This is a genomic window from Bartonella sp. AC130YNZD (genome assembly GCF_042196865.1).
GTDB lineage: Bacteria > Pseudomonadota > Alphaproteobacteria > Rhizobiales > Rhizobiaceae > Bartonella.
Map to the genome: position 1 here is coordinate 1 of NZ_JBHIQZ010000009.1, position 57,671 is coordinate 57,671.

The 57,671-nt window shown below is 37.7% G+C and carries 41 protein-coding genes and 3 pseudogenes; 15 read left to right on the top strand and 29 right to left on the bottom strand.

The genetic code is table 11. The annotated features are described in order from the left end of the window. Nucleotides 1-493 precede the first annotated feature (493 nt). The 3 genes from pyrF to ACFINU_RS05140 all read left to right on the top strand — a co-directional run bounded on the left by pyrF (nucleotide 494) and on the right by ACFINU_RS05140 (nucleotide 4,301). The gene (pyrF, locus tag ACFINU_RS05130) at nucleotides 494-1,339 is read left to right on the top strand and encodes an orotidine-5'-phosphate decarboxylase (protein WP_375618300.1); all 846 of its coding nucleotides are present in this window, start codon (nucleotides 494-496) and stop codon (nucleotides 1,337-1,339) included. Between the two features lie 353 nt (nucleotides 1,340-1,692). After that, nucleotides 1,693-3,177, top strand: a complete 1,485-nt coding sequence (hisS, locus tag ACFINU_RS05135) for a histidine--tRNA ligase (protein WP_375618299.1) — start codon at nucleotides 1,693-1,695, stop codon at nucleotides 3,175-3,177. A gap of 590 nt (nucleotides 3,178-3,767) precedes the next feature. Beyond that, nucleotides 3,768-4,301: a replication protein gene (locus ACFINU_RS05140; protein WP_375618298.1), complete on the top strand. Its 534-nt coding sequence runs from the start codon at nucleotides 3,768-3,770 to the stop codon at nucleotides 4,299-4,301. Between the two features lie 881 nt (nucleotides 4,302-5,182). On the opposite strand, the gene ACFINU_RS05145 is transcribed toward ACFINU_RS05140, so the two are convergent. Continuing rightward, the gene (locus ACFINU_RS05145; RefSeq protein WP_375618301.1) at nucleotides 5,183-5,707 is read right to left on the bottom strand and encodes a peroxiredoxin; all 525 of its coding nucleotides are present in this window, start codon (nucleotides 5,705-5,707) and stop codon (nucleotides 5,183-5,185) included. Nucleotides 5,708-5,923: 216 nt separating this feature from the next. Between ACFINU_RS05145 and ACFINU_RS05150 the strand changes: the two genes are divergently transcribed. Next, nucleotides 5,924-7,552 carry an alpha-D-glucose phosphate-specific phosphoglucomutase gene (locus ACFINU_RS05150; protein ID WP_375618297.1) on the top strand — a complete coding sequence of 543 codons (1,629 nt, stop codon included), beginning with the start codon at nucleotides 5,924-5,926 and terminating at the stop codon, nucleotides 7,550-7,552. A gap of 1,059 nt (nucleotides 7,553-8,611) precedes the next feature. After that, nucleotides 8,612-8,947: a zinc ribbon domain-containing protein YjdM gene (locus ACFINU_RS05155; protein ID WP_375618296.1), complete on the top strand. Its 336-nt coding sequence runs from the start codon at nucleotides 8,612-8,614 to the stop codon at nucleotides 8,945-8,947. Nucleotides 8,948-10,352: 1,405 nt separating this feature from the next. Here the strand turns inward: ACFINU_RS05155 and ACFINU_RS05160 are convergent. The 4 genes from ACFINU_RS05160 to murJ all read right to left on the bottom strand — a co-directional run bounded on the left by ACFINU_RS05160 (nucleotide 10,353) and on the right by murJ (nucleotide 14,247). Next, the gene (locus tag ACFINU_RS05160) at nucleotides 10,353-10,931 is read right to left on the bottom strand and encodes a NifU family protein (RefSeq protein ID WP_375618295.1); all 579 of its coding nucleotides are present in this window, start codon (nucleotides 10,929-10,931) and stop codon (nucleotides 10,353-10,355) included. Nucleotides 10,932-10,990: 59 nt separating this feature from the next. Then, nucleotides 10,991-11,482 (bottom strand): universal stress protein, encoded by a 492-nt coding sequence (locus ACFINU_RS05165; protein ID WP_375618294.1) that lies wholly within the window; start codon nucleotides 11,480-11,482, stop codon nucleotides 10,991-10,993. A gap of 62 nt (nucleotides 11,483-11,544) precedes the next feature. Further along, nucleotides 11,545-12,615, bottom strand: a complete 1,071-nt coding sequence (trpS, locus tag ACFINU_RS05170; protein ID WP_375618293.1) for a tryptophan--tRNA ligase — start codon at nucleotides 12,613-12,615, stop codon at nucleotides 11,545-11,547. Between the two features lie 60 nt (nucleotides 12,616-12,675). Beyond that, nucleotides 12,676-14,247, bottom strand: coding sequence for a murein biosynthesis integral membrane protein MurJ (gene murJ, locus ACFINU_RS05175; RefSeq protein ID WP_375618292.1), 1,572 nt, complete (start codon nucleotides 14,245-14,247; stop codon nucleotides 12,676-12,678). 323 nt (nucleotides 14,248-14,570) lie between these two features. On the opposite strand from murJ, the pseudogene ACFINU_RS05180 reads away from it, so the two are divergent. Further along, nucleotides 14,571-14,815, top strand: a pseudogene (locus tag ACFINU_RS05180) (integrase); the annotation flags it as partial. Nucleotides 14,816-15,036: 221 nt separating this feature from the next. On the opposite strand, the gene ACFINU_RS05185 reads toward ACFINU_RS05180, so the two are convergent. The 22 genes and pseudogenes from ACFINU_RS05185 to ACFINU_RS05290 form a co-directional block, all read right to left on the bottom strand. Next, complete coding sequence (locus ACFINU_RS05185; RefSeq protein WP_375618291.1) at nucleotides 15,037-18,273, bottom strand: BID domain-containing T4SS effector; 3,237 nt, start codon at nucleotides 18,271-18,273, stop codon at nucleotides 15,037-15,039. A 335-nt stretch (nucleotides 18,274-18,608) separates the two neighbouring features. Beyond that, nucleotides 18,609-20,573 (bottom strand): BID domain-containing T4SS effector, encoded by a 1,965-nt coding sequence (locus ACFINU_RS05190; protein ID WP_375667424.1) that lies wholly within the window; start codon nucleotides 20,571-20,573, stop codon nucleotides 18,609-18,611. A 304-nt stretch (nucleotides 20,574-20,877) separates the two neighbouring features. Further along, entirely contained in the window at nucleotides 20,878-22,158 is a 1,281-nt protein-coding gene (locus ACFINU_RS05195; RefSeq protein WP_375618289.1) for a BID domain-containing T4SS effector, read from the bottom strand. A 354-nt stretch (nucleotides 22,159-22,512) separates the two neighbouring features. Then, nucleotides 22,513-23,346 (bottom strand): BID domain-containing T4SS effector, encoded by an 834-nt coding sequence (locus ACFINU_RS05200; RefSeq protein ID WP_375618288.1) that lies wholly within the window; start codon nucleotides 23,344-23,346, stop codon nucleotides 22,513-22,515. Between the two features lie 343 nt (nucleotides 23,347-23,689). Then, complete coding sequence (locus ACFINU_RS05205; RefSeq protein WP_375667427.1) at nucleotides 23,690-24,994, bottom strand: BID domain-containing T4SS effector; 1,305 nt, start codon at nucleotides 24,992-24,994, stop codon at nucleotides 23,690-23,692. 309 nt (nucleotides 24,995-25,303) lie between these two features. Further along, nucleotides 25,304-26,902: a BID domain-containing T4SS effector gene (locus tag ACFINU_RS05210; RefSeq protein ID WP_375618286.1), complete on the bottom strand. Its 1,599-nt coding sequence runs from the start codon at nucleotides 26,900-26,902 to the stop codon at nucleotides 25,304-25,306. 1,195 nt (nucleotides 26,903-28,097) lie between these two features. Then, nucleotides 28,098-28,280: pseudogene (locus ACFINU_RS05215) on the bottom strand (type IV secretory system conjugative DNA transfer family protein); the annotation flags it as partial. Nucleotides 28,281-28,529: 249 nt separating this feature from the next. Beyond that, complete coding sequence (locus ACFINU_RS05220) at nucleotides 28,530-30,158, bottom strand: BID domain-containing T4SS effector (protein WP_375618285.1); 1,629 nt, start codon at nucleotides 30,156-30,158, stop codon at nucleotides 28,530-28,532. A 242-nt stretch (nucleotides 30,159-30,400) separates the two neighbouring features. Further along, nucleotides 30,401-30,574 (bottom strand): hypothetical protein, encoded by a 174-nt coding sequence (locus ACFINU_RS05225; RefSeq protein ID WP_375618284.1) that lies wholly within the window; start codon nucleotides 30,572-30,574, stop codon nucleotides 30,401-30,403. A 99-nt stretch (nucleotides 30,575-30,673) separates the two neighbouring features. Next, nucleotides 30,674-32,593: a Ti-type conjugative transfer system protein TraG gene (gene traG / locus ACFINU_RS05230; RefSeq protein ID WP_375618283.1), complete on the bottom strand. Its 1,920-nt coding sequence runs from the start codon at nucleotides 32,591-32,593 to the stop codon at nucleotides 30,674-30,676. A gap of 155 nt (nucleotides 32,594-32,748) precedes the next feature. Further along, entirely contained in the window at nucleotides 32,749-34,374 is a 1,626-nt protein-coding gene (locus tag ACFINU_RS05235) for a BID domain-containing T4SS effector (RefSeq protein WP_375618282.1), read from the bottom strand. Between the two features lie 10 nt (nucleotides 34,375-34,384). Beyond that, on the bottom strand, nucleotides 34,385-34,600 hold the full coding sequence (locus tag ACFINU_RS05240; protein ID WP_375610603.1) for an antitoxin VbhA family protein: 216 nt from the start codon (nucleotides 34,598-34,600) through the stop codon (nucleotides 34,385-34,387). Nucleotides 34,601-34,665: 65 nt separating this feature from the next. After that, the gene (virB11, locus tag ACFINU_RS05245) at nucleotides 34,666-35,736 is read right to left on the bottom strand and encodes a P-type DNA transfer ATPase VirB11 (RefSeq protein ID WP_375618281.1); all 1,071 of its coding nucleotides are present in this window, start codon (nucleotides 35,734-35,736) and stop codon (nucleotides 34,666-34,668) included. Beyond that, complete coding sequence (gene virB10, locus ACFINU_RS05250) at nucleotides 35,733-36,893, bottom strand: type IV secretion system protein VirB10 (protein ID WP_375612191.1); 1,161 nt, start codon at nucleotides 36,891-36,893, stop codon at nucleotides 35,733-35,735. The genes virB11 and virB10 overlap by 4 nt, the downstream gene beginning before the upstream one ends. Next, nucleotides 36,886-37,752 (bottom strand): P-type conjugative transfer protein VirB9, encoded by an 867-nt coding sequence (virB9, locus tag ACFINU_RS05255; RefSeq protein WP_375618280.1) that lies wholly within the window; start codon nucleotides 37,750-37,752, stop codon nucleotides 36,886-36,888. The genes virB10 and virB9 overlap by 8 nt, the downstream gene beginning before the upstream one ends. Next, nucleotides 37,749-38,453, bottom strand: coding sequence for a virB8 family protein (locus ACFINU_RS05260; protein ID WP_375618279.1), 705 nt, complete (start codon nucleotides 38,451-38,453; stop codon nucleotides 37,749-37,751). The genes virB9 and ACFINU_RS05260 overlap by 4 nt, the downstream gene beginning before the upstream one ends. Next, nucleotides 38,407-38,709: a type IV secretion system protein VirB7 gene (locus tag ACFINU_RS05265; RefSeq protein ID WP_375618278.1), complete on the bottom strand. Its 303-nt coding sequence runs from the start codon at nucleotides 38,707-38,709 to the stop codon at nucleotides 38,407-38,409. Before ACFINU_RS05265 ends, ACFINU_RS05260 begins: the two co-directional genes overlap by 47 nt. Nucleotides 38,710-38,919: 210 nt before the next feature. After that, nucleotides 38,920-39,906 carry a type IV secretion system protein gene (locus tag ACFINU_RS05270; protein WP_375618277.1) on the bottom strand — a complete coding sequence of 329 codons (987 nt, stop codon included), beginning with the start codon at nucleotides 39,904-39,906 and terminating at the stop codon, nucleotides 38,920-38,922. Continuing rightward, on the bottom strand, nucleotides 39,893-40,378 hold the full coding sequence (locus tag ACFINU_RS05275; protein WP_375618276.1) for a type IV secretion system protein VirB5: 486 nt from the start codon (nucleotides 40,376-40,378) through the stop codon (nucleotides 39,893-39,895). The genes ACFINU_RS05270 and ACFINU_RS05275 overlap by 14 nt, the downstream gene beginning before the upstream one ends. Further along, the gene (locus ACFINU_RS05280; RefSeq protein ID WP_375618275.1) at nucleotides 40,375-42,729 is read right to left on the bottom strand and encodes a VirB4 family type IV secretion/conjugal transfer ATPase; all 2,355 of its coding nucleotides are present in this window, start codon (nucleotides 42,727-42,729) and stop codon (nucleotides 40,375-40,377) included. Before ACFINU_RS05280 ends, ACFINU_RS05275 begins: the two co-directional genes overlap by 4 nt. 22 nt (nucleotides 42,730-42,751) lie before the next feature. Further along, on the bottom strand, nucleotides 42,752-43,060 hold the full coding sequence (locus ACFINU_RS05285; protein WP_273723684.1) for a type IV secretion system protein VirB3: 309 nt from the start codon (nucleotides 43,058-43,060) through the stop codon (nucleotides 42,752-42,754). Then, complete coding sequence (locus ACFINU_RS05290) at nucleotides 43,061-43,384, bottom strand: TrbC/VirB2 family protein (RefSeq protein ID WP_375618274.1); 324 nt, start codon at nucleotides 43,382-43,384, stop codon at nucleotides 43,061-43,063. Between the two features lie 398 nt (nucleotides 43,385-43,782). Here ACFINU_RS05290 and ACFINU_RS05295 point away from each other — a divergent pair, with 398 nt between their 5' ends. Together ACFINU_RS05295 and ACFINU_RS05300 are read left to right on the top strand one after the other, a co-directional pair. Continuing rightward, the gene (locus ACFINU_RS05295; RefSeq protein WP_375618273.1) at nucleotides 43,783-44,508 is read left to right on the top strand and encodes a hypothetical protein; all 726 of its coding nucleotides are present in this window, start codon (nucleotides 43,783-43,785) and stop codon (nucleotides 44,506-44,508) included. 1,059 nt (nucleotides 44,509-45,567) lie between these two features. Beyond that, entirely contained in the window at nucleotides 45,568-45,675 is a 108-nt protein-coding gene (locus ACFINU_RS05300; protein ID WP_375618272.1) for an EexN family lipoprotein, read from the top strand. Here the strand turns inward: ACFINU_RS05300 and ACFINU_RS05305 are convergent. Continuing rightward, nucleotides 45,653-45,898: pseudogene (locus tag ACFINU_RS05305) on the bottom strand (helix-turn-helix domain-containing protein); the annotation flags it as partial. The gene ACFINU_RS05300 and the pseudogene ACFINU_RS05305 overlap by 23 nt on opposite strands. A 1,193-nt stretch (nucleotides 45,899-47,091) precedes the next feature. On the opposite strand from ACFINU_RS05305, the gene ACFINU_RS05310 reads away from it, so the two are divergent. Together ACFINU_RS05310 and ACFINU_RS05315 are read left to right on the top strand one after the other, a co-directional pair. Then, nucleotides 47,092-47,937 (top strand): TIGR01459 family HAD-type hydrolase, encoded by an 846-nt coding sequence (locus ACFINU_RS05310; protein ID WP_375667430.1) that lies wholly within the window; start codon nucleotides 47,092-47,094, stop codon nucleotides 47,935-47,937. Further along, nucleotides 47,937-48,938: a bifunctional riboflavin kinase/FAD synthetase gene (locus tag ACFINU_RS05315; RefSeq protein WP_375618270.1), complete on the top strand. Its 1,002-nt coding sequence runs from the start codon at nucleotides 47,937-47,939 to the stop codon at nucleotides 48,936-48,938. Before ACFINU_RS05310 ends, ACFINU_RS05315 begins: the two co-directional genes overlap by 1 nt. 2,126 nt (nucleotides 48,939-51,064) lie before the next feature. Here the strand turns inward: ACFINU_RS05315 and ACFINU_RS05320 are convergent. Then, on the bottom strand, nucleotides 51,065-51,394 hold the full coding sequence (locus ACFINU_RS05320; protein WP_375613563.1) for a TIGR01244 family sulfur transferase: 330 nt from the start codon (nucleotides 51,392-51,394) through the stop codon (nucleotides 51,065-51,067). A 998-nt stretch (nucleotides 51,395-52,392) separates the two neighbouring features. On the opposite strand from ACFINU_RS05320, the gene parA reads away from it, so the two are divergent. From parA to ACFINU_RS05345, 5 genes are all read left to right on the top strand, one after another. After that, a complete protein-coding gene (parA, locus tag ACFINU_RS05325) occupies nucleotides 52,393-53,022 on the top strand; it encodes a ParA family partition ATPase (protein WP_375618269.1) in 630 nt (209 codons plus the stop codon). Continuing rightward, nucleotides 53,019-53,249, top strand: a complete 231-nt coding sequence (locus ACFINU_RS05330) for a plasmid partition protein ParG (RefSeq protein WP_375618268.1) — start codon at nucleotides 53,019-53,021, stop codon at nucleotides 53,247-53,249. Before parA ends, ACFINU_RS05330 begins: the two co-directional genes overlap by 4 nt. 1,088 nt (nucleotides 53,250-54,337) lie before the next feature. Continuing rightward, nucleotides 54,338-54,607: an EexN family lipoprotein gene (locus tag ACFINU_RS05335; RefSeq protein ID WP_375618267.1), complete on the top strand. Its 270-nt coding sequence runs from the start codon at nucleotides 54,338-54,340 to the stop codon at nucleotides 54,605-54,607. A gap of 3 nt (nucleotides 54,608-54,610) precedes the next feature. Further along, nucleotides 54,611-54,829, top strand: a complete 219-nt coding sequence (locus tag ACFINU_RS05340; RefSeq protein WP_375614687.1) for an EexN family lipoprotein — start codon at nucleotides 54,611-54,613, stop codon at nucleotides 54,827-54,829. Between the two features lie 941 nt (nucleotides 54,830-55,770). Continuing rightward, on the top strand, nucleotides 55,771-56,004 hold the full coding sequence (locus tag ACFINU_RS05345) for a hypothetical protein (RefSeq protein ID WP_375618266.1): 234 nt from the start codon (nucleotides 55,771-55,773) through the stop codon (nucleotides 56,002-56,004). The last annotated feature ends 1,667 nt before the right edge of the window (nucleotides 56,005-57,671 follow it).

Below are 57,671 nucleotides of genomic sequence, written 5' to 3' on the forward strand. Positions count from 1 at the left end.
ATGCGAGTTTCCATGTTTTATCTCCTTGAATATGCTGGAGATACAATGCCTTTTTGCTAATTATGTTCCAAAAGGGAATAGATATGCGCCAAAAGGAATAGGAAAGATCTAAAGTTAAGATCGAGATCATCATGGTGGGGCATTTTCTTTTGAAACTTTTGTTTAAAGCGCGTTCATAGAGAGTTTTTGTTGATCATAAAAAGGGGGGTGAAAACGACAAGGCATGCCTATAGGGCTTTATGAGGTCATTATAATATAGATGCTGTTTTGTTTATATTCTTTCATAAATTTGAATTTTTATCTCATGACAATGTTTTGGTTGATAAACATATGATAAGCGTTACGAATGGGAATATATTTATGTTTCATAAATAAAAGCACATTTTGTATAGAGAGCTTTTTCTTTGTGTTTTCGCTATTGTATTCTTTTGACAAATGCTTTTCTTTTTGATTGTATCAAAAAGTTTAAAGAGAGATCTTGTTAGGATATAAAATGTTTCGTTCAACTTTTTTTAAAAATCGTGAAATCTATGGACCTCTTTGTATTGGCTTTGATCCGAGCCATAAAGTTTTGCAATCGTGGAAACTAAGCTTTGATTATAAAGGTCTAAAAGATTTTTGTGATATTCTCTTAACAGCAGTTGTTGGTAAAGTGGGTATTATAAAGCCGCAAGTCGCATTTTTTGAATTATATGGTGTGGAAGGTCTTCAAGCTCTCAAAGAACTGATTGAAAATGCACACGAACAAGGCATATTGGTTCTGGCGGATGCAAAAAGGGGGGATATTGGCTCTACTGCTGAAGCCTATGGTAAGGCTTGGCTTGGTCCAAGTAGTGCGTTCAAGGTGGATGCCATGACAGTTAATCCTTTTTTGGGTTTTGATGCTCTTATTCCTCTGATAAAGGTTGCAGAAGAAACAGGAGCAGGGGTTTTTGTGGTTGTTCAGTCTTCTAATTCAGAGGGGAAACAAATACGAAATGCGCTTATTGGTGATCAGACACTCTCTCTTCATCTTGCACAGTGTATTTGTGATTATAATAGTCAGTCTTCGGTTATTCATCATAATATTGGCCCCATAGGTGCGGTTATAGGAGCGACATTAGGATCTGAATCAAAAGACACAATCGAGCAGTTAAAAAATAGTCTGTTTCTTGTTCCGGGTATTGGCGCTCAAGGTGGAACAATGACACAACTAGCAAATCAATTTCCACAAAGACTTTGGCAGAATGTTATTCCCTCTGTATCACGCTCTATTACAGATGCTGGACGAAATATTGTTGATTTAAAAAATGTTATCAATCATTTTGCAGAACAAGCGCAAAGCACACTGGTGTCTTGAGGATTTTTGCATCTGTAATAAATCTGAAGAATTCTGAAAGGGAGGGCTTTTGAGGGGGATGCTTCCGATTTATCCAGAATCAACAGTCGCTTTGAGGTTTCTTTCAACAAGCACAGATGTCTTTTCATTGAATGTTAAGCGGGCATTTCATGTTGAGCGGGGGGCTATGTTCCTATTGAAAATGCAAATATTTTCAAGAGATTGCCTTAAGGGTAAAGGTTTGCATCTTTTAAAAGCAAAAGCTTATGTATATTGTTACCAGTTTCCAGTTGATAAAGTTATTGCAGCGTTTGTTTCTATAAGATAGACACACATTATCGGTGAATATATATATATTGTTGTTAGAGAAAAATATGTTATCAAAACAAGAAAAAACCAAAGCCCGTTTACCCCGGGGTTTTGTTGATCGTACAAGTGCACAGTTGTATGCAACTGAAACAATGATTGAGCAAATTCGTGAAGTTTATGAACTTTATGGTTTTGAAGCACTGGAAACACCAATTTTTGAATATACAGATGTGCTGGGTAAGTTTTTACCGGATTCAGATCGTCCAAATGCGGGCGTTTTTTCGCTACAAGATGATGATGAGCAATGGATGTCTTTGCGTTATGATCTTACCGCGCCTCTTGCTCGTTATTTTGCCGAGAATTTTGAAGTTTTGCCAAAGCCTTATCGCAGTTATCGTCTTGGCTTTGTTTTTCGCAATGAAAAACCAGGTCCAGGGCGGTTTCGGCAATTTATGCAGTTTGATGCGGATATTGTTGGAACACCAACGGTAGCAGCTGATGCCGAAATTTGTATGATGGCAGCCGATAGTTTGGAAAAACTAGGGTTTCAGCATAATGAATATGCCATTCGTCTGAACAACCGAAAAATTCTCGATTGTGTTTTAGAGAAAATTGGTTTTTGGGGAAATGAGCAGGCTGAAAAGCGCTTAACTGTCTTAAGAGCAATTGATAAGCTGGATAAATTTGGTTCTGAAGGGGTGCGTTTGCTTTTGGGAAAAGGGCGTTTGGATGAAAGTGGTGACTTTACAAAAGGGGCGGAGCTTAAGGAAAAAGAGATTGAGTGTATTCTTACCTTAACTGCTGCTGGAGCTGAAACAGCAGAAGAAACGCTTGAGACTCTTAAAGAAGTGGTTGGTGATCATGTTCAAGGGCGTGAGGGAATTCGTGAGCTTGAGGAAATGCAAGCAATTTTTGCCGCAAATGGCTTTCAGAATCGTATCAAGATTGATCCATCGGTGGTGCGTGGACTGGATTATTATACAGGTCCTGTCTTTGAGGCTACGTTGCTGTTTGATGTTTTCAATGATGATGGGCAGAAAGTTGTTTTTGGCTCCGTTGGTGGTGGTGGGCGCTATGATGGATTGGTGGCACGCTTTCGTGGTGAAAACATTCCAGCAACAGGTTTTTCAATCGGGGTCTCACGCTTGATCGCTGCTTTGCAAAATCTTGGAAAGTTGCCTATGAAGGAGACAACAGGGCCGGTTGTGGTGCTGATGATGGATAAAGAGCCAGAGGCGGTTGCTGGTTATCAAAAAATGGTGATGCAGTTGCGTGGTGCGGGAATTCGTGCTGAGCTCTATTTGGGGGCATCGGGGATAAAAGCGCAGATGAAATATGCAGATCGACGCCAAGCGCCTTGTGTGGTTATCCAAGGCTCACAAGAACGTGAGAGCGGAAAAATACAGATTAAAGATTTGATTGAAGGGGCGCGTTTGTCTCATGAAATTAAGGATAATCAAACATGGCGTGAAAGTCGACCAGCACAAGTGACGGTTGATGAAGAACAATTGGTCAAAACAGTACAGGATATTTTAGCCGCCCAAAAATGATAATGGTAAAAGTCTTTATCGAAGTGATTGTTCGAAATATTTTGGAAATTTGAAATTCAATTTTTAAAATTTGTGCTTTGCTCGTTTATACGTGTTGGTGCACGCGTTCAAAAGCGGGGTTTTGAAGTGCGTGCGGCATAAAAGAGAGATTTTTTAAGAGATAAATAAGCGCTATTTGCTATAAAACGTGCCCTTCTGAGGATGCGATGATAATGCGTTAAAATGAGCAAAAAAAATTGTAACGAACAAAAACTCTGAGAAAATTAAAGGGTTTCACGTAACGCTTCTGCAAAAGTTTATAAAAATATTGACAAGTTCATATTGGCTTCATCTTTGAATTCTCATCTATGAGTATCAAATCCTTTGATGTTCTCTTCTTGGACATTACAAAATCTAGCCTTATTGCAAAAGGAGGGAGAACTAGAGCGTTTTATCCTAAAAGACTTTTTAAGCTTCAAAAAACAATGGAATGACTTAAATCGAACAATTTTTTACAGGAGCATGTTTGGATGAATTGTAAGCTGCCATGATGGTAACTTACTAATAATATGCATTTTTCATAAAGTCAATTCTTTAACGGAGAAATGAAAATGGTCCAATATGATTTTACTCTGCTCTATGAACGAAATCCCTTTATTCTTGAAAGACCTGAGAATATTGGAAAATCATTTAAACTTCCTCCTTCAAATTTCGGATTTGAAGATCTTCCTCAAATTACCTTTTCAGGCGCCTCGTCGTGTCGGCGTATGATTTTTGGGCTATCATTTAGTGGTATGAAAGCATTTTTTGTGATGTTGTGGCAGGTAGGGAAAATGTTAGATGAGGGGGATGATGTGGATTTATGGTTTGATCAGATAACATTGGATCATGATATTCTTGAAGAATTTTTGACTTGCGATCTTTCAATTCAAGAACCAGAATATCTTAATTTTGAAAGTTTTAAAGAAGGTATCAAAGAATTAGAAACAAATAAAATTGTAGCGAAGGGGACAAAAAAAGATTGTTATTTCATCAATCCAGATATTTTTGGTCTTCCTGAATGTGATGAAGATTTTGAGTTCGATGAAGAGGAAGAGATAGAAGCACACTTTACGGTAGAATACCCGAATAAACAACTCCTTTAACCGTTTTTCTCTTAGAGAAAAATAAAAGCTTAGAATAAATGGCTATGAGAACAGTAATGAGTCTGTTTATGGTATGTGAATTGGAATGTTTGCGGGATCTGTTTTGATTTAATATTCTCCATGAATGGTTCTTTATGCAGAGCAGTTTTTATACCATATTTGCTTCTTTTTATGAGACATAAGTTAATTTGAACTGTGCGCCTCTTCAAACAAATGTTTGATCTGTATTTTCTTTCTTGGTACTTTTGTGAACTTTGCAGTAATGATGTTCATAGCTCTTGTATTTTGGCGCGTTTACGAGAGGTATTTTTACTCTTTTTAATCGTTTATTCATATGCCAATCCCACTTGCTAATGAGCAAGAAAATAGTTTTAAGGGATTCAATATAAGAAGGGATAAAATGAGACACTCTTATGATATTCGGCTCCTCTCATTCAATATGCAAAATTATAAATTATCTTTATAAATCAAAGTATTGTTCAATACAAAGTTTTTCTCAGTATGAGAAATTTAGCATTGATCTTGCATATTTCATCAATACGTTAGTCCTTGATGTTTCTGAGAGAGTTTTGCATGAATTTGCGCATTTGGCAATTGCATCCTCATTTTTTGATAGCGTGCAACAGCTGTTAACTCTTTGATTTTTTAGCCCCACAACGGGTCCAGATTTTTCATCAGCAATTTTTCAAACTTTTTCAAAGCAGTTAAAACATAAAATATTTATTGAAAAAATTATTGCTGTAATCTTTTTTCACAGAAGGCGTACAATCAACTTATCGTGTCTGCTTTCACGAATGATGTTGCAAAAAGTAAACGACACAAATTCTCCTGCTCAGGAAATTTGTGTCGTAAAATTTTGTTTAAATAGACGATTGGGGGAATTAGCTTTTCAAGGCTTTTAAAACATGTTGTGGTGAAGAAACTTCGTAAGGATCTGTTGCACAATTATCTGAAAAACCTGCTTCTTCAAACCATTTCTCAACTACACCATCATTAATAACAGCTGCATAGCGCCATGATCGCATGCCGAAACCAACATTGTCTTTTGCAACCAGCATACCCATTTTGCGCGTGAATTCACCAGAGCCATCGGGAATTAATTTCACATTTTTGATATTTTGTGCTTTTCCCCAAGCATTCATGACAAAAGCATCATTGACGGAAAGACAATAAATTTCATCAATACCCGCTTGTTTAAATTCATCATAGAGTTTTTCAAAATCAGGCAGCTGAAAGGTTGAGCAAGTAGGGGTAAAAGCTCCAGGAAGAGAAAAAAGAATAACACGCTTTCCTTTAAAGTAAGCATCGCTGTTAACTTCTTGCCACCGATAAGGATTGTCTCCATCCACTGATTCATCGCGTACGCGTGTGTGGAATGTTACATTGGGAACTGTTTTTTTCATCATCATGATGCTCCTGTATTCTTTTACGAAAATTTTGTTTTAAAACAGCCTTCTTATTTAAAAACATATGGCAAAAAGCGTTTTAAATAAAAGGGCTTCTTTAAAAATTCTTACTTCTGGTGAGTGTGCAAATATTTCACACTTCCGTCAAGTAGAATTAATGGTCGACTTTGGATACTCTTCACCTTAAAATTATAGGAAAGAATATGAAGGATTGATATGACCATAAAGACAGTTTTGACTACGGCTTTTGAGGGGCAAAAACCGGGAACGTCTGGTTTACGCAAAAAAGTGTCTGTTTTTCAACAACCCCATTATGTAGAAAACTTTATACAGTCTCTTTTTAATAACATTGGGCCTCTTGAAGGAAAAATGTTGATTCTTGGGGGGGATGGGCGCACTTTTAATCGTACTATCCTTCAGATTGTGTTGAAGATGGCAGCGGCGCATGGTGTCTCTTGTGTTAAAATGGGAAGGGGCGGTATTCTTTCTACACCTGCTGTTTCGCATCTTATTCGTAAAACTCATGCCCATGGTGGACTTATTCTTTCTGCAAGCCATAATCCTGGTGGTCCAGAAGGAGATTGTGGTATTAAATATAATATTTCCAATGGGGGACCCGCTCCTAATTCTTTATGTGATGCTATTTTTGCAACATCGCAACGTCTTTCTTTTTATAAAATTCTTGAAGCACCAGATATTGATTTAGATAGGCAAGGTACGATCTTTATGGGAGCCATGCGGATTGATATTATTGATCCTGTCGCTGATTATGTTGCTTTGATGCAGGAGCTTTTTGATTTTGACTGTATTGCCAAGGCTGTTGCTCGAGGTCTTACTTTACGGTTTGATGCCATGCATGCGGTAACAGGGCCTTATGCCCATGAAATTTTTGAAAAATGCTTAGGATTTTCTGAAGGGACGGTGGTTAATGGTATTCCTTTGCCAGATTTTGGAGGCGGTCATCCAGATCCCAATTTGGTTTATGCCAAGGCTCTTTATGATTTATTGATGTCAGAGCAAGGACCAGATCTTGGCGCAGCCTCTGATGGTGATGGAGATCGTAACCTCATTATTGGTCGTCAACAATTTGTCTCGCCTTCGGATTCTTTGGCTATTATGGCTGAACATGCACACCTCATTAAAGGATATCGGAAAGGCGTGGTGGGGATAGCACGTTCTATGCCGACGGGGCGTGCTGCTGATCTGGTTGCGGAAAAAAAAGGACTAAACTTTTTTGAAACGCCAACGGGATGGAAGTTTTTTGGAACCCTTTTGGATGCGGGAAAAGTAACCTTTTGTGGTGAAGAAAGCTTTGGAACGGGCTCTCATCACATCCGCGAAAAAGATGGTTTATGGGCTGTATTATTTTGGTTAAATCTTTTAGCGGTAACAGAAAAAACTGTCGCACAAATTGTTCAACAGCATTGGCACACCTATGGGCGTTTTTACACGTTACGGCATGATTATGAAGAAGTCGAAGCAGACAAAGCTTTGGAAATTATAGAGCATTTGCGTGCGCACTTACCACATGCAGGAACTGAAATTGCTGGATTTTTCGTCAAAAAAGCAGATGATTTTACATATCATGATCCCGTTGATCAGAGCGTTAGTACGCAGCAAGGTATCCGTATTTTTTTCGAGAATGGCGCACGGTTGGTGGTTCGTTTGTCCGGAACAGGGACGCTAGGTGCTACTTTACGGCTTTATTTTGAACAATATGAAAGTGATCCGCGCAAACACAATTTTAATCCGCAAGACGTTCTTAAACCTTTGCAACAGGTGGCATTAAAACTGTTAAACATACAACAAGCATTGGGGAGAGATCACCCTGATATTATCACTTAAGATCATTGGAATGTTTTTTTGTAAAGGTATGATGATTGATCACATGGGTGTGATTTTATGTGCATAAGGGAGATCTTCCATTTTCAAGCTCTCTTTGTTTTTTCCTCTCTTACATATCAATCGGATTCCTAAAACTGCCGGATTCTTAAAACTAAATGCTGTAGGAAATTATAATCGAGTATAATCGGAGCATTTATGTCCAATGGGTTTGCTCAATGGCTTGATAGAAATTTTTGTTTAATAGGGGAATGTTTCTCATACAAAACAAAATACGATCATTGTTGCACATTTCATATGTTTGTTTTAAAGAATCTTCTCTCTCAAGACACTAAAAACGCATCTTATGCGTGTTGCTTTGAAAGGGATAACCGTCCCTTCATTGAGCAGCACCATTTTTACGCTTATGAGAGAGTAAGACGGCACTATTATTCACTTTGCCCGCTTTCAATGTTGGCTCTTATATTTGAGAGTATTTAGTATTTTGGATAATCGTTTTACACGGCTTTTCCTACTTGTAACATGCAAAAGGTTTTGGTTGTTTCAATGTAAAAGGGGTTGAGAGAATCTCAGCTTATTTATCGGCTCTCATTCAATATACAAAACCATTGACTATGATCATAAATCAGTCTGTTCTCTAACATTATGACTGTTATCTTTACTTAAATAAAAGGTTAAGTTGGGGACATCATTTTCTTGTTTCTCAATGCTGCAATAGTTTTTAGCTCTTTGAGAACGTTTTATTCAGAGATGTTCCTTTTCTAATTGTTTTTTTATCCATTCGTTAATTGCATTGGTGATGTATAAGAAAATGATTTTGATTAATTTATTAGAAAGAATGAAATGCGTAAATTTTATGATATGCGGGGACTCATTTGAGTTGTATAATGATCAATCATTTTTATAAACCCATGTATGGTATGTGATGAGGGCATTCATAAACACTGTTGACAGATGAGGATTGAAACAAAGGGAAACATTTTTCTAAAATAATGGACAATAAGCACTTCTTGCTTTATGACCAGTCATAATGAATGATTTTTCTTTTAATAAGGGGAATTTATGACCCAATATCCCAAATGTCCTCGTTGTGATTGTCTTTATACTTATGAAGATGGTGAAAATTTTGTGTGTCCTGAATGCGCACATGAATGGCCACAAAAAAACGATGATACGGTTCTTGTCAATACTGTTTATGATGCCAATGGTCAGATTTTAACAAACGGAGATACCGTTATGGTGATAAAAGATCTGAAAGTAAAAGGCGCTTCATCTGTTTTAAAAGGGGGGACGAAGGTAAAGAATATTCGCTTGGTGGATGGGGATCATAATATCGATTGCAAAATTCCAGGGATTGGTCAGATGAGTTTAAAGTCGGAGTTTGTGAAAAAAGTTTAGGCATTTATTTTCTTGCAATTGTTTTTGCATTTCATTGGTTTCCTATTTTTACATTCTTCTCTAATTGGGCATATTTTTCTCCAATGGGCTTCTTTTGTTTCATAGATTACACCAATCAGATAGAAGCAATATGTTTTCCTTTATTGCAAAGCCATGTATCGCAGAGAAATAGCGACTCTTTCTTTTCTTTTAATATGCGGTTATGAGGGGACTGGATATTGACTCACAAGCAACAATAAAAGTATGCGCTTTATGAGAAGAACAACGCCGTAAAGTAGACAAACTTATTCCTGCTGAATTGAAAAAATATTCTTTCTTTTTTATCAGATAATTTCTCAAACAACCATAATAGATCTGGCTTCGATGTATTTATTTTTTATGGATAGTTACACCTTTTTCGTCATATTTATGGAAATGAGATTGAAAATGATAGGGGGGAATTCTTGATTTTAAGAATGGAAAAAGGACGCTATGATCTTGACAAGGTCGTACAGTCATTCATTTTCCAGCTCTTAGTTCTGCAACAGTCTCTTATAAAAGTGTGCATAAGCGCTATTAAAAATAGTTTTTGTTATTATCCAGTTTGTGCTGTGTAAGCGGACGATTTTTATTGGTGCAACATAAACAGAATTGAAATAAGAAGAATGTCAGAATTTTCATTCAAGTTGCAAAATGTGATCTTTGTCAACTTTCTTCTACAACATATTGATTTATAATAATAAATTAGCATTATTTATATTGAGTTAGAACCCCGAATAACGTGGGATTCTCTCATTTCAAATCTGTTCCATGTTAAATCAATTAAAATCACTTGCTTGCATACCACAAGCGGGGCTGGCGTGTGGGTAAAAACTGTACAAGAAAGGATTAAAAATGACTCTTATGAATCGTCTTAAGTGCCAAGGGCTATCGCAACATTGGGGGCTGGCAGATATGATGATGGTGCCGGCTTGCTACAAGAAGTATTTTGCGTGATTTGTCGTTTGGAGAGCTGAGAAAGATGAAGCAAATGGGCACACTATCTTGCAATGTTTTCTTTTTTGGGGGGCTTTTTTGTAACGAGGTCGTGTTTTCTTGATTAAAATTGCATGACAAGATTATGAGATAAAATAAATTTAAAATGTACGCTCATGCGTTGTACTTCTGTGTACGTAAATTGGTTTGTTGAAACAACGTATGTTTTCTAAAGGGAGCTTTGAAAGCTTTTTAAGGTATATGTGGAGGTGAAAGGTGAGTGAAGGTATCATTATTGGACAGATTTTTTTAACAGTACTCTATTTTTATGGCTGCATAGCTTACTTCTAAAATTTCAGGAATAAAATGACGTAAGATCTTTACATTCCATGTTTGAGCGCTGTTGAAGAGGGGCAATCGGTGTGGTTATTTTACCTATTGAGGTTAATATTTATTGTGGCATGGCTTCAACGCCTAAAACTTCAGGGATAAAATGACGTAAAAGATTTTCAATACCATGTTTGAGAGTTGCCGTTGAAGAGGGACATCCAGCGCAGGAGCCGCGCATATTGAGATAAACAATACCATTTTCAAATCCGCGAAAAGTAATATCTCCACCATCATTGGCAACTGCGGGGCGGATACGCGTTTCAAGGAGCTCTTTAATGGTTAAGACAATATCAGCATCTTTTTCGTCATAAAATTCTTCGTTAAGGGCATGGGTTTGTGCTTGTCTTGTAGCGTTGGTGGTGATCACTGGCTCATTGGATAGAAAATGTTCCATAATTGTGCCTAAAATGACGGGCTTGAGATGTTGCCATTCTCCTTCTTTTTTGCTTACGGTGATAAAATCATAGCCTAAAAAAACACCATTGATATTGGGAATATTAAACAGTTTAGCCGCCAAAGGTGAGTTTTTAGCTGCTTCTTCACGGTCACGAAATTCTAATACGCCCTCAGAAAGAACCACGCGTCCTGGCAAGAATTTAAGAGTTGCAGGGTTTGGGGTGGTTTCAGTTTGAATAAACATAGATTCTCCTTTTATAATGAAGGCTTGGGAAGATCTTACATTGTAGAATATTATATTTTTTAGGCAATAGATCTAATATCTTCATCGGCAAGATTGCTAGGAATAACAATGACAGGGATTGAAAAAGCTGTTCCTTTATTCCCGATTAATTGAACAAGGGGTCCTGGTCCTTCTGTATGTCCACTGGCTGCTAAAACAATTAGTGCAATCCTTTTATCTTCGTCGACCAGTTTGGAAATCTCATCAATTTTTTTTCCTTCACGCACCACTATTTCTGTTTCAAGCGCATGGGTGGTGCGGACTTCACTGGCAATGTCTCCTAATATTTTATGAGCACTTTGCTTTGATTCTGTACGCATAACGTTGTTTACACCCAGAAAATGTTGAAATTCTACACTATCAACGACACAAAGTAATACCAATGTTCTACTGGTATTTTGGGCATGCTGTGCGGCAAACGCAACGGCACGCCGACACTCTGGTGTTTCATCGATAATAACTAAGTTTTTTTTCTTTGGTTCTTTTTTCGGATTTTGGGGTTTGGAAATCATGCACTTTCTCTATTTTGTACAAACGATTTTTTTGCTCTCTACAGTTTTTAGTTTTATTATTTTTATGTATTGTGCAAAAATCCAATAATTTCACGAATTTTTTTCATATTTTCTTCTGCGAGCATACTAGCACGTTTAGCGCCATCATGCAAAACAGAGTCGATATAACCGCTTTCTTGATGAAGGCGACGTAATTCTTCTGTTATAGGGGCAAGCTTATGGACAACAAGGTCGGCTAGAGCTGTTTTAAAATGGGAAAATTGTTGACCAGAAAATTCTAAAAGAATCTTTTCTTTGCTAACTTTGGCAAAGGCGGCATAAATACCAAGCAGGTTATCTACTTCTGGTCGTTCTTTTAAAGCGGCTAGGGTATCGGGAAGTGGGGCCGAATCCGTTTTGGCTTTGCGTATTTTTTTTGCGATAAGATCAGCGTCATCGGTCAAATTAATGCGTGAAAAATCTGAAGGATCTGATTTTGACATTTTTTTTGTCCCATCGCGCAAAGACATAACGCGTGTGGCTGTTGTTCCAATAAGCGCCTCTGGGAGGGGAAAAAAGCCTTGTCTTTTTTCTTCATCTGTTTGCATAGAGATACCAAAATTTAATTCGGCAATACGCTGTGCATAGTCGTTGTTAAATTTTTGTGCAATATCGCGTGTGAGTTCAACATGCTGTTTTTGATCTTCGCCTACTGGAACATGCGTTGCACGATAGACTAAAATATCAGCAGCCATCAAAGTGGGATAGGCAAAAAGCCCGATGGATGCTTTTTCGCGATCTTTTCCCGCTTTATCTTTAAATTGTGTCATGCGTTGAAGCCAGCCGATACGGGCAACACAATTAAAAATCCAGGCGAGTTCAGCATGTTGAAAAACACGTGATTGGTTAAAAATAATGTGTTTTTGAGGATCGATACCGGCGGCTAAAAAAGCTGCTGTCACTGTTCTGGTGGATTCGCGTAAAGTAAGGGGATCTGGGTTGACTGTGAGCGCATGCATATCCACAACACAATAGAGGCAGTGATGAGAGTTTTGCAGTTCAACCCAACGCTGAATGGCTCCAAGATAATTGCCAAGATGTAAATGACCACTCGGTTGTACGCCGGAAAAGACAAGTGGTGTGAAGGTATCCATAGGAGTGCTCTTTCTTCAATTAAGGTTATTCATTTTATTGTTTTTGACAAAGTATAGATATTATGAGCGTTTTTTCAAATTTTTAAGCGTGTGAAAAAAGGAACGGGTGCTGAATAAAAAATAGGCACTAAAATAGATCAAAAATATGCCAATCATGATCCCAGCTAAGGTGATCGCGCGCAAGAAAAATGATGCTTGTGAGGATAAAGGAAAAGACAAAAAAACAAACACATTCAATCCGTAATAGAGGGCTAGTGCACTCAAAAGAGTTGCCATCATGAGACATAATATTCGCTTTATCAGTTGGAAGTCGTATTTCCAATAACCGCGTTTGATAAGGATACTCCACAGCAAAAGGGTGTTGGCCCATCCAGAGGTAATTTCAGCAATAACAATGCCTCGTGCAGATAGAATAGGAAATAATGTTAAGGCGAGACTGATATTGATGAAAACGCAAATACCTGTAAAAATCATCGGTGTTTTGGTATCTTCATGGGCAAAAAAATTAGGAATAAAGACCTTAATAAGAACAAAAGCTGGAAGTCCTAGTCCATAAAGCTCCAATAATTGTGCAACATGGTGTGTTGATTGACTGGTAAATTGTCCTCGTTCAAAGAGCAAACTGACAATGGGAGTGGAGAGCAGCAAAAAAGCGATGGATGCTGGAAGTGTTAACAACAATGTTAATTCAATAGAGCGATTTTGTAAATGGTGGGTTTTTTTATGCTTTTTGCTCCGCAAAGCGCGTGTTAACTCTGGTAAAAGAACGGTTGCAACGGCAATGGCGATTACGCCTAAAGGCAATTGATAAAGACGATCAGCATACATCAAAGAAGAGACAGCACCCGATTGACTAGAAGCAATGTTGGTATTAATAAGCAAATTAATTTGCGTGATGCCACCTGTGATGGCTGCTGGGAATGCTAAAGTTAATAGCTTACGAACATTAGGACTTAAATGGGGCTGGCGGAAGGAAATTTTCATTCCACTTTGACGCAAAGCAAGGGCAATTAAGGTGAGCTGAAGAAGCCCTGCTGCCAATACACCCCAAGAGAGATTTAAGCCAATATGCCAAGCGTCAAGTTTATAGATCCAAGCATAGGCAAGCACACCAATCAAAATAATGTTTAAAAAGAGTGGGGCAATGGCGGCAATAAAATAGCGTCGCAGCGCATTAAGCATGCCCCCCATCATGGCAGCAAGCGACATGCAGGTTAAATAGGGAAACATGATTGCAGTAAAGTGAATTGTAGCGTTAAATTTTGTTGCATCTTCGGTAAAACCTGGGGCAATAATGGTTCGTACCAAAAAAGGCATACTCAGTTCCATCGCAATCGTTAACAGTAAGAGCAGCGAAAAGAGAACGCCAAAGACTTCTTCTGCAAATTTGCATGCCGTTTCGTGACCTTCTTCAGTGATTTTTTTTGCAAAAAGAGGAATGAAAGCAGCGTTAAAGGCACCTTCAGCAAAAAAACGACGAAATGTGTTGGGAAAACGAAAAGCAGCGTTAAAGGCATCAGAAACAGGACCTGTCCCTAGGGCCGCGGCCATAAGCATTTCGCGTACGAAGCCAAAAATACGGCTCATGAGGGTTCCGGAAGCAACTGTTGCAATTTTTTTAATCAATGTCATAAAGATATATCAGCTTTGTTGTAAAAGAGAAGCGATGACAGGAGAAATAAAGCGTTTTAAATCGTAAAAATCTGATCTCTATCCTAATCAAGGATACTTTTTGAAAGCGTTTTACGACGGCGTTTATCTTTCTGTCAACAATGGTGCTTGAAGACTTTTTTATGCTCCTTGTTTACTGTTGCATTAAAATTTTTATTGTTGCCATAAAATAATTAAAATTTCTTTTTCAAACTGAAATATGCGAGTGATATTATAACAGTTTGAAGGGATATGTAGGGATATATAATGATAATTTCTCTTTATGGTGTGATGTCGTGAATAGTGCAACCCAATACCGTCCTGTTTTATGTGAGGGGTGTGACCCTATTAAAGAACGCAAATAAAATAAAAGCGTGGAGCAATACGCAATTTCCATTATTTATTCATTATTAAAAAAAACAGCGCTTTAGATGTTTTAAAAAGTCGTAAGGCTGAGCTAAAAGGTGATGGTAAAGCTGGTGATTTATTTTTATCTTTACGGCTTTATATTCTCCCCAAATTTGGCTGCCTTTTCGTTTTAGAGATTACATAAACAAGAGGATAGGAAGACATGATCTTTCAACAGCATTTTTCCTGTTCAGGTTTCTTTTCACAGTTGATGAGGATAAAATCTGAGGAAATAAGATCAATTTGTTCTCTCATGGTTTCCATTCTCGTTGAGGTGCAATTGATTTGCCGATGAAGGCAGAGGGGGGGTAAAGGCTATCATTTTTACCAGAGGGGGCAAAAAAGTTAAAGTTTATAAACCTTTTAGATATTCATTGCCATTTCTTTTGTGTGCTCCGTTTTGTGAGGTTGAATATTTTCTTGTCTTTTGGGACTCTGATTGACGATTTCTGTCATTTTTTGCACTTTAATTGCTTCTTTATCAAGGGTGTTGGAACATTTTTTTTCATTATTTTTCTTTATAGATTGATGCTGGATAGATTGATACTGGTTTGGTGCTAAGCGCTCATCGAATTTATGGTTATAAAAATACATGGGTTGTATATGCGGTTCTATCTCTTTTATCTGCTTGACTATTTCCATAATCTCTTTTGCTTTGATGGTTGATGTGCCAAGACTCTTCGCAAGTCTTTCAGGATTATTTTCTTTTATAACTTCATGCTCGTTTGAAGATAAGCGCTCATTGATTTTTTTGATATAAGTCCTTATCTCTCCCCTTAATTCAGGAGAGTTTGATAAAGTTTCTTGCTGTTGTGCTTTTGACAAGGAAAGGAGATTTTTCATCCAAGCCTTAGGCATTTCTACCGACTGTTCACACCGCCTTTGTTTTACATGATGGGTATGGAGAATGTCTCTTTCTGTTTGTTTAGAAATATTGATATAACGATCAATGGCTCTACAGAGGGGCAAAATATTTTCTTCAGCATGGGTGCGCGCGTTGTTTTTTATGCCAAATACATTGCTACCAGAAAGCTTAGAAATCGATTGGGGAGAGGTGGTAATTTGATAGGTGAGTTGTTCTCCTTCAGTATGACTTTTATGGATCATCTCAATTCTTTCCCGCAAAATATGACGATTGCCATAAATGATTTGGCACAAAGTTTCTATTTCTTTTCTTCTTGCTTGAATGGATGCGTTGTTTTTTATCCTTGTGGCAATTTCATTGTTGGTAAGAGGGGCTATTGTTTGTGCGGGGATAAGCACTTCTTGCTGGTTTTGAATTTTTGGTGCTGTAAAGGAGAGGGCGTCACCGATTTTTAATGTCTGTATTTGCTCTAGGGTGAGATCTTTTTTATTTCCCAAGATGAAAATTCCGTTAGCATCAAGCATAAAGCCATTGGGTCCACTGCCTCTGTAAAAGCCTTTATAGGTATGACCTTCTTTTGCTGTTATAATAAGATGATGATGAATACTCTCAAGCCCGATATGTTTCATACTGTCCATGAATTCTTTTAAAATAAGTATTTTTTCTGGATTTGAAATATCTTCAAGCAGATGTTTCATTTCTTCTTTATCGTTATGTTTTAGCGATGCAATACTGGCAAGATTCATACGTTTTTCTGTTACAAGAGAAAAGTCGAGTGTGTGGCCAGCAACTTGCCCAAGTTTTTCAAAAAACATTCGTTGCGTGCGTCCATTGCCTTCTCTGAAAGGATGTGTATAGTTGAGCTGTATCAACATTTCAGTGACATGTTCAACAAATGTTTCGCGGGTTAAGCCTTTTAAACTATTCGTTTCAGCAAGTATTTTATCTAAATTTTCTAGACCCTCCTGTATCTGTTTTGCTGAGGCAAAAGAAATACCAGCTTTTTTCATCATTGGCATATAAGCAACGGTACCATCTTCAAATGTAAATGGTTTTTCGCGTGTTTGTCCGGCCCATTCAAAAGTATTTTTAAATAGGGTATGATGAATATATTGGAGATATGTGGAGGTTAGTTTTTGTGGTGGCGCTTCTTGGCGCAGATGAATGATTGCTTTTGTTGTATCATGGGCACATTGCACTTTTAATTTTCCATAGTCTTTTATTCCATATTTATTCTTTAAGGTGATACTATTGGGGTAAAAGAAATTACGGTGTATTGTCTTATTTTCTTCGGTTTCGGGCGGTGAGGATAATTTCTCCTGTAAGGTGAGAGGGATGGTGTCCGTTTTTCTTGCACCAGTATCCCAGTATGCCATTGCTTTTTTTGGGGGCTGTTTTGTTCTTTCTTGATGATCAGAGCGTGTTTCCTTTGTCATTTTGACAGATATTGGATTATTTGTCGCTGTATTACTGCTCTGTAAAATGTTTTTTTGAAAATCTTTTTGCATTTGCCTCATAGCGGAAGCCGATTGAGCAATTGGTTGTGCCATTTGTTCTTTTTCTTGTTCTTGCAAACTTTGGGGCATAACTTCAACGCTGTCATGTAAAGCATGAGGGGCAATCCATGGTGAAAAATGGGCTTGTTCTTTTTTCTTTGTTTGAATGGATGCGTTGTCTTTGCTCTTTTCAGTTATTTCATCGTTTTTAAGAGTGGCTCTTTTTTCTTCTGGAAGCAATGTTTTTTGCTGGGTTTTTTCTGGGTTTTGAACTTTTGGTGCTGTAAAGGAGAGGGCATCACCGATTTTTAATGTCTGTATTTGCTCTGGGGTGAGATCTTTTTTATTTCCCAAGATGAAAATCCCGTTGGCATCAAGCATGAAGCCATTGGGTCCACTGCCTCTATAGGTACCATGATAGGTTTCTCCTTCTTTTGCAACGACAGCGAGATGATAATTTTTTTCATCCAATCCAAGCTCTCTCATAGAGTTGGTGAATTCTCGTAAGAGGAGCAATTTTTCTGGATTTGAGATATCTTCAAGCAGATGCTTCATAGGCTCTGGGTTGCCATGTTCCATGGCAGCGGCCCGGACAAAGTCTTTACGTTTTTTGCTCACAAGAGAAAAGTCTAGCTCATGTCCTGCTGCTTGAGAGAGCTTTTCAACAAACAGTCTCTTTGTGCGCCTATTGCCCTCTCTGAAAGGATGCACGTGGTGCAAATCTATCATTATACCAGCTGCTTGTTCAACGAATTCTTCGCGCGTTAAGCCTTGTAAATTATTCTTTTCAGCAAGCGTTTTATCTAACTTTTCTAGTCCCTCCTGTATTTTTCTGCCAATCGCAAAAGGTTTTGTAAATTCTTTTCTTTTCAAAATGGGCATAGAAGCAACAGTGCCGTCTTCAAATGTAAAAGGCTCTTCGCGTGTTTGTCCGGCCCATTCAAATGCACGGGAAAAGAGGCGTTGATGAAGGTATTTTAGATAAGAGGCATCAAACTGCTCTGGTAGAGGTTCTTGGTGCAGTTTTATCATTTCTTTTTTTACATCATTAGAACAGCGTTCTTTTAATATTTCTTTATCTTTGATGCGGTATTTATTTTTAAGCACTTTGCTATTGGGGTAGAAAAAGTTTTGCGCTTCTTCATTGATTTGCTTTGAAATGGCTGCATTAATTACAGAGTGTTGTTCTTGCAATTCTTCCTGTGTAGAGGAGGCACAATGTTCTGTGTTTTCTTTCATGCATATTTCCTTTCAAATGGTAACATTATTTTTTGAATTTTTTTTGTTTACATTTTTTGCCTTATGTTATTTTCATAGTGTTTTCTTCAAAGAAGAATGCCTATTTGAATGATTGAAAAAATTGACCTTATTCGCATGGAACCAAGTTAATCATGGAACAAAGTTAAAGTTTGTAATTTTTATAAAGTATTATCGTGAAATTTTATCAATGAATTCTGTAAAATAATGGGGTGTCTTATTCAAAATTTTCTGTATTTCATACACCGTCTTTGGTGCAATCTTGGCAAGATAATTGCACCAAAGTTTTGGATGAAAAGCCAACGATGATTAGACTGTCACGACAAAGCCATTGCTTTTGATGTTTCGGCTCTGTGCGGTCGAATAGGCGATTTCTCTTCTTGCCTAGATGTTTCTGCAACTTCTTGAAGTTGCTTTGCTGTTGAGCATTCAGGTAGCTTCGGGGACTGCGATAAGCTTTGCTGCTGTTGCAACTTTTTATCGAGATCGGTAGGTGGTTGATGACGTTTTTGTTGTTCTTCCTGATGGTTTTGCACAATGCCTTCTCTTAACTGTTTTACAGTTTCAGCATAATCCTTAATGGCGGTACAAAGAGTAGGAAGATTTTCTTCAGCAGCTTTGCGTGCTCCATTTTTTATGCCAAGGACTTGTCTACCAGCAAGCGGAGAAACAGATGTACAATCCTTTTCAATTTGAAATACAAGCTCTTCTCCCATCTCTGGAATTTTTTGCATATCTTCTATTCTATATTGCAAAATAAATGGATCCTTATAAACAATTTGGCACCAATATTGGATCTCTCTTTGACCATATTGAACCGATGGATCTTTTTGAACTCTGCGGGCAATTTCCTCATTTGAGAGAGGCTTTATTTTCTTTTCTGAATTGAGCGGATTTTGTAAATGTTGATTTGTTAGCTCTTCCTCTTGTGCTTGTCGCTGATGTTGTTGTTCCGTGTGAGAACCTTGTAAAATATTTTCACTTTTTGTATATTTTGAAGTATACACATAACCGTTAATGGCAGCACATAGGGTGGGAAGAGCTTCTTCAGCTTGTTTGCGCGCATGATTTTTTATGCCAAGAACTTTTCTACCAGCAAGCTTAGAAATAGACTTAGGCTGTTCTGTAACATCCCATAAGAGTTGTTCTCCCATATCAGGGTTTTCTTTAATTTCTGCTATTTTTTCTTCTAAAATAAGTCGGTCGCCATAAACCTTTTTGCACAAAAATCGTATCTCTTCTTGATATGCTACGAGCAATAGCTCTCTTTCCATTGTATTAATAGATGGTTTTTGTTCGTGAGACGGTTTTGGTTGTTCAATTGCTGTGTGTGGAGAGGCAGGCTTTTGGACGACAGTATCGCTTTGTTTTCTGTTTTCCATACGGTGCGGTTTTCTTGAAGGCGGGACGGCATATGTTCCACTGTCTTGTGATGATGAACTGCTTTGCTGCCTGACTTTCATATGTGATAGTGTTTTGGGTCTAACACTTGGTTCGTGTGTTTCAGGATTTTGGATTTTTGTGCCATTTTGTACTCTTTCTCTCATGCGTGGGGGAAGGGGCGGAGCAGGCGTTGCATAGAGATGTTCTCCCTCTTGAGCTGTTGTTTTGTTTTGTTGCTTATCTTTTGCGCGTGGAGGTCTTTGTGGAGCTGCTTTTGTGTGCGGAGAGGAGTTTTCTTGGATTTTTGAGTTGTAGATTGTTGTGCCGGTTTGTGTTTTTTCTCTCATGCGTGGAGGAGGGGGTGGAGCCACTTTTGTCTGTAGGAAGGGGGACTCTTGAACTGTTTGTTTATGTTGTTGCCTCTCTTTTGCACGTGGAGGTCTTTGTGGAGCTGCTTTTGTGTGCGGAGAGGAGTTTTCTTGGATTTTTGAGTTGTAGATTGTTGTGCCGGTTTGTGTTTTTTCTCTCATGCGTGGAGGAGGGGGTGGAGCCACTTTTGTCTGTAGGAAGGGGGACTCTTGAACTGTTTGTTTATGTTGTTGCCTCTCTTTTGCACGCGGAGGTTTTGGTGGAGCTGCTTTTTTTTGTGGGGGAGGCGTCTCTTGGTTTTTGGCGTTAGGAGACATTGTGTTGGTTTGCACTGAGCTTTTCATACGAGGGGGTGGTGGTGGAGCAACTTTTGGGTGGGGGGATAAATTTTCTGGGCGTTTTTCTACAGTTGCTTTTGGCAAACTTTGAGAAACTTGGGAAGGAGGGGTTCTGGTAGGGGATTGTTCAGCCTGTTGTTGAAATTTTTCCATCATTTCGGTGATAAAAGGGGAGGGATTTCTTTTTTTCATACATGTTCCTTTCAAACTCTTCCAATATTGTTTTTAAATACTATTTAAAAATGTACGTTGGTTTTTATTCTGTTTTATGCTTTTTCATTTGCTTTTATGAGAGAGGATATGAAACTGAATGGTCTCGCACGATTTGACTCTTATGGTTCAGATCATAATCATTCTCTAAAGATTATTTTCTCAGTGTGTGGGTTAAGGGACAGAAAAATAAATTTTGTTTCAATTTTTCTCTCTTTCTTGGCGCAAACACCTCTTTCCTGTGTTGCGCCAAGACGTTAGATTCAACGTGAAAACTTATGTCTGTTTAGCTGGCAAAAGCCATCGCTTTTGGGGCGGCAGTTTTGCGAGGACGAACATCTGTTTCTCTTTGTTGTCCAAGGGGTGTTGCTCCTTCATGCGTTACTATTGAAGGCTCAGGGCGTTGAGCAGACTGTGAGACGCTTTGTTGTTGATGCAAATTTTGCGCTCTGTCAGAAGGTGCTTCATTGTGTTCTTGTTTTGCCTGCTGAGTTTTTGAAAGGCTCTCTCTTACTTGTGTTACAGCTGTTGCATAATTGTCAGCGGCGTCAATGAGGTGAGAAAGACCCGCTTCAGCATGTCTGCGTGCTTTATTTTTAAAGCCACAAAAGTTATGACCAGCGTACTTGTGAAAAGATTGAGGATTTCCGACAAGTTGCTGTGCGAGTGCTTCTATTGTTTCAGGGTTTTGGAAAAGCTCTTCTGTTTGTGATTGCAAAATGTTTTCGTTCCCAAAAACAACTTTACACCAATATTGGATTTGGGCGAGGTGTCTTTTGACTTTTGAATGTTGTTGAATTTGGGTAGAAATTTCTGTCTCTGAAAGAGTTTCTTTTTCACGATGATCTGGTTTTTGCAGAAGTTTAGCGACGGCTTCCTTCCCCATGAAGCGTTCATAGTTTTTGAGTTCTTGCTCTGGAGATTGTACGAGGCTCTCTCTTGCCTGTTTTACAGCTTCTGTATAACAATCAACGGTGACACTGAGAGCGGAATAACTCTCTTCCGCGTGTCTACGTACTCGACTTTTGAAGCCCAACGCGCTGGTGCCGGAAAGTTTAGCAAAACTTTCAGGATATGCTGCCATGCGCCATGAGAGCTCTTCTCCTGCAGCGGGGTTTCTTTGAATTTCCTGCATTTTTTCTTGCAAAATGTTTGGGTTACCATAGGCACTTGCGGATAAACGTTGGATTTCCTCTTGATAGGTTCGAACCAATGAATGGTGTGGAAGCAATAGAATGATTTCTTCCTCTGAGATAACTCTTGTTGTTCTTTGGGTAACTTGTGAAGTAACTGTTGAGTGTGTCGTTTCAGGTTTTTGCTGCCTTTTGGTAGAGCTGCCTCTTGTTAACGAAGCTGTTGGATTTGTTGATGCATGTACAGTTTCTTCGCTTAAAAGAGATTGTCTTTCCTCATCTTCTTCCGGTATGGATGACAGTCTTTTGCTTTTTGAAGGTGTTTCTTTAGGAAGGGGGGCTGCGCCTGAGACCTCTGCCGCCGCTTGTTCATAGAGCTTTATAAGTTCTTGTATTGAAGAGGATGGAAAAGGATGAGGGTGTTTTTTTTTCATGCATGTTTCCTTTCAAAAATTGTTTTAGAAAACCTCTTTGGTGCATTCTTGCCTTTTATGCTTGGATCGCTTTGAGACAAAAAAAATATCGAGCTGAATGAGCTTCCAAAGATCTGCGCTATTTGCAATCAGCTTAATGGACATTTGTGTCTTTTATACAGTTTTTTTGTGAAATATTATCAATAAGTTATCAATAGTTATCGTGAATTACAGGCGCCATTTTTAGGACTATTTTTTGTAACATTCTAAAACAATTCTTGGCGCAATCGCGATGAAACAATTTGCACCAAGAAACTCACTGAAAAAAAGATTACATGAAAAACAAAAACTATCTGTTTTTATGTTTATGCCCCTTTACATGGCATAAGAAAATCCTTTTTCTCCTTGTCTTTGTCTTTGAGGGCTGTGCTCTGAACTATTTTGTTCTTGTCCTCTTTCGTGATGACGATGATGATGATGGTGTCTCTCAACTTGCTGAGAATTTTCTTGATGGCGTTTTTGTTCCGCTAGAGGGGTTTGCGATAGTCTTGTTGCTGCGTCTTGTACAGCCTTTGTATAACCATCAACGGCATCAACGAGCGATCTAAAACCGTCTTCAGCTTCTTTGCGTGCTTGACTTTTTATGCCAAGTGTGGAGCGGCCAGCGAGCTTATGCATAGATTCAGGATTTTCAGCAAGTTGATTTGAAAGGTCTTTTCCTTTAGTGGGATCTGTAAGTATTCCTTGCAAGTGCTGCTGGAAAATCGTATCATCGCCATAAACAATTTTACTCCAGTGTATGACTTCTTCTGCATGTGCTTGGACGTGTGGATTTTTTAAAAGCATGACACTTATTTGATCAGCTGTGAGGGAAGATGAAGGCTTTCCTCTTTGGTACGGAGCAACCGTTGTATAGTCGGTTTCAGGATCTTCTGTCCTTTGATCTTTACCTCTTGAAGAAGCAGTAACGCTGCTAACTGATGCGTATAGAACATCAGTTTCATGTTTTGCAGAAGCAACCGTTGTATAGTCGGTTTCAGGATCTTCTGTCTTTTGATGTTTACCTCTTGAAGGAGAAACACTGCTAACAGTTGTGTATAGAACTTCCTCTTCTGGGGTTGGTCCACGCTGGTTTCCTCTGGTTGGTTTATTAATTTTTGCATAGAGGGCTTCTGGATTTGCAGAAGGATGTGGATGATGTTTTTTCATACATATTTCCTTTCAATATTTTTAGAAAACCTCTTTGGTGCATTCCCCACTTTTAGTTTTGATAACTTTGATATAAAGGAAGATATCCAACCGAATGACCTCCAAAGATTCTGCGCTATTCAATATTGATATGTAATGAACATTTATGTCTTTTATACAGTTTTTTTATGAAATTTTATCAATAAGTTACAATAAATTACAGGATCCACTTTTAGAACTATTTTTTGTAATATTTTAAAACAACTCTTGGCGCAATCGCTATGAAACGATTTGCGCCAAGAAACTCACTGAAAAAAAGATTACATGAAAAACAAAAACTATCTGTTTTTACGTTTATGTCCACTTACATGGCAAAAGCCATTCCTTTTTCTCCATGTCTTTGTTGTTGTGGGCTGTACTCTGGACTATTTTGTTCTTGTCCTCTTGCGTGATGATGATGATGGTGGTGTCTGTGTTCTGCTTCTCTTTCTGGATTTTCTTGTTTTTGACCTCTTTCTCTTTCCTGTTCATGTGTAAACTGTTTATGGAGCTTTTGTGCCGTATGTATATGCCTCTCAAGAGCTGAACAAAGGTGGGGAAACTCATCTTCAGCTTCTCTACGGCTTGGAGATTTTACACCAAGTATTTTGTGACCTGCAAGCTTACCAGCGCTTTGAGGATTTTCTGCAAGGTCCCATAAGATTTGTTCTGCATTTTGAGGATCGTCAAGGATCTTCGCAAGTGGTCCATTTAAAGCATGTTCTTTTCCATAAACAACTTTGCATCGCTCTTGGATTTCTCTTACACCATATTGAAAGCTTGTGTTTTGTAAAAGCCTTGTTGTAACCACATCTTTTGGGGTTCTGGGAGGGGAGATTCTATTTCCGCCAACGCCTAGATAGATGGGATTTTCTAGTTGTTCAGACTCTTGCCCGCCTTCAGCTCCCATGCCAACCGTTGTATAGACAGATTCGAGTGGTCTTTGGGGAGAGTGCCTACCATTTTCACCAACTTCAAGCTCTGCATAGAGATGTTCTGGTTCTTGGGGATGTCCTCCACCCTGTGCACCTCCGCCAATTGTGTCGTAGGGTGTTTGCCAACCTTGCGCCGCCAAATCCGTTATTGAATAGGGGTTTACGAGTTTGTCGGTGCGTCGCCCATCACTCGGTCTCCCACCAAGTCTGTCATAGGGATTTTCTAGTGGCTTTTTGGGAGCAAAGACCGTTTCTGGTGGTTGTTGAAGTGTATATTGTTGTGGGTTGCGCTGTTCTTTGGGTGGTTTGTTAACCTTTGCGTAGAGGTCTCCTACATTAGAAGCTCCTAGATTTTGTTGTTCAAGTGGCTTTTGGGGAGCATAGATCGTTTCTGGTGGTTGTTGAAGTGTATATTGTTGTGAATTGCGCTGTTCTTTGGGTGGTTTGTTAACCTTTGCGTAGAGGTCTCCTACATTAGAAGCTCCTAGATTTTGTTGTTCAAGTGGCTTTTGGGGAGCATAGATCGTTTCTGGTGGTTGTTGAAGTGTATATTGTTGTGAATTGCGCTGTTCTTTGGGTGGTTTGTTAACCTTTGCGTAGAGGTCTCCTATATTAGAAGCTCCTAGATTTTGTTGTTCAAATTGTCGTCTTAGTTCCTCTACATTGGTAGAAGGAGTTGGGTGACTTTTTTTCATGGCTGTTTCCTTTCAATATTTTTAGAAAACCTCTTTGGCGCATTCCCCACTTTTTTGATATTTTTTAGGACAAAAGAAGAATATCAAACTGAATGGTCTCCAAAGACTTCACGCTATTCATATTGATATGTAATGGACATTTATGTCTTTTATACAGTTTTTTTATGAAATATTATCAATAAGTTATAGTAAATTATAGGATTCATTTTTAGGACTATCTTTTGTAACATTTTAAAACAATTGGTGGCGTAATGGAGATAAAATGATTGGTATAAAGAGTTCTGTTGGAAGGCAAAAGTTCACGCGTTTTTAGCCGGTAAGAGCCAGCGATGAGGAACGACTAACTTTCAAGCTGCGAGCTTGACATTGTGCTTCTTGGGTGTTCTTTACAGTATTCGCAATTTCTTTTGCTTTGCTTTCCGATGTCCCAAGGAGGCAAGCTAGTCTGGTATAATCTTTTTCTTGTATGGCTTTACGATCTTCTGAGGATAGACGATTGTGTAGTTGTCGTGAAAAGGTATGGAGTTCTTGTCGCAGTGAACGAGAATGCAATAAAGCTTCCCTTTGTTGTTCTTCTGGTAAGGCAAAAAGGTTTTGTAAATTTTTTCCAGGTTTTTCGACAGTGTGGTTTAGGCGATTTTGTTCTCTTTGGTGTTGCTCTAGAATTGCATCTTTTGTTTGTTGTGTTATTGCGCCATAATTTTTAAGGGCTTGGCTGAGTTGTGGAACAGCCTGTTCGGCTTGTCTGCGATTTGAACTTTTCATGCCAAGTATTTTACTCCCAGCAAATTTAGAAATTGATTGAGGGTTTTGTAAAGTTTCATCGGCAAACTGATTTCCTAAGTCTGGAGCTGCCGTTATGATATCTAATGTTGTTTTTAAGGCGTGGGTTTTACCATAAACAGTCTTTGATAAATTTTCGATTTCTTTTCGGCTCCCTTCAACATAAGCGTCATTTGAAATCCTTTCAAATAACTCTTCATGGGTAAGAGGGGCTAAAGTTTCTTTTGGGATCAGTGTTTCTTTTAAGCTTTGAACGTTGGTTTTTTGAAAGCAGAGGCAGGCACCGTTTTGTAATGTTTTGACGAGTTCTGGGGTGAGATCATCTTTGTGTCCGACGACGAAAGCCCCTTCTATTTCCATGACAAAACCTTCTGCTGAAAAACCTCTAAAGACGCCTTCATAGGTTACATCTTCCTTTGCTGAAACAACAACACGATCGTTAATTTCATCCAGTCCAGCGTTTCTCATTTGGGAGATGAATTCTTTTAAAACAAGGGATTTTTGCGGATGGGTGATATCTTCAAAAAGATCTTTCATCGGTTGGGGATTGCCATATTGCATGGCTTCAATACAAGCTACTGTCATGCGTTCTTTTGTGATGAAAGAAAAGTCAATGGTATGCCCTGCTGCTTGTCCAAGTTTTTCCATAAACATTCGATTGACGCGCCCATTCCCTTTTCTAAAAGGATGTGCGTGCTCTAGCGCCATAAAAACTTCAGCGGCACTTTCAGCAAATTCTTGGCGCGATAAACCTTTTAAATTGTTCTTCTGGTTCAGTATTTTTTCGAGTTGTGTGAGTTTTTTTTTAATCTGTGGACCGATAGCAAAAGGAACTTCATAACCTTTGGGACGCATCGCTGGCATATGGGCAGTGGTGCCATCTTCAAATGTAAAGGATGTATCGCGGGTGTGGCCCGCCCATTCAAAAGTTTCGTGGAAGAGGCTCCAGTGGATTAGTTTTAGATAGGAAGCATCAAATTTTTGTGGGGATGGTTCATGGCGAAAATTGACGGCTGCTTTAGTGACATCATGGGTACTGCGTTGATACAGTTTTTTAGGGTCTTTGATGCCATATTTATTTTTGAGTGTTTTGGTTCCTTTATATAGATAATTTTGCTCTAACATGTAATCTCTCCTAAGTAGGTAGGGTGGTGGTTGATGAGCGTCTTAAACGCTGGATGTGAAAAATTCCCCTTCGCGTATTCTTTTGAGATTTTGGGTGTTATGAGAGGGAGTGTTTTTCCCTTCAGTGTATGGATGTTGTATCAATCGTTTCGTGATGCTTTTGAAAAGCTTTTCTGATGTTTCCTTTGTTTATTATCTTGTACTGTAAAATGCTGGTATTTAGGGCGCTGATATGAAGCCCATGAGTGATCAGAAAATGGATTTTCTATAAATTGACTCTGGGTAAAGTCTTCGTTTTTTGAGGTGTAAGGAAGAGGTCAAAAAGAAAAATGTTGCTTAAAATTGTTGTTTTTTCCTTTAACAAAATTGTTTGCAAGAGCGCTTTGATGAGGGGCGTGGATATAGCGGGTGTAATCGCTCTTGGTTAGTGGATGGTGCTGGTACTTTTCATACACAGCTCTCAGATTGGTGAATCTATGGGCAAAAGCTGTCATCAAAAATTTTTCTCCATTATGTTTTTTTTATTGCTCCATATGAATATCTTGCCATACGAACATCTTTTTTGTGTATTTTTGCAACAAAATGTTTTTTATTTTGTATTGTTGCTCTTATTATATTGCGCTGCTTTAAGATCCATAAGAGAGGAAACCCTTTCTTTGGTTGGGGAGAAAAGCCTTTTTCAGCGCTTTATCATTAAAATAGAACACTTTATGATATCGTAAAGGGGGAAAAGCTTGTATAAGAATGATTTATTCATTTTGATGTATATCTTAAATATTTTTTGGGAAAAATCGATGTTCTTGAGTGTAGGTGTTTTGAGAGTTGTTGTCTCAAAGATCAACCGTTTTTTTCTTAAGTCTTGATATTGGTGATTAGCGTTGTGAAATGTTTTTGCTTGTTTGTAGGGGATAAATTATAAACAAAAAGCTTTGTAGGAATGTATTTGCAGGACGTTCTCAAGTGGAAATGTTGGTTTGGTTATAGGTGATTTGAGGGGGGGCTTTCTTGTAAAGACGATGGGTACTGGTAAAACGATACACAAAATACAAAAAGGAAAAAACACGGATTTTTTATCATGTTTTCCTTATGTGTGAAGAAGCGGTCAAAAACTTTTTGTTAACGGGTTTTTAAAAAATAGAAATGTATGTTGTTTTTGTGGTTGGTCTTTTCATAGTCAAGATCTCATAATAGGAAGTTAGTTTTTCTTTTGTGGAGCAAAGCGGTTTTTTGCAGCTGCGGCTAACATTTCTTTCCTTCTGAAATAGATGGCGCAACCACATCGCGAAGGGGAGCCTTGCATCAGAATAATTTGTTCATCTTGACGCATTTCTCGAATAACTTCGTGGGGTAAAATGAGTGCTCTTTTAAAAATATTCATATAACCACGAAAATCGACTCCATCTAAGACAAATAAAATAGGCTTTTGTAGCTTTCGTCAGTAGTAATCATGACGTTTAAAAGGAATTAACAATTATCCTGTCCAATTGCTTTGGATATGTTGTATATGCTATGTGCAAAATTGGTGGTAGGGCGCTTAAGTAGTCTGTTTTTTGCATGTATGATAAGAATATTAAAATATCTCTTCCACATAGGTGTTTAAATCAAAAAAAACAAAGTTTCATATTTTTTAGTTGGCCATAGCAAGTGTATTTGAACGATTTTGTGTGCGTGTGTAGAATTGGCTATGAGCGTTCCTTGCTTTTTGAACAATGTCGGTAATTTCTCGTGCTTTCTGTTCTGATATACCAATATTTTGTGCAAGTGTTTCATAATCTTTGTTTGTGATCGCACTACATTCGTTTGATGAGAGACGATGTTCTAAACTGTTTATAAAAGTACGGAGCTCTTGGTGTAATTGAGGAGATTGAGACAAGATTTCTCTTTGTTTTTCCGGTGATAAAGCAAAAATATTTTGCAAGTTTTGACTGGGATTCTCTACCGCTTTTCCAAGGCGTTCTTGTTTAATTTTATGGTCTCGAGTGACTATATTATAGGTAGCTTCTACAGTATACACATAATTCTCAATTGCAAGAGAGAGCACATCAAGATAATTTCGAGCGTGTATACGTGCCGGATTTTGTAGACCGCATATACTAAAACCTGCAAGAGGAGAAACAGAGTGCGGTGCCTGTTTAATCTGATTAGCAAACTGTCTGCCTAATTCTGGATTTTTAATAATCTCTTCTATCTGTTCGTTTAATACGTTTGCGTCACCATAAACAGTTTTTGTGTAAGCTCGGACTTGCTTTTGAGCTTTGAGAACGTAACTATCTAGCGCAACTGTTTTGGCACATTCACTTTTTGTGAGAGGCGCTAATGTTTCTTTTGGAATAAGCGTGTTTTCAAGCTCTTTGCTGTTGGGGGCGGTAAAGGTAATGATATCACCAGGTTTTAGTGTTTTTAATCGTTCTGGTGTGAGATCATCTTTGCTACCAATGATGTAAGTTCCTTGCACATCGAGTATAAAACCTTCTGAATAACAACCTTTATAAGTTCCTATGTAGGTTTCTCCTGCCTTTGTTGCTATAACAAGGCGATCATCCACGTTGCGTCCCGTATTGTTTATATGGTCCATAAATTCTTTTAAAAGACGTATTTTGGGGGGATTGGAGATATCCTCAAAAAGATCTTTCAACAGTTGTGTATTGCTATATTGCATTGCTTCGCTACAGGCAGCCATCATACGTTTTTGTGTGACAAGCGAAAAGTCAAGCTGATGTCCTGCAGCTTTGGCAAGATTTTCAAAAAAGACTTGTTCTGTGTGCTCATTGCCATCTATGAATGGGTGGATTTTGTGAAGAGAATAAAATAGACTCGTTGCTTCCTTGACAAATTCTTCGCGTGTTAAGCCTTGCAAATTGTCTTTTTCGGCAAGCGTTTGATCTAATTTTTGTAAGAGTTCAGGAATTTCTTCACCGGTTGCAAAATTATTGCCCCATTCCATTCTTTTCATTTCTGGCATGGCGGCAATGCTATCGTCTGTAAATGCGAAGGGGATATGGCGCAGATGTCCAGCCCATACAAAGGTATTTTTAAACAATTGTTGGTGGATATGGCATAGATAAGTTGAATTAAAATATTCTGGCAGGGGTTCTGCACGCAGATTGATCATGGCTTTTTGCCTATCATGTGAGCATTTTTCCAGAAAGCGTTTTAAATCTGTTTCTCCATATCTATTTTTGAGAATTTGGGTACCAAGATAGATATAATTATGGGGTGAGGGAATTCCTTTTGTTTTTTCTTTTGCTTTTGGCATTGTTACATTCCTTATAATGTTACATTGTCCATGAGAGTGTGTTAAACTTTTTGTTTGAAAATCCCCCACGCATATTGTTTTGAGATGTTGAGACTTGGGTGAGGAAAAATCCCTCAAATTCGTAGGTGTTTTTGAGTGTATCAATCTTTATCTTGCCACTTTTTTCTTTTACTGAGAGAGAATGGTTCATTTGGGTTGTTTTCATGCATATTGTCTTTTAATTTTTTTGTAGAAAAATTTCCCTATAAAAGCGTTGCCTTCAAAAGTTTCTTGATAGGATTCTCAAGGCAGAGGTGTGATTGGTATTTATTATTTGGAGAGGAGGAGAGTGCTTTATAAAGAAAATTGGCATTGGTAAGCACAGGCATAATACCATCATTCAAAGACTTTTCTCCATACTTTTCTTGTTGTATCAAGCGGGAATTCCTTCTTTATAGGCTTTTATGAGATAGAATCTCTGCTTTTATCCTTTGATGTTTTTGTTTTGATGCATGGCCTCCATTAGAGGGTGTTTTTTAGTTTTTCTGTGCTTTTGGGGCAAAACGGTTTTTTGCAGCTGCGGCTAACATTTCTTTTCTTCTAAAATAGATCGCTCGACCACAACGTAAAGGGGGTTGTCCTTGCATCAGAATAATTTGTTCATCTTGACGCATTTCTTGAATAACTTCGTGGGGTAAAATGAGAGCTCTTTGTTGGTAATTGATATTGTAAGAGCTCTTTCCTAAAGATAAACCTCTTGATTTGCTCGTTCCGGTGACTTCAACAGTCATTTGACCACAGCGTTCTGAAATATCTTTAGCCGTTTGGAGGTCTTTAATGGCAGCATAGCTGACAAAGGAGCAGCTTTCAAACCATGAACGTGCTCCTGATTCTCCAAAGTGATTGACCAACTGACCAGAAGATTGATAAAAGAGCATTAGGGATGTTCCGTATTTACGTCCACGATCACGCGCTTCTTCTAAAATATTCATATAGCCTAGAAGGTCAACTTCATCTAAGACAAATAAAACTCGCTTTTTATAGTTACCATCCGCTATAACCATGGCATTGAGAAAGGCCCCAATAATTACACGTCCTATTGCTGGATAACTGTTTAAAATGCTGGCAGGGAGATTGAGAAAAACATCTGTATTGCCATTGGCAATATCTGAAGAGGCAAAATCATCGCCGCAGACAAGATCTGCGTAATTCGACAAAGAAAGCCATTGGGTGTCTTTTGAGGCGGTTGTATAGACGCCTGAAAAGGTTTGTTCTGCCATTTCTGTAAAAATACCAACCATTTCGCGAATAAAAGGAGAAGGGGTTGTTTCTTGAATCATGCGTAATTGATTGACAATAGCTGTTTCTGATTGAGAAAGAATTGAGCGCAATGTTTTTAAATTGCGCTCATGGTCTTCATATTCATCAGAAAATATGACATGAGCAAGAAGAGCCGTTAAAAGATTATGGGCTTGTGTTGAGAAATATTCTGCTGAAGAATTGTCTGATTTTTTATCTGTGAGAAGCAGTTTGGAAAAGCTTACAATATTTGCTTCACGTTGTGTGCGTGGTACGCTGTCATCTAAAAGCCAATCGATGACATTAAAACTTTTTGTTAAAAGTGAATTGGGATCGAGAACAATAACATTTCTATTCCCCATCTTTTGACGGGCAAATTTGACTATTGGGGCAACTTCTGTTGAAGGATCAAGACAAATAATAGACCCTGGATAGGTTAAACACGTAGGAACTACTGTACTTGTTGTTTTATAGCCACCAGAACCAGCAAAAAAGATCATATGAGTTGAACCAAAATCAAGATTAAAGGTTAGCAAAGGGGCTGTTCCACCCTTTCCCCATGTTGTTTTATTGCCAGGTGCAAAGGGAATGTTGCACACATTATCTTGATCGACACGGTATCTTTCACCCACAACAATTTGCCCATTGGCAGGAAAGATTTTTGCTGCCTCTCTTAAATTCATCCAAGCGGCCTCACCAAAAATACCTTTTTTTGCGCGCTTGACCTTACTTTTAGGGGGAAGGGTTGTTACGAATTGAATGATGGAAAAAAAAACACCAATGATGATGCCAAAAACAACCATGGGGTCCATGAATTGAAGAGCATAGCCCCATGTTATTCCTTGTTGGCCAACATAGGGACTTAAGCGTTTTATTTCACTACCAATATAGTAAAGAGCGGTTGTTCCAAAAAAGACAACGGAGACAAAAGTGATCATTTTACGCAGGTGTAGTTTTTGCGAGAGACTATACAACAATGAAACAGCAGCCGTTAGTGCTAAGACTAATAAAGGCTCAGAACGAAGTGTCCAATAAATTTGATCGCTTTTTAGTCCATTTGTTATAAACAATAAAAAATGAGGGACAAGGAATATCGTTAAAGCACCTAAAGCGATCGGTGTTAAAATGAGTACCATTTGTGTTTTGGTATATTTCATTGTATTTTACTTTCAATTCTGTCAGAATATGTTGCGAAATGCTCTTTTCCAGGTGTGTGATATGAACTCTCATCTCTTTTTGCAAAGGTGCAGATAACGCCAAACAGTTTTCGCTTATGAGCCTTTCTCATTAAGGAGGAAGGTTTTGTCTATTCTTAGCAGGCCATAGCGAATGCTTTGGAACGGTGCATTGTGCATACTTGTGCTTGCTGGTGTACTTCTTTGGTTTGCTTAATAATTTGTTTCGCTTTATTTTCTGATACACCAATGCTTTGAGCCAATGTTTCATAATCATTATTTTGAACTGCTTTATGTTCATTTGGTGAGAGACGGGTGTTGATCTTTTTTACAAAGTTGCTGAGCTCTTTTTGACATAAAGGATTTTTTGCTAAAGCTTCTTGCTGTAATTCTTTTGGCAAGGCGAAGAGGTTTTGCAAGCTTTGACTTGGCATTTCTACCATTTTTGCAAGGCGACTTTGTTCTGTTGCATGTTCTTGCGTAATTTCCTTTTCAGCATATTTTACAGCATGCGCAAAATTTACAACGGCAGTACAGAGCATCTCAAGATGATTTTTAGCGTTTGCACGTCTCTGATTTTGTAGTCCACATAAACTGAAACCGGCAAGATGAGAAATAGAGTGCGGTGCTCTTTCAATCTGGTTGGCGAGCTGTTGGACTAAGCTTGGATTTTTGATGATTTCTACCATCTGTTTGTTTAATGTTTTTGTACTACCATAAACAATTTTTGACAATTGCTGGACCTGTTTTAGGCTTGCGTGGACACAAGAATCTTCTACAACCATTTGGGCCGTTTCATTTTCTGTCAAAGGGGCTAATCTCTCTTCTGGAATGAGAATGCTTTCAAGCTTTTTTGTTTTGGGAACGGTAAAGGTAAATCTATCACCAGGTTTTAATGTTTTGAGTTGTTCTGGTGTGAGTTGTTCTTTATTGCCGATGATGTAAGCGCCTTTCACATTGAAAGCAAAGCTATCATAACCAGCACCCCTATAGGTGCCTGTGTAGGTTTCACCTTCTTTTGCAACCATAACAGGACGATCATTAACATTGCGCCCAAGTTCTTTCATGTTGCTCATGAATTCCTTTAAAAGAAGTATTTTATTGGGATTGGAGATATCCTCAAACAGATGTTGCATTGGTTCTAGATCACCATTTTCTGCTACAGCAACACTGGCGAGCATCATGCGTTCTTTTGTAACAAGTGAAAAGTTAAGCTGATGCCCTGCTGCTTGAGCAAGCTTTTCAAAAAAGACCCGTTGTGTACGTCCATTGCCTTCTCTAAAAGGATGAAGTTGGTTAAGGGTGTTAAATAAGCTTATTGCTTCAGCGTTAAATTTCTCGCGCGTTAAGCCTTGCAAATTATCTTTTTCGGCAAGCGTTTGATCTAATTTTTGTAAACCGTCTTGGATTTCATCGCCGAGTGCAAAAGGATTTTCCCATCCTGTTCTTTTCATTTCGGGCATGGCGGCTATGGTGCCATCTTCAAATGTAAAGGGGAGATGGCGCATATATCCAGCCCATTCAAAGGTATTTTTAAATAAGTGGTGATGAATAGAGCATAGATAGGAGCTATCAAACTTTTCTGGTAAGGGGGCTTCACGCAGATTAACCATTGCTTCTGCTGTATCATGTGAGCATTTCTCCAGAAAGGATTTTAAGTCTTTTATTCCATATTTATTTTTGAGTGTTGTGGTGTTTGGGTAGACATAATGATGGGGAGAAACTATCTGTATATTTTTTGTTTTTGCTTTTGCTTTTGGCATCGTAGCTTCCTTATAATTTTACGTTGTCCATCAGAGTGTTAAATTCCTCGAGTGAAATATTTCCCTTTGCGTATTCTTCTAAAATTTTGAGTGTTGTAGGATGAAGCGCTATTCCCTCTATCGCATGGGTGCTGATGGCTGCTTCAACGGCTTCACGGCGTTTTTTTAATTCTTCTTCTGTCATCGATAAAAGATTTTCTCTATTTTCTGTTTCGTTGGTTTTCATGCATTTTTTCTCTTATTTGCAATCATTGCTTTAAAAGAGCCTTTGGCAGCCGGTGTGATCTTCTTTTAGTCACCTCCAAAGATGTTTCGTTGTTTGAAGGGATCGTAATAAATTTCTGTGACCTTAAATTTTCCTTCAATCCGTTTGCATTGGATGATGATATCAATCATTGAAATCAACAGTCCTCGAATATCATCACGCTCTAAATCACCACCGCCTTCACTTTCTTTGACCAAAAGGGTCATCTGCTCAAAGGCTGCAAGTGCTGTTGATGCGTGAACCGTCGTAATGGAACCTGGATGGCCTGAATTGACATTGCGAATATAATAAAAGGCTGTACCATCTCGAAGCTCTTGCAAAAGAATACGATCAGGACGCATCCGTAAAGATGATTCAAGCAACTCTTTGGGGCCAACGGAGGCTAAGCCTTGTCCATCTTTTGAATAGAACATTGAGACATGGTTAGGGTGTGGGATCACCAATTCTTGCGTGTCTTCAATGGTGATAATACGCTCTTCTTGAGGAATTTTGGCGATTAATGCTTTTGATAATGTTGTTTTACCCGAACCGGTTTTTCCCGCAATTAAAATATTTTTCTGGCATTCTACAGCTTGATTTAAAAAAGAGACAAAGTCTTTATTACAGTAGGCATTGGCTAAATTATGCTCGATGATTTTGAGTTCGTTAAAACGCGTATGATAATCATTCAGTGGCGTGAAAGATACCTGCTCACATAGCGAGAAGAGACCTTTATTGGCAAGCTCTTCGAGAGAAAAACTCTGAGATGACGGTTTGCGAATTGTCATACTAATCGTGTCTTTTTCGACAGCGGGTGGAATGACAATTTGAATACGCTCATTGCCTGGTAGCGTTGCAGATAATATTGGGTTTTTATCCGATATGTTTTGCTTGGAATAGGATGCTACAACTTTCGCAATCCCCATAAGCTCATTAAAAGAGAGCCCCGGTGCTTCTATTGTTTTCCATCCATCAAATCCTTCCGTCATCACTTGATAGGGACGATTGATAACAATTTCAAAAAGGCTCTCATCTTTCAAAAAAGCACTGATGGGTTCAAGTTTTGTGAGAACAATCGCGACCGTTTCATCGCTCATGGTGTGTAAGTTTGAGTTCATTCTAAAGTTACCGCCGAATTTTTGTAAAAGTTTCTTGAAACAGCTCGATTGATAATCTGTTTTTTGTTTTCGATGACTTTCAATTTATAAACGCTGGAAAAATCTAAATCGCGGGCGACAAAGATATTCACCATTTCCCCTTGGTTTTTGGATAATGTTGGAGGAATATTGGCGTAATTTTCTACGAGAATGTTTGCGATGTTTTGTCCTGAAGAAATTGTTTCAGTTTCTTCTTTTTCCTGTTTTTTTGATAAACGTTTATTGGCATAGTGTGTTGCATCTTTTATTAGTGAGACAAGAAGCGCAGACCCAATCCTCTCGAGCCAATGGTTATCAATATCTCCATCCATACCAGAACGTCCTAAAGCATCCGTTGCCGGTGAAGCTAAGGATATAATGATACCATTGGGGGTTTTTGCTCTATTCCATAGTACAAAGAGACGTGTTTGGCCTTTTTTCAATCCGGCGCGATATTCACCAACAATTTGGGTGCCTTTATCAAGAAGCACAACACGACCATTGTCTGATAAGATATCTCTGGAGATGATACAACTGGCAAAACCTTGTTGATCACTGTTGATGGCTGTTTCTAAAATACAAGGAATAGAAGTTCCCATCGCGATGATGTAGTTTCGATTGCCAAGGGTTGAAGCACGAATACCTTCAAGCACTGTGGGTTTGAGAAGATGATTAAAACGTTGTGTCGTTTCATCAGGTTTACTTTCAAGTTGGTGAGGCAAAGCACCATTATTTGTTTGTGAATCTATTTTGCCTTGTTGTGTACTTGCATAAGCTAATACAGGAGCACGTTGTGCTGCCTCCAGCAGTGAGTCATCAGAATTTAATTGATTGATGTTTGGTGTTGGTAGCTCGACTTTTGGTAATAGAGCGTTATTTCGTTGAGGCTGTTCAAAGGGGGGAGGGGTAGGCTTTGCAGGATGAAAAAGCTCTGTTTGTTTTATAACTTTTCCTTCTTTTGAAGATTCAATTGGTTGCTTTTTGTCTGTAACAAGTGTTGAATAGGCTAAATAAAGACAGACACTGAAAAGAATAATAAGAGCAATAGCTTTCCCCACATTGTTCTGTTGACTTTTCCCTTGAGCATTTTTTATTGTATCGCGATCATTAATGCTTTTTTCATCCACGGTGTTATTCATGGCTGCTTCCTAGGTTCACTTTACGTTGTACAGATGGTGATGTCGTACCTGTTTCAGGATTAATTCCTTTTGGTACGAACCTTTTGTTAAAGATGCACAATACTTCATTCCCACGTCGTAGCGTGAATTGTGCAGCTGTTGCATGAACAATAACCTTGTTGCCTTTAATCGATTTGGGAATAAGCGCTTCTTGCCCATCAGGCGATACAATGTAAATGGCAGGGATTTCAATGTTGCCTAAAAAGGTAAAGGTTGTTGTTTTCCCATTATCATAGACAGAAGCGGGTTCAATAAGGGATGAGCCTTGAGCTTCATAAGCCCAATTGCGTGGTCCAAAATCTTCATGGATATTTAAAATATCATTGACAAAGTTTTCTTCACGTTGTTTTTCTCTTTCTGCTTCGGCTAATTTCTTACGTAAGGCTTCATCTTCTGGATAACGAAACTTTACTAAGAAATACGTCTCATTGCCGGCTGAAACATCGCCTTCACGGACTTGTAGCTCGAATTGATAAGAGCGTTGTGTTCCATCTTGGCGGCTTGTGACAATTTGTAAATTTGTCACAGGCTGGACTTCACGTGGTTTGAGAAAAACAAAGTGTCCAGCCGGTGCAACTTGCCAAGCAACCGAATTTCCAATTCCTACATAGGTTACTTCTTCATCAACGGCAAATTCTAGTTGAACCGAAGAGCGAATGGAGCCAATGATTTGTACGACGTTGTAGGGGTCATAATTGACAAATCTGATGCGGTTATCTTTACGTGCACTGACAGGCGCTGTTTCTGCAAGTGAGAGAACTGTGTGAAAGCTGACAGTGATCGTAAAAATTAAAGAGATTGTTTGTAAAAGTCTGATCATTTTATCACCTCTGGATCAGATCTATATTCCGATACTTGAAAACCAAGAGGGTTGATAAGACGATCAGACGTTGAAATGTGTGCGTTCACGTAGGAAAAATTTAAGATTGAAATCCAATGGGAAATATTTTCTTTTTCATTCAAGTCTCTGATCGTTTTATAGTAACGAACTTGGATAAGATCTTTACTTATAAAAGAAATTGATTTGATTGTGACCGTAGCAATCATGTTATGATAAATATTTTGCGGACTTTCTGGATTGTTACCCGCGTACCATTTTGCAAAACGGTTTTGTTCTTTTGGAGAAGATAAAAGAGAGATTAAGCGAAAATTGTTTTCTGCTTCTGATGCTTGAAAACCTTCACGAGCGCGAACGTATTGGCTGGCAAAATAACGCGTTATCGCTTCATCATAGTCGTTAGGGGATTCTTTTAGGGCGCTTACAGTATCAATAATGCCTGTTGAGTTATCAACGCGGATAACAAAAGGTTCTACCGTTTTCAAAGGCGTCAAAGCTGCGACAGCTAAAGCCAGCGCAATTGTCATTAATCCAAAAAGCACTGTTAAAGCCATGGAGATTTTCATCCGCACGCGCATGCTATGCATGCGATCAATGTCAAATGAGCGCGCTTCTTTTATATATTCTTCAAGGGCATCACTTTTCACGCATAACCTCCACAGTTTTATCAGATCGTGCTTCATGAATAACCGGCTTTAATAAAGCTGAATTGGCTATTACTTTTTCACTTTCCAAAGTATTGAGAATGATGGGAGTGGTAACAGGCTTTACGCTCTTTTCTGGGTAGACAATGTTTTTATTGTCCCAATTCCACTTATCTTTATTTAAAGCACGTGTATGTTTACCATTACAGCGTGGTGGTTTTTTAGGGCCACTCAAAGAGGCACAACCAGTAAGAGCGATTGTTAGGACCATAACAAAAGTTATTTTTCGTTTCATTTTTTGAACTCACAAATATCTTGGAATACAATGCATGAGAGCCTTTGTTCTGAACATTTTTACAAGTTTATGTGATGCAAGATTTTGATTGGTTTTGTTGTTAGACCCAAGATGTTAGATCTTATCTGGAACAGGATCATGGCGTGTACGCCAAAGGGCGCACACAAGGCAAAAACAAAAATGCTTATTCTTTTAAAGAGGTGCTTTATCTTAAAATCGACCACGACCGCCTCCAGATTTACCTGCTTTTGCTGCCGCCCCTGCCGCACTTCTAACAGCGTTACCGGCAGCTCCTGAGATTTGTGAAGTGGCATTTTTTACTGCATTGCCACTCGCTCTTGCACCATTGGAAAGCATTGTAAAAATCTGTCCTCCTGAAGAGACACCAGCGTTAAAGTATGGTCCGCCAGAGGCCAGCGCTGTTGCAATACCAGGAAGCGCACGGAAGATAATAACTCCTATGATCGAAATGACGATGACAGGGGGAAAAAGAACGTAAATTGATTCATATGAAACTTTGAGAACCTGTAGGATAACTTGACATATAATGGTTCCAAGCATGATTACGAGAACTTGTAAAATGGTAAAATTGATCAAAGTTGTAATCCATGCATCAGAGTATTTTCGCGTTGCATTGAACAAATACAAACTAATAAATAGAGGACCAAGACCTATAATCATGACCAGTGCAACTTGTGCAAACATTTGCACAATAAAACCACCTATACAAAAAAGAATAACCGCGAGAAGCATGATAGAACCAAGAAGACCCACAATGATCTTTTCAAAAAACCAAGCATTGTATAAGACTTCTTGATAACGCGAACTTGCCTTTAACAAAATATAATCAAAAACATTGGAGCTTGCAGGATTACTGTTAAGCGCATTCCCAATAGCATTGGATAAATCATTGAAGAAAATATCCTTGACATAAGTATTAAATGTATCCGCATTCGTTGCCATTGTTGTAACAACAACGATTTTAACAACATTATTGAGAAGACTATGCATGGAAAGCGCAACGCGACCTGTCATAACATTATAGCCATAAAGAAAGATAAAAATGATTGCGGCGAGATTTAAGGGCGCTGAAATAGCAGAAGACAGCCCACTCACCGTTGTGTCCATCACATTATCGAGGGGTTTTAAAATATACCCAGAAACGCTTTCAAAGGGAGAAAAACTAAAGTCTGACATTTGTACTCGTACTTTCAAGTTTTTCTTTTAATTTCTTTTCTTTTTCTTTTAATTGTGCCTCAAGATATTTATGCTTTTGTTGTTCCTTTTCTTCACGTAGCTCATCTTTTGTTTTCGTATCTCTTGCTTGAATCATATCAAGAGACTGAAGTTTTAAAGAATTCACTTGAAGACCTGCTTGAAGAAGAGAAAGCTTTACTTGAAGATCTTGTCGAAGGGCTTGCAATTCTTCTGGTTTTGTGTCTGGTTTTGATTTAATATTTTCAAGTTGTTGACTTATGTCTTTGATTTTTTTTGCAGTTTCAGTTGCTGTTTTATAAATGCTTTCAGCTGTTTCAGATTTTGCAGTATTTAATTTTTGTGTGTTCTCGAGTGCTTGTTTATAATATTCATCTACATCGGGTGTTGTTTGCGCTATTGCATGAGAAATAAAAGAAAAAGATAACAGTGTAACTAAGCCATATTTTTTCATTGATTTTTTCTCCTTTGATAAAATATGGGCAGCCATTTTTCAGGGGCAGCTCCATATTCGTTGATAATTTCATTCATGAGTTCAATGTTTTTTGTTGTGCCGCTTAAAACGGCGATCTCATTATTCATTCCACGTAAGTTAAGTTCTGCAACGACGGAACTTTGTCCTTGTTTGATGAGAAAACGACGGGATTCTCTGCTTAACTCTGACTGTATCAGTTCAAATTCACGCTCAGTAAGTTTGAAAGCTTCGACATAATCATTGTAATTTGCTTTTTGATTTGGAAAAAATATTTGGGTGGGGCATTGCTCAATGATTGTGTGCGCGATTGTTGAGTTCAAAGCATCTTTAGGGCTTTGTGTTGCAAAGAGCATCATGCCATTTTGTTTACGAATTGTTTTTAGCCGATCTTGCGCAAAAGCTTTAAATGAATCATCTTCTAAAGCTTTCCAGAATTCATCAACGACGATAATGATGCGCCGCCCATCAATCAAATCAAGAATGCGGTGAAAGAGATACATCATTAAGGGGCGCCGAATTTCTTCATTATCTAAGAAATCGGTCATGTCATAGCCAATGAACTGCGCATTTAAATTGAGATCATCTTGATCATTATCAAAAACCCATCCTAAATCATTGCCTCTAATCCAGCGTTGCAGCCGTATGGCAATCCCTTCTTTGGATGTGTTGTCAAAAAACAGTTGAAGGGCACCAAGAGAGCGCTGGGTTGGGGGTAAGTTTTCTAAGGAATCGATGGCTTTGGCGATATCTTGTCGCTCTTCTTCCGTTACGATTTGCCCTTCAGCGGCCACCAGCTTTAAGATCCAATTACGAAGAAAGATTTTATTTTTTTCGGTGTATTTCATGCCCTTTAAGGGAGCAATACCCGTAGGCTGCCCATTTTTTAAAGGTTTGTATTTTCCTCCTCCAGCCCGTACAAAAATCTCTGCTCCTTGATCTTTATCAAAAAAAACCATAGTTGGATTGTGTTTTTGTAATTGTGCAAGAAGAAAATTAACAATCACTGTTTTACCAGATCCTGATGGACCACAAACAAATGTGTTTCCAAGATCGCCATAATGAAAATTAAAATAGTAAGGTGAACCAGCCTGTGTTTTTAGCAATGCGACAGCAGCTCCCCAAACATTATCGTTCAGTTTGCCAACGGGGAAAGAATGGAAGGGCGATAAAGCGGCAAAGTTTCTGCTGGTAATGGCGCCTGAACGCGCACGATAGCTAAAGTTTCCAGGAAGCTGTGCCCACCATGCTGCTTCCAATCCTAAATCTTCTCTGGCAATCACTGCTCCCCCATTGGTTAAATGGGAACGTGCTTTCGATAAGTTTTCAGACAATATTTTGGGATGATCAGCAAAAACAGCTAAAGAAATGTGGTGTTCTCCCAAAACAAAACGGTTTGATTCTAAATCATCTAGCGCTTCATCCAGTGCATCGATTTGTGAGCTAGCACGGTCAGCTGCATTGATCATTTGATTTTGTTTGCGGCTCATAATCGCACTGGCGGCTGCTTTACTTTTAAAGACAAAGGATTGTGTTAAGATGAATTCAAATGGCACCGTAAGCAGACCATCAGTCATACCTGGGCGTGTTTTAGAAGGATACTCTTTCCATCCAAACATGCCCACAAAGCGTTCATTGCTTTCATGGCGAATTTCGATAATTTCTTTCCCAAAAATAACACGATCCGAGTAAATTGTTGAAGCAATAGTTCCAAATGTGAGAGGAATACGCTCACGTCTTCCCCCCACTAGCTGGTGGAGAAATTCACTTTGTTCGGCAAATAAAAGTCCTTCATGTTCATAGATTGATAGTAGACGGACTTCATACTCTTCCAAACCTTGCATAAGATCTTGACTTAACTCTTCGAGTTTACGAATAGCTTCCTCATCGGGTTCAGATTGTGTTTTCTTGGCTTTGCTCAAGCGCTGAAAAAATGAAACCAGCTTTTCTGTTTTATCCGCGACCGGATTCCAAACCAGTGAAATAAATAAATCATTTCTATACAGTTCTTGCGAAACCATTTTCTTTTTATATTTTTCATCTAATGTTGTTGCAAAAGATGAAAGAAAATGACCTTCTGGGTATATCGTTTCACGGCGGCGGATGATGTGAGAATATAAAGCAAGCCGTTCGTCTGCGATATTTTTTAAAAGGGTGTTTAATTGGTTGTGTAAAGAATTTAATTGATCAATATCCGCGGTGTCGAAATTTATACCCTCAACAGCCATCACAACCATTAAACAGCGTGAATTTAAAGCAATGACATGTTGGTTGATGTAGCGTATATAGGGAATATATTCTTCAGGCAAAGTTTCCCGTTTCATTATTGACATCTGTTTCACCAATTTCGTTCCTTCAGCTTAGTTCCTTATAAGTGCGGATAAGGCGTAAAGGGGAGGTTGAACCTCCTCCCCATCGGTTGAGGTTTTTTTGTTTTCCTCGGGTATTGAGCCATGCAAATAATACGCGAAATTGGTTGTGATCGTACTTTGTCACTTCTCGCAAAATAAAGTGTATCCCAATCCCAAGACCAAACATGGTAAAATCACTGGTCAAAATGAAAAGAATGGATGTCGCCATGACATTGAGCGCCATCGCTTCCATTGTAACACCAGCAAACATGGCCGGGCGCGTACAGGCAAGGAAAAGAGTATCTTCGTTCATTTATGCTGTGCCCGCTAATTTACCGACAAGAGCAGGGGCACCAAAAACAATAGCAATCCCCAGAACACAGTAAGCTGCTTTGCGTAAATCAATAAAGCCGTACATCCAGCCAATCCCCACAGCAGCAACACATATAATAGCAATAAGCTTTGCCGTTGGACCCGTCATCATTGTGACAATGTTGCCTAAAACACCATCAAGATTTCCCAGACCACCTCCACCACCAGTAGTAGTAGCAGCATAAGAAAAATCAGATACAAAAACTGCCGTAAAAAGCAGCATGGTCACGATAAAAATGATGTTTTGGAATCTATTATCTGTCATTTTACCTCTCTTTAACAAATAATATTTGTTTATATGTCGACATTCCATTGCCTCTAACAAACTGAAGAGTGCTGTCATTTGATGACAGTTTAATTCTTCTTGTTTGTTTGTTTTAAAAGCCTTGATCGTGGATCTGTTCACTCTCAAGCTCTTCTTCGTAAAGAGACAGAAGTCTTTTCAAGTTGAGATTGTGTTACATGAAAATGGCAATTTTAAGTTGTGTATATTGGTAAAAATAACAATATTAAAATAATGAAAGAAAGAATATCATTCTTTACAAAATGTAGTTAATCTGCAACATTTATATTTGGATTTTTTCTTTAAAAACAAGGGGATTGCTGATCAATAATCTGATATGATAGGAAAAAAACGAATTTTTTGAGCGAGCGTGTTAAGAGATGCTATTTAAATTGATTGTTATTATTTATATTATAGGGGCCACAGTGTGGGGATTAAGCCAATATAAAGATAAAATGGATTTCAGCATTCTTAAAACATTTGAGACGCAAGATATCCAAGATATTGTCGATCTTTATCGAGAAGAAAAAAAGTTGGGTAGATCTATCACCAAACAGCAATTAGAAAAAAATGAACCAGCTCTCGATTTGCAGAAGAGTGTTTCATTAAATGATGTTGCAAATAATGCTGTTGTTTTTCATGGTAAGGCTTCTGTTACAAGTGGGGTTACATTTAAATTACTGACGCCTGCTGCACAATCTTGGCGCTCACATATCTCCCGTGATATTCATCTTTATGGTGTGGACACATGTGCACCCCGTCAAAAAGCAAGATTAAATGATCAAGAATGGCCCTGTGGTGCGGTTACAACGGCTTGGCTTGTCACCAAAACACTTGGACAGGATTTATCCTGTAAACAGGCTTTGATGCACAATGGTGTTTATTATGCGCAATGTTTTGTTCAAGGGGTTGATTTAGCTGAGGCAGGTCTTAAAGAAGGTATGTTGGTACTCTCAAAAGAGGGGAAAAATCCTATTCCAGCCCAGTATCATCATGCGGAAGAAAAAGCACGTGGTAACAAGATTGGTCTTTGGTCGAGTGATTTCACTGAACCTTTAAAATGGCGGCGAGATAATGGATCCTATAACCCCTTTGCTAGTCCATGATTGGTTTTAACGAACATATTTACTTAAATTTTTATAGAGAAAACTTTATCAATAAAATTGTACCAAATCGTAGAGCAAATTTGAATAAACGGTGAGATTATTTTCGTTTAGGAAGTAAATGGATGGTACTTCCCTTTTCAAGGTAGGGTTGCTTTCAAAATCGCTTCTCTATTTTTACTTATGTGTTTTATAAAAGCAGGAAAATGTCATTGTTGGTGGCAAAGCATTTTTGAGTATTTGTGTTTGAAGGAGAAAGTGAGGCGATAAAAAACGCTCAAGAAACGGATTTCTAGAGCGGTGTTGATAAAAGTAAAAAATGAACAGACCCAAAAATGGTGTAACGTTTGATATAACGGATAGAATCTTTCACAATGCCTTAAAAGAATTCATAGCAAAAGTTTTTTCATCAGAATTTTGTCTTCAGGATTGGATCACGTTTTTTACTTCTTTAAAAGTGATCAATCTGTTGCGTTCCTTGAAAAGCTTTCATAATTATCTGCTTTTAAATTCAGACTTCCAAATGATGGATGGATTTCAAATAGACTCTACACGAAGAAATCTTCGTAAAAATGATTTGCATTGCTGATTGTTTTCTATATATCATAAAACGCTTCTATTTAAGCATTCGATGGGGAACAATAATCAACATATAAATAGGTAAAAAGAGCTCATACTTTTTTGTTATAGCTTTGTGGTTTAATGATCGTGAGATTAAGTATTATAATGCTCATAGGTTTTCTATAGGGCTAGGGGCGATGCCTATTGCAATGTAACTATTTGAAATCAGTTGGACAAAAGCATTAATGCGTCTTCTGATTTCATCATTTGTATTCAGTTTGGGCTCTTTCCCTTCTCATTGTATTTTATGACAAACTCATACGATGGCTATTGTGAGCTCTTCTTGCGTTATTTTACTCAGAGTATTCACTTTGAAAGCAAGCAAGTGATAGTGAGGCTGTATTCTCATACAGTGTGAAAATTCAACCCTCATTTGGGGGGATGATATTAACAGATAAGGTATTTAAAGAGGAGTAAAATGAAAAAAATTATTTATTATGCATGACTCTATTATTCGTCTTGGGGTGTGAAAAAACCTATAGCGTAGAAGATTTTAAAAAAGATGCAAAATTAAGAGAAGAATGGGGAACGAAGTGTTGTCTTTTTTGATGATATCAGTGTAAAAAAAGGCAAGTAGAACATTCAAAATATCGGAAATTTCCTTTAAACGTCCTGCGCTCACGCGATTTAAGCCTTTTTCATACTTTTGGATTTGTTGAAAAGTGACACCTAAATGATGCCCTAATGTTTTTTGAGACATTTTTAGCACTTTTCGCCTAAAGCGAATTTTTTTGCCTACAAAAAGATCAATATTAAGATTTTGAGCTTGCATTTTCCCCCTCCAGGTGCGAGCGCCCTCGCATTGGTATTCCGGGAGCTTGAAAACACTGAACCCTAGTCAGCATTTTGCTTTTAGTGCTTGGAGCACCTGGACATAGCAAAATCTCCCGGAATTCCGGGATACCCACATAGTGGGTTTATTTTTACGCTAGGGTTTCGGGTTTTCAAGACCCCTTTTGATCGTTGCGTATGCGATCAAAACATTTTTCGATTCATAAAGTAATTTTAGGAGATTGGCAATAAAAATAGTTTTTCTTGAGACGGATAGATTTTTTTAAATAGGAGGTTGTTTGCCTTTCAAAGTTTTAAGGTTTGCTTACTCAACTCATGACATCAGATATGCATTTTACGAAGGTAAAACTTGGTTTTTAAGCTCAAGTCACCGCTTACGGTGCTGTCCTTAACCAATAACCAAAATGACTTGTTTTGATGCGTCTGAGATATCATGATGATAGGGGAAAGCTTTTATGAGTAAAGAGCCCTCATGCAAAATAAACTCAAAACATTATAGATCTTATTGTTGTATATTCACATGTTTGTTTTAGAAGATATTTCTCAATGTTAGCGCCTATTTTACAATGGTGCTTCGTAAAGTATGTAGCGTAAAAGCCTCTATGAATGGGATAAAAGCTATATTGCTATCTTTACTGAAAAAAAGATGCTCGGACGGCACATACTCTCTGCCAGTTCAAAATATTACGACAGTTTTTGCCTTGAAAGGGAGCATAAGAGCTATTTTTTCTTTCTTCACGTGTTTTTATCTGTACGCTCTCTGCTTATAATGTGTAAGCGAATAGGTTTTTATTGATTCAATATAAACAAATTTGAAATGAGAAAATATATTGGTCTTTCTCATGATGCATGTTTTTAAGAGGGGGATACGTTTATTTTCTCAGTGAAGAATTTGAGTATTTTAGATAAAAAACTCTATCAACGTCGTTGTTGTTAGAATTAAAATTTTTATGAGAAAAATGAACATTGGGGAATGATAAGCTTTTGCTATCAAGCATTTTAGAATTTTGCACAACTTAATGATAACTTAGTTATTTTATCATTTCTTATGATCTCTATAGACGATAAAAAATTGGGATATGGTTTGAGAAAGCAGATGACACAAGTATTATCTTTCGGTAAGTAGTTTTGAAGTAAAAGACAGCTTTAAATGACAAAAGAGATAGGTGCTCCATGAATGAACTTACCCATATTGAGACTATTATAGCGCATTATGATGCTGTTTTTTGTGATGTGTGGGGTGTTGTGCATAACGGTGTACATGCATTTGAACCAGCGTTGAAGGCGTTGTATAAAATCCGACAAATGGGAAAAACTGTCATTTTATTAACCAATTCTCCTCGGCTACGGGAAGATGTTGCTGCTCAATTACAAAGCATGAATGTTCATAGCAACTATTATGATGCCATTATCACTTCAGGGGATGTAACACGCGATCTCATTCAGACTGCTCCACGTAAAGTTTTTTTCATTGGTTCACAACGTGATTTGGTGCTGTTTGAAGGGTTAGAGTGTGAATTTGTTGAAGAATGGGAGGCTTCTGTTGTCGTCTGTAGCGGTTTTCTTGAAGATTTTGACGAAGAACCCTCTGCTTATGAGGAGATGTTTTGTCGCATGCGGTCGCGGAATTTACCTTTTATTTGTGCGAACCCAGATGTGATTGTCCATTATGGAAATAAAGAATTTTGGTGCGCTGGTGCATTGGCTCGTCTTTATCAACAATTAGGGGGGGAAGTGCGCATTGCTGGAAAACCTCACGCGCCTATTTATGAATGTGCCTTTGAAGAACTTCAAAAAATACGGGGAACAGTAGAAAAAAGTCAAGTTTTAGCTATTGGTGATGGTCTTTTAACGGATATTAAGGGGGCGGCTCACTTTGGTCTTGATGCCCTTTATATTATGGGGGGGATTCATCATTATGATTATACGCAAAAGGGTGTGGTTGATAAGCAAGCTTTGCATTCTTTTCTTGAACATCATGGTTATAAACCACAAGAAATCATGTGGGCACTTCAGTAATGACTAATTTTTTGCGTCTTCAGGGAATTCATATGTTTCCCTCGGCTTGGCGGGGAGCAGTGTTGGCACTTGGAAATTTTGATGGTGTTCATTGTGGGCATCAGGTGGTGTTGCAAAAAGCACTTGATTTCGCGCGTATAAAAAAGAAACCAGCTGTTGTTTTAACTTTTGAACCCCATCCAAGAAGTTTTTTTCAACATTCAGCTCCTGTCTATCGTTTGACAGAGGCAGCTGAAAAAGCTGAAATTTTTAAAACCCTTGGTTTTGACGGCGTGATTGAACAGCCCTTTGATGCACAGTTTGCCGCTCTTTCAGCGGACGAATTTATTAAGTCGTTTTTAAAGGAAGTTTTTGATGTTTCAGTTGTGGTGACAGGCGAAAATTTTCAATTTGGTCATCAGAAAAGTGGAAATGTACATCTTCTTTGCCAAAGAGGAGAGAAATATGGGTTTGAGGTTGTGCAAGTTCCTTGTGTTGCTCGTCCTCAAGAGTCACAATCTTTGATCATTTCCTCGAGTTTTATTCGGCAACTTCTCTCACAAGGGGAAGTGGACAAAGCAGCCCATTTGTTAGGGTATCACTATCGGATACGCTCCAATATTATTCAAGGTGAAAAACTTGGACGTCTTTTGGGATTTCCTACCGCTAATCAAATGTTGCCTCCCCAAGTTCGTTTGGCTCATGGTGTTTATGCGGTACGTTTGCGTCGTGCGAACGGTGTTTTGTATGATGGTGTTGCAAGCTTTGGTTGTCGTCCAACGGTTGTTAAGGATGGGGCGCCCCTTTTGGAAACCTATTTGTTTGACTTTAACGACGACCTTTATGGGGAAAGCTGTACCGTTTCTTTTTTCCAGTTTTTGCGAGGACAAGAAAAATTTGATGGACTTGAACCTTTGATTGCGCAAATGCATCGTGATGAAAAGAAAGCAAAAGAAATTTTAAAGACAGTACAACCATTATCAAAGTTGGATAGGCTGCTTACTTTTAAAAATATGTCCTAAACTGATCTGAAAAAGAGAGAAGAGCCGTAAAAATAGCACTTAAAGTGATTATAATCACAAAGATATATTCCAAAACATCGTGGAATATATGTTTTTTCCGTTGTTGAGAGGGAGAATCGAATATCTGAAGATCTGATTTTGGCATCATTTTTTTCAAAGTTAACTTTATGGTTTTTGTTGTCATTCAAAACTTTACTGCTTGTTTCTTTCTGATCCGTTAAAACTCATCATAAAAGATGCAGTAAAGAATAAGCACCCAGACTATTTAGCAATAATAGACGTGAAGAGGGAGAAAGGCTGTTTTTAAAATTTCTTGCGATTTTAAGCTTATAGTTTGATAAAATTTAATTGATGACTTTTTTTATTTTAAAAGTTTATTGTTTCTTCTTTCTAATTTGTTTTATTATATCATTTATGCCTTATCATCGTTTATGATGAGAGTTGGTTTGTGTAACCTTACGCATGTGATATTTTGTATTATGTGATGAATATTTTTAAAAAAGGTTTGTTTGTCAAGTCTCGTGAAGAAGATCAGTGGTTAGCAGCAGTTTTCGTGCTAACCAATCACGTAAAAGAGAATGAAGCTGCTGGAAGATGCTTTAAGTCTCCTTTTTCTTGTATATTGTGATGGGGAATGCATATTAAGGAGACTGCGATTGATTGCAGATAAAAAGAAATCATTGCGAGAAAGCAGGTGTATTTGTTTCAAAATTTCTAATGCTTTTGATGGATAAAGGCACAATTTTTTTGTCGTAACACTTCAATCTTTTAGATTCTCAAGCTAAGAACTATCCATATATCTCCTTTGTCCTTCACAAATGTAACGCCTATAATGCAAAGGAAATATAGTCTTGTAAGGATATAAAAACACAAAGCCAATAATGTTTTGTTGTTTTTTGATAGAAGTATTGGATAAAAGTTAGAACATCTTTCCAATCTATGTTCGACCTATTCATGACTTTATGGTGTTGTTTTTCTCATAAAACTTTTTCTTTAGTGTTCCTCAATGCGAGCAGTATGTTTGAGATAAAGATTAAGGCGCTTTAATGCTCTCTCTACTGTTACAGCTTTTGTATGCTAGATGAGGAGAGCCCTATTGCATTATCCATTTGCGTATTCTCTGAAATCAATCTGCAGCCTTATTGGGGAAAATATGAAGTTATCAAGGGAAAAATCAGTCCAGATGACTGTCTTTTTTAAATTCGGCTTTGCTACTTTCAAAAGCGTCCAGAGCAATATCTCTTAAATCATGAAAATAACAGTTTCAGGCTTTTGTTGTTCTTTGAATAGGATATCAGATCCCACAGGTAAAATAAAATGCTGGAATATCCTTGTTTTGCTAATTTATGCACTTCTTTTAAAGAAATATCTCTCAACGCTTCTCATATTTATTTTCATGATGGCTCTCATGAATGGTATCATGCAAGTTTCGTTGAGCGCTATCATCTTTATGCCTAATAAAAGAGCAATCCGACACCACCAGTTATGACACCACCAGTTATATTGACAAGCCTTCAGTGTTGTACAGTCTTGGCTATTTGAGAGCGTTTATGAGAGTTTGTTCTTAACTCGTTTTATTTCACACGAATACTTCCTGCTTGTGACATGCAAGAAACACGCTTTTGATTGCTTCACTATAAATAGACTTGAGAGAATCTTACGGTATTAGGATTTCTCACTCAACGTGCAAAACAATTAATTGTTATAAATCAATATGTTGTAGTTAACCATAGATTATGGCTTACGGCTTTTTTTATAAAATACTCTGCATGCCTTTTATTCGGAATATGGGGTTTTCTTAGTGGTTTTACTGTCGTTTTAGGTGTTTGTGGCGTACGAATGAGCTCGTATTGGTAAAGGAAGAGAAAAAGAAAGTGGAGCAGTGATAAAAGGTGGGGTAAAAATAAATTTTCTTGATCATCATATGAATTTTCACGCATTTTTATGGCTTCGGGTGTGTATGCTCGTTGTATATTGAGGAGCAAAGCTTGCTTGTAGAGTTTTATGAAGTGGCAAGCCAAGGGAGGCGCAAGACAAAGATTATTGACAGATTGTTTTTTACAAATCGATGTGTATTTAAGAATTTTCGTCTTTTAAGGTGCGGAGGAAGTGTGCGAGCCCTCTGTTTAAAGACGCGCTAAACGATAAAGATGCAGCGAGCGTGATCCGTGATGACAATAGGCAAGAAGAGGCAGAGAGGCTGTTTTTAAAATTGTTTGCATGGCTTCAACAGCTGACTTTTCTATAGTTGGAGGAGAAATGGGAATGTGATAGGCTTTTATGCCATATTCATTTGCGACCGTTTTAATGCTAGAAAAGTCAGGTTGATGGAGCTCTTCGTGATCGGGGCGGTTACAGATAATTGTTTTAAAACCAGCTTGTGCCAATGTTTTGATATTTTCTATGCTAATTTGGGCGCTGATAAAAATATCAGGTTCAATTTGTTGTAAATTCATTTTTGTTTATTCCCAATTGCACGATCTTCACGATACCCTCTGGTCTAGTATATAGAAAGAACATAATGAAGGTAAGTTTTTCAGTGGCATCTTAACAAAAATATTCTTTTTGTCGAGAAGATCTATTTGGGAAAAATGAGCTGTAAGATGCAAAATATCTCATTCCGCAACATGTTCGTTATGCGATCTTATAAAAGACGGATGTTTGGTCTTTATGGATAATCTATAGTGTTTACTCAGCATAGATATTTCATTGTGTTGTTTGTTTACACGCTTGCTAGAGGTATCCTTACTTTTCTTAAGCCCATTTTACTCTGTCGAGCGTTAAAGAGTATAAAATTCATGGACCACCACCCTTTTTACACTTATGAAGAAGGAAGTCGGCACCATTATTATATTTGCCAACCCCCAATATTGTAATAGTTCTTGGTACTTGAGATTCTGCATAAGAAGCATTTTAAATCCTTTCTTGTACAGTTTTTACCCACAAGCCAGCCCTGCTTGTACGTACAAGAGATATGATTTTGATTAATTTAATATAAGAGGCATGAAATGAGAGAATCTTCCTGATTTCGGCTCTCTCATTCAACGTGCAAAACAATGAATGCTTCTTATAGTTTGTTGTATATTCAGAGTGGAGCTTATTTGTAGAGTTGCATTAAGTGGATTGCATGAAGGGAGAAGCCCAAATGGCAGGCGCGAGATAAGAAACTGGATCATTTACATAGCATTGTTCACAGATCGACATGGATTTAAGAATCTTCGTTTTAGGGCGGGAGAAGAAGAGCGTGTCTTTTGTTTAGATTTATTTTTGTTATTTTCAAGAATATCATCTTCATAATGTTTTGCTCATGTTAAAAGAATATTATAATAAATTGCGGGCTATTGTTATTTATCCTGAAAATGGGAGAAATGGTTATTTTGCACGTATTGGATGCTTGTTTCTTTTATTACTTTCTGTATAATCGTAAAAACGATAATGCTGAAAGGCGTAATAAATGATCATTGGATTTTTGAATCAAAAGGGAGGTGTCGGAAAAACGACATTGAGTGTTAATCTTGCGGCCAGTTTTGCTCGGACCGGTGCACGGGTATTGCTTATTGATGTTGATCCACAGGGAAGCGCATTGGATTGGGCTGCTGTGCGTGAAGATGCACCTTTGTTTTCGGTTATTGGTTTACCGCGCGCAACGGTTCACAAAGAGATTACACAGATTGGTCATGGTTATGATCATATTATTATCGATGGCCCTCCGCGTGTAACTGATCTTGCTCGTAGTGCTCTTATGGCTTCGGATTTGGTGCTTATACCTGTTTTGCCTAGTCCCTATGATATTTGGGCAGCGGATGGAATTGTAAAGCTGATTGACGAAGCACGTGTTTATAAAGAAAATCTTAAATCTGCTTTTGTCATTAATCGTAAAATCGTCAATACAGCGATAGGGCGTGATGTAAACGAAGCTCTTGGCATATACCCCGTGCATGTTCTTTCTTCTAGCGTTGCGCAGCGTGTGATTTTTGCAGAAGCAGCAGCACAGGGGAAGGCGGTTTATGAAGTTGATAAGCAAGGACCAGCAGCAGCAGAGATTGAAGCGGTTGCAGCGGAAATCAAGGAGTTAGCGCGATGAATAAAAAAATTAAAATCGGCACAAAACCAACGAATAAATCAATTCCTTTAACAGCGGATGCATGGGTAGGAAGCCACAAAGGGAGCATGAGTGGAGGTATGAAGCGCCTCACGATTGATGTACCAGAAAGTTTGCATCGGTTGATTAAGGTCAGTTGTGCAAGTCGTGGAACTAAAATAGCTGATGAGGTCCGCGAATTGCTTTCACAAAAATACGGAAAAGTGTAAAAAATGATACGATAATTTCGTTGGTTTGAGTGCTTTTTCTAGAGATGATATCGATTGTTTTTATACGAAGTTAATAATAAAAGCGCTCTTCTTTTTTCACGATAGTTGTTTCATTTAAGTTGTTTTTCATAAGGTTCTGTATCATCTCATGAAAGAGCTATGAGTTTGCGAAAAATTCTCCATTTCAAACTTTTCCCTATAAATGTGATAATCATCATACTATTTGTCATTTTATATCTCTAGATGAATAGATAAGTTTATTCTTCCATAAAAATTATCTTGATAATGATTTTAAACATCAGGTTATTTTTGTTTATTTTACTTAATACATAGGTAAATAATGTAATTAAGAGTAGCGTTGATTATTTTTTTCTGTTATGCAGCAATCCATTTTATTAAATTATATTCATGTTTATAAAGGGGGGATAAAAATAAGTAAAATTTACTGATATTGACGCGCTATAATTTTTCCTAATAAACAAAAGAAGTAATTGAGTATACTATAGACAATATTTCTTACATTTATATGATTTTATAGTCTTAAATAGTTAATGCCAGTCGTAATGATATGCAAGACAATAGGTTTTTTTCTTCAATTGGAATGTATAAGATTGCTTGTTTAGCATTTCTATTGGCTTTTAAAAAGTGCAGGGGGACTTAAAGCTTTCTTTCTTTTCCGGTGGTTTAGAAATGATAAGAGTGCAATTAGTTGACTAAAAGCTGTATTCTTTCGTTTGCAGAGAATTTGCAATGGGTATAGGCATAACGAATTTTGGGTAAGATATTCGTACTGTTTCTCGTTACTAAGAGGTTCTTGAAGGAAAAGAAATGATTAAAAAGCTTTTTGAGAATGTCAAGATATCAGAATTTTTACTGAAGTTTTAACACTTCAAATACAAAGAGCTGCCGTGCAGATAATGTTACAAATGCAAGTCTGATAAATGAAAGAGGCTCTTATGATTTAACATGTTTGCGTTGGAAGTGTACGTATTTGCAAAGGAAAATTAGACGCAAGGTCACAATATAGGAGGGGATGTGAACCCAAAGATATTGTTAATAAAATATAAAACAAAGAGAGGGGTTAAATCATGAACAAGATCATTATAACAGCGCTACTGCTTTGCGTGGGACTTGTCGTTTCTGGTTGTGAAAAAACTTATAGCGTAGCAGAGTTTAAGAAAGATCCCAAATTACTCGAGCAATGGGCAATGAAATGCATGATATCAGAGGATTTAGATTCTCAAAATTGTAAAAACGCAGATAAAGCGTATCGTGAAGTTCATGCCCGAGATTGGCCTGGTTCAAGCTTTGTACATGATGACGAGAAAAAAACTGAAGAGAAAAAGGAAGGGAATTAAATCATGAATAAAGTCATTATTACAGCATTACTGGTTTGTACTGGACTTGTTGTTGCTGGTTGCGAAAAAAACTACAGCGTAGCGGAATTTAAGAAAGATAAAACATTACTCGAAGAGTGGGCAAAAAAATGTGAAAAGCTGGATCAATCTTCTATGGAGAAATCTAAAAATTGCCAACATGCCAGACAAGCATATATGGAACTGATGTTTGGCATTAATTAAAAACATACAATTCAATAAATAAGGAATTGTTTAGCTATTGATTCTATTACGTTTTTAGGCTCTCTCTAACTTTTAGAGAGTCCTTTTATGGCTTCAAGAATTAGTCGTTTACGATCAGTACTCTTTGTGTAAACGGATGCTATACTGTCATTGTTAAGCCCAAAAGTGCTTTCAATTGTAGATAGTATTGCCTCCCAATGAGTTGTTATGTGTTACTACTAATTTTTTAATGTTTTGGTTACATGTGTTTAAAATATTGAGATTAAATCTATCTTTGGGGTGTTTTTTTTGCGTTTATCACAAAAAAATGTTTCATTACACTAAGATCGTCTTTAAGTGTTGCAGCTAATTTCGGAAAAATTAGGAGGAAACATTTGTTTGGAAATTACTTTCTCTGTTTTAATAAAGAGAAAAACATTCTGAATAGAATTATTATCGTTTCATACTCAAATGTTTTTCTCAAACTATTTTTAAAAAATTTCTTTTGATTTGAGAATATTATAACATTAGTTAAGTTGTGAGACAGTTTTGCTAGGACGGTTTTGCCGGATGTGTGAGGAATTGAGTGCTCTCCACATCTTTTCATTTTTCTCCTCTCTCTTTTCTGAGTTTACAAGGGTTTTCCTTGTTATTTTTTTATCTTAATTGTGTCGTGATATTATCATGTTGAGCGGTGGAGCTCATATAAAATTTACGTATGAGATGTTTTTTGTTCTCGAGTGTGTGATGAATATTTTTCTAAATAACACTTTGATTTATAAAAATGATTTAATTATTTTATGCTGAATAAGGATCTCGAATATAGTAAGCTTCTCTTATTCCAAATCTGTTTTCGGTTGAATTAATTAAAACCATCTTCTTGCATGGTACAAGCGGGGAGCGCCGTGTAGATAAAAACTGTTGGAGAAAGAAGTAAAAATGCCTCTTATAAACGATCTCAAGTGCTAAAGGTTATTGCAACATTTGGGGCTGGAAAAGTGTGTGATGCTGCTGGTTTATTCTCTCATAAGGGTAAAGATGGTGTTCAATGGATTTATCATAAGCTTCATGAAATATTATCCTTTAGGATTGTGAGATGCCCTGAAGGGGGAAGCAAAAGGAACTTACTCAATAAGGAGACAAATTATTTACAGATTGGATCTGGTAGAAAATTTCGTTTTTTAAGCTGGGAATGAAGTTGAGATTCAAGATAGCGTGAAAAGATGGACAATGATGGTTAAAAATGCATACAAAAAGCAGAGTTTACACCTCAAATAGTTGCAAGCGATGTTTGAAATTGAGTGTGTGGTTTATCTGTAGAATTAAAATTTTTCTTTGATCTTATGTGAAATTAAGATGCTTATTTGCGCAGATTACAATAAGCCAAGAGAGTATGCTTAGTATATTTCTATTACGAGAACTAAAATAACAACAAAAGCATTGATGGTGATAATCAAGGTTGAATAAAGCATAGCGGCTTTTACGAGATCAGCCATAAAAACCTCTTTCTGTTCTTTTTGAGGTGATTTTATGAATAACAATATGTTACAATCTGTAATATATTGCTGATACAATATATTCGGCAAGCTTAAAATCGTTCCTTTTTTTATAAAAGCTTAAGGAGTTGGAGTATTGTGAATCCTAAAAAAGAAAGCTTTAAAAGGACTATTGATTGATTTTGTAAGTTTTGTGTTGCTGGAAACTTTTTTATCCTGTTATGCTATAAAGCACTGTCATTTATAACGGTAATATAAGACATATAAGTTTTCTTGGAACGTTTAAGTATTTTTTAGTGTACGATGAATATTCGTAGGTTTATTTGTTGAGCCTTTCGTTTAAGTGAATCAGATGAGGGGAAAGTCAGGAGAAGATCGTTTGACAAAAATTCGGACTGCGTACAGAGCTGATTGAGTTAAGATCTTAGTCCTTTAAGGTGAGCGGCGGAAGACAAAAATGTTTTCTGATCGTTTATCTCATAGCAAGATTGGTTAATGCTGCTCTAATGGGGCATGTTTTGCACAAAAGTAAAGAACGCTCCAAACGAAATATACTTATGTTGTATATTAGTATATTTGTATTGCATATTTATGTACTTGTTTTAGAGAAATATCTCTCAACGCATACGAAAGACATTTTACGATGACACTCGTAAATGGTATAACGGTAAATGTGAATAGTATAACAGTAAAGCTCTCGTGAAATAATATAAACTTTGAATAATATAAAAATCTATAAAATGCTATCATCTTTATACTTATGAAAGAGCAAGTCACGATCATCGTACGCTTGCTTCCAATGTTTATTATAGTTCTTGGCATTTGCTAAGGTTCATAAGAGGACTTTTTCTTTCAGCGTATTTTATCAACACATCAGGGCGTTGTTTGTGATGTGCAAGCAAGTGATTTTAATTTATTCAACATGGAATAGATTTGAAATGTGATGATTATGAAAGAGAAGAGCCGCATTTAAAAGGTTGAAAACGAGAGAAAGATCGTAAACAAAAATTGTACCTTGATTATAAAATGATTGTTTCTCTGTTTTTATACTAGTAGCGCAGGTAAAGTCGCGATATTAAGAGCAAACTGTGTTATGGAATGAAATAATCTGTAAGAAGATGCTGTGAAAATTCTGAAAATATCAATGGGGGGAGCGTTAAGCATTATGCATTGGATAATATTTTGATTTATAATGATAATCTATTGTTATTCAACTTGAATTAGAGCCCTGAATACTGGAATTTTTTTCATTCCAAATCTGTTTCGCGGTGAATTAACTAAAACAATGTCTTTTGCAGTTACAAGAAGGGAGCTCCTATGCGCAGAGAAATTGTACAAGAAAGGCATGCTTTTATGAACCGTCTCAA

Excerpts from the sequence above, each read along its gene's own strand:
- pyrF (WP_375618300.1), top strand. The coding sequence starts at position 494 with ATGTTTCGTTCAACTTTTTTTAAAAATCGTGAAATCTATGGACCTCTT.
- hisS (WP_375618299.1), top strand. The coding sequence starts at position 1,693 with ATGTTATCAAAACAAGAAAAAACCAAAGCCCGTTTACCCCGGGGTTTT.
- ACFINU_RS05140 (WP_375618298.1), top strand. The coding sequence starts at position 3,768 with ATGGTCCAATATGATTTTACTCTGCTCTATGAACGAAATCCCTTTATT.
- ACFINU_RS05145 (WP_375618301.1), bottom strand. The coding sequence starts at position 5,707 with ATGATGAAAAAAACAGTTCCCAATGTAACATTCCACACACGCGTACGC.
- ACFINU_RS05150 (WP_375618297.1), top strand. The coding sequence starts at position 5,924 with ATGACCATAAAGACAGTTTTGACTACGGCTTTTGAGGGGCAAAAACCG.
- ACFINU_RS05155 (WP_375618296.1), top strand. The coding sequence starts at position 8,612 with ATGACCCAATATCCCAAATGTCCTCGTTGTGATTGTCTTTATACTTAT.
- ACFINU_RS05160 (WP_375618295.1), bottom strand. The coding sequence starts at position 10,931 with ATGTTTATTCAAACTGAAACCACCCCAAACCCTGCAACTCTTAAATTC.
- ACFINU_RS05165 (WP_375618294.1), bottom strand. The coding sequence starts at position 11,482 with ATGATTTCCAAACCCCAAAATCCGAAAAAAGAACCAAAGAAAAAAAAC.
- trpS (WP_375618293.1), bottom strand. The coding sequence starts at position 12,615 with ATGGATACCTTCACACCACTTGTCTTTTCCGGCGTACAACCGAGTGGT.
- murJ (WP_375618292.1), bottom strand. The coding sequence starts at position 14,247 with ATGACATTGATTAAAAAAATTGCAACAGTTGCTTCCGGAACCCTCATG.
- ACFINU_RS05185 (WP_375618291.1), bottom strand. The coding sequence starts at position 18,273 with ATGAAAGAAAACACAGAACATTGTGCCTCCTCTACACAGGAAGAATTG.
- ACFINU_RS05190 (WP_375667424.1), bottom strand. The coding sequence starts at position 20,573 with ATGAAAAAAAGAAATCCCTCCCCTTTTATCACCGAAATGATGGAAAAA.
- ACFINU_RS05195 (WP_375618289.1), bottom strand. The coding sequence starts at position 22,158 with ATGAAAAAAAAACACCCTCATCCTTTTCCATCCTCTTCAATACAAGAA.
- ACFINU_RS05200 (WP_375618288.1), bottom strand. The coding sequence starts at position 23,346 with ATGAAAAAACATCATCCACATCCTTCTGCAAATCCAGAAGCCCTCTAT.
- ACFINU_RS05205 (WP_375667427.1), bottom strand. The coding sequence starts at position 24,994 with ATGAAAAAAAGTCACCCAACTCCTTCTACCAATGTAGAGGAACTAAGA.
- ACFINU_RS05210 (WP_375618286.1), bottom strand. The coding sequence starts at position 26,902 with ATGTTAGAGCAAAATTATCTATATAAAGGAACCAAAACACTCAAAAAT.
- ACFINU_RS05220 (WP_375618285.1), bottom strand. The coding sequence starts at position 30,158 with ATGCCAAAAGCAAAAGAAAAAACAAAAGGAATTCCCTCACCCCATAAT.
- traG (WP_375618283.1), bottom strand. The coding sequence starts at position 32,593 with ATGAAATATACCAAAACACAAATGGTACTCATTTTAACACCGATCGCT.
- ACFINU_RS05235 (WP_375618282.1), bottom strand. The coding sequence starts at position 34,374 with ATGCCAAAAGCAAAAGCAAAAACAAAAAATATACAGATAGTTTCTCCC.
- ACFINU_RS05240 (WP_375610603.1), bottom strand. The coding sequence starts at position 34,600 with ATGAAAACCAACGAAACAGAAAATAGAGAAAATCTTTTATCGATGACA.
- virB11 (WP_375618281.1), bottom strand. The coding sequence starts at position 35,736 with ATGAACTCAAACTTACACACCATGAGCGATGAAACGGTCGCGATTGTT.
- virB10 (WP_375612191.1), bottom strand. The coding sequence starts at position 36,893 with ATGAATAACACCGTGGATGAAAAAAGCATTAATGATCGCGATACAATA.
- virB9 (WP_375618280.1), bottom strand. The coding sequence starts at position 37,752 with ATGATCAGACTTTTACAAACAATCTCTTTAATTTTTACGATCACTGTC.
- ACFINU_RS05260 (WP_375618279.1), bottom strand. The coding sequence starts at position 38,453 with ATGAAGCACGATCTGATAAAACTGTGGAGGTTATGCGTGAAAAGTGAT.
- ACFINU_RS05265 (WP_375618278.1), bottom strand. The coding sequence starts at position 38,709 with ATGAAACGAAAAATAACTTTTGTTATGGTCCTAACAATCGCTCTTACT.
- ACFINU_RS05270 (WP_375618277.1), bottom strand. The coding sequence starts at position 39,906 with ATGTCAGACTTTAGTTTTTCTCCCTTTGAAAGCGTTTCTGGGTATATT.
- ACFINU_RS05275 (WP_375618276.1), bottom strand. The coding sequence starts at position 40,378 with ATGAAAAAATATGGCTTAGTTACACTGTTATCTTTTTCTTTTATTTCT.
- ACFINU_RS05280 (WP_375618275.1), bottom strand. The coding sequence starts at position 42,729 with ATGTCAATAATGAAACGGGAAACTTTGCCTGAAGAATATATTCCCTAT.
- ACFINU_RS05285 (WP_273723684.1), bottom strand. The coding sequence starts at position 43,060 with ATGAACGAAGATACTCTTTTCCTTGCCTGTACGCGCCCGGCCATGTTT.
- ACFINU_RS05290 (WP_375618274.1), bottom strand. The coding sequence starts at position 43,384 with ATGACAGATAATAGATTCCAAAACATCATTTTTATCGTGACCATGCTG.
- ACFINU_RS05295 (WP_375618273.1), top strand. The coding sequence starts at position 43,783 with ATGCTATTTAAATTGATTGTTATTATTTATATTATAGGGGCCACAGTG.
- ACFINU_RS05300 (WP_375618272.1), top strand. The coding sequence starts at position 45,568 with ATGACTCTATTATTCGTCTTGGGGTGTGAAAAAACCTATAGCGTAGAA.
- ACFINU_RS05310 (WP_375667430.1), top strand. The coding sequence starts at position 47,092 with ATGAATGAACTTACCCATATTGAGACTATTATAGCGCATTATGATGCT.
- ACFINU_RS05315 (WP_375618270.1), top strand. The coding sequence starts at position 47,937 with ATGACTAATTTTTTGCGTCTTCAGGGAATTCATATGTTTCCCTCGGCT.
- ACFINU_RS05320 (WP_375613563.1), bottom strand. The coding sequence starts at position 51,394 with ATGAATTTACAACAAATTGAACCTGATATTTTTATCAGCGCCCAAATT.
- parA (WP_375618269.1), top strand. The coding sequence starts at position 52,393 with ATGATCATTGGATTTTTGAATCAAAAGGGAGGTGTCGGAAAAACGACA.
- ACFINU_RS05330 (WP_375618268.1), top strand. The coding sequence starts at position 53,019 with ATGAATAAAAAAATTAAAATCGGCACAAAACCAACGAATAAATCAATT.
- ACFINU_RS05335 (WP_375618267.1), top strand. The coding sequence starts at position 54,338 with ATGAACAAGATCATTATAACAGCGCTACTGCTTTGCGTGGGACTTGTC.
- ACFINU_RS05340 (WP_375614687.1), top strand. The coding sequence starts at position 54,611 with ATGAATAAAGTCATTATTACAGCATTACTGGTTTGTACTGGACTTGTT.